This is a genomic window from Streptomyces sp. NPDC127100 (assembly GCF_042724095.1).
Classification (GTDB): domain Bacteria; phylum Actinomycetota; class Actinomycetes; order Streptomycetales; family Streptomycetaceae; genus Streptomyces.
The window spans coordinates 56960-113828 of record NZ_JBHXFL010000006.1 but is presented as its reverse complement, the minus strand read 5'-3'; the positions used below and the strand labels follow the sequence as shown (position 1 = coordinate 113828).

Sequence of the window (56869 nt, the reverse complement as noted above, 5' to 3'; positions counted from 1 at the left end):
GACTCGGCCAGGACCCCGCGTACGTCGCCCGGTTGCGGGAGCTGATCGCGCGGTACGGCCTCCAGGACCGGCTGGAGCTGGCGGGCCCGCGGTCCGGCGCCGACCTGGACGCCAGTTACGCGTCCGCCGACCTGATGGTCCTCACCTCGTACGCCGAGACGTACGGCATGGCGGTGACCGAGGCCCTCGCGCGCGGCATCCCCGTCCTGGCCACGGACGTCGGCGGCCTCCCGGAGGCCGTGGGGCGCGCCCCCGACGGCGGGGTGCCCGGCATCCTCGTCCCGCCGGAGGACCCCGTGGCGCTCGCCGCCGAACTGCGGGGCTGGTTCGGCGAGGCGGACGTGCGTCGCCGGCTGAAGGCGGCGGCACGCGGCCGCCGCGCCGCCCTGAACGGCTGGGCCGCCACGGCGCAGAGCCTGGCCGGCGTCCTGCGCCGGCTGCCGGCACCACCGCGGAGGGCGGCATGAGGAAGGCGACGACACCCGCCGGGGGGATGATCCCGGCCCGGCCGGGACCGCGGAACGCGCCCGAGCCCACGACGGGCACCGCCCCGGACGCCGACCGGCCCACCCTGCGACTGAAGGGGGACGACGAGACGCCCCGGGAGCACCGGCCCCAAGACGGCGAGACCCCGCCCGCGGCCTCGCCGCTCCCCGCAGAGCCCGACGCGGCCGCCCACTCGTGGGGATCCGCGGCACCCCACACCCCCGGGGCCCCGCAGGGACCCGCGGACCCGCACGCCCCCGACGACCCTCCGCGGTACGCCCCCGAGTGGCTTCGGCTTCGGGAGGGGGCGGATGCCGCCGCGCGGGCGCGCGATCTGCTCGATCCGCTGCGGGTCCGCCTCGCCGGCCGGCCGGGCCGGGCCGGTGGGCTGGTCGTGCACGACCTGGGCTGCGGCACCGGGTCGATGGGCCGCTGGCTCGCCCCGCTGCTCGACGGCCCCCAGCACTGGGTGCTGCACGACCGCGACCCCTACCTCCTGCACTTCGCCGCGGCCGGGTCCCCGCGCTCCGCCGCCGACGGCAGCCGGGTCACGGTGGAGACCCGGCGCGGCGAGATCGCCCGGCTCACCCCGGACGCGCTGGCCGGCACCTCGCTCGTGACCGCCTCCGCGCTGCTCGACGTCCTCACCGCACGGGAGGTCGGCGCCCTCGCCGCCGCCTGCGCCGGGGCCGGCTGCGCGGCGCTGCTCACTCTGTCCGTCGCCGGCCGCGTCGACCTCACCCCGGGGCACCCCCTGGACGCCGGGATCGCCGACGCCTTCAACGACCACCAGCGGCGCTCCGGCCTCCTCGGCCCCGACGCGGTCACCGTCGCCGCGAACGTCTTCGCCGCCCGCGGCGCGACCGTGCGGACGTGTCCCAGTCCCTGGCGGCTGGGCCCCGACGACGCCGCGCTCACCGCCCAGTGGCTGCACGGCTGGGTCGGCGCGGCCGTCGAACAGCGCCCCGGGCTGCGGGAGTCCGCCGAGCGGTACCTCGAGGAGCGCCTCGCGGCCTGCGCGGCCGGACGGTTGCGGGTCGTCGTCCACCACAGCGACCTGCTGGCGCTGTGCCGGCCGACGGGCGGGGCCTCGTGAGCGCACCGGCGGTCCGGGCGGCGGGAGCCGCACCGGCGCCGCCGCGCCGGAGAACCGCCCCCCGCGTCCCCCGGGTCCTGCGCGCCCACCTGGGCAGCCTTGCCGGGGCCGGCATCCTCGCCGTGCTGCTGTGGCGGCTCGGCGGCGGCGTGTTCCTGGACGGGCTGAGCCGGATCGACGTGCCCACGCTGCTCGCGGCGCTCGGCATCGGGCTGGTCACCACGGTGTTCAGCGCCTGGCGCTGGGTCCTGGTGGCCCGGGCGCTGCGCATCCGGCTGCCGCTCGGCGGGGCCGTCGGCGACTACTACCGTGCCCTGTTCCTCAACGCGGCCCTGCCCGGCGGCGTCCTCGGCGACGTGCACCGCGCGGTGCGGCACGGGGGGAGCGCCGGTGACGTGGGCCGGGGCGTGCGGGCCGTCGTCCTGGAGCGCGCCGCCGGACAGCTCGCGCTGCTCGGCGCCGGCGCGGCGGTGCTCCTCACGATGCCGTCGCCGGTGCGGGCCCACACCCGGCAGATCGCGCCGCTCCTGGCTCTGGCCGCACTGGGCGCGCTCTCCGTCGGCCTCGCCCTGCGGCTGAACCGGGCCCCCGCACGCCGGGGCCGGGCCCTGCGCGCGACGCTCGGAGAGGCGCGCCGGGCACTGCTGTCCCGGCGCAACGGGCCGGGCGTCGCGGTGTCGTCCGTCGTCGTCCTCGCCGGGCACCTGACGATGTTCGTGCTCGCCGCCCGCGTCGCCGGAAGCACCGCCTCCGTGGCCGTGCTGACGCCGCTGGCCGTCCTGGCGCTGCTCGCCATGGGCCTGCCGCTGAACGTCGGCGGCTGGGGCCCCCGGGAGGGCGTCACGGTCTGGGCGTTCGGCGCGGCCGGGCTGGGGGCGGGCAGCGGACTGGGCGTGGCCGTCGTGTACGGGGTGCTCGGCTTCGCGGCGAGCCTGCCCGGCGCCGTCGTCCTCGTGGCCCGCCGGCGCGGACCCTCCGGGACGCGGGCGGCATCCGTCGTACCGGGCCCGGAGCCGCACCACGCGCCCGGCGGGCACTACCCCCGCTCGCCGCCCTGCGGAGGGACCGTCACCGTCACGGACGTCAGCAGCGCGAGGTACTCGCCGAAGGATTCCACCAGACCGGCCAGCAGTTCCCTTCCCTTTTCCGCCGAAGCCAGCGAAGGACGCCCGATGACACCGGAATCGGTATAGGCGGACATGCCGAGGGAGAGCAGATGACGCCGGTCGTCCGCGACGAAATCAGCGGCCTCGTAACCGGGCCGGACACATTCGGGATGCGTGTGCAGAAGAATGGAGGTCTCGATTTCCCCCGCGTGCATGTCGGTGAGCAGCGACGTGACCACTCCCGCCCGCTGCCGCGCCGCCTCCCAGTCCTCCGCGGCCGGGAACAGCGCCATCCGCTCGCCGCGCGCCGAGGACTCCTGGACGACGTTGCCCAGTACGTAGTTCCCGCCGTGTCCGTTGACCAGCACCAGGGCGTCTACGCCCGAGCGGCGCAGCGAGGCGGCGATGTCCCGTACCACCGCGTGCAGGGTCACCGAGGAGATGCTGACCGTGCCCGGCCAGTCCGCGTGCTCGTGCGAGCAGCCGAAGGTCACCGGCGGGAGGAGGTGCACCGGGTACGCGGCGGCGATCTCCCGGGCGACGGCGCAGGCGACGAGGGTGTCGGTCGCCAGCGGCAGGTACGGGCCGTGCTGCTCGAAGCTCCCCACGGGCAGCACGGCGACCTGCCGCGCCAGCCCGGCACCCCGCCCGCGCACATCCTCCGTCGTGTCCGCCGGCACCAGTCGAACGTCCATTTCCGCACGGCCCTTTCGTCTCCGCTCAGAACCCCGGCTGAGGAACTCGAGAATCATGACAGAAAACATTGGCGTACTCGGCAAGAAGACACCGCAACGCAGCGATGTGGAACGCGTGGTGAATGTGGCTCTGCCGACCGCGTACGGGAAATTCCAGGCGGTCGGCTACTTCGACCACGAGCGCGGTGACGAGCAGGTCGCCCTGGTGTACGGGGATCCCGGCGCCGACCGCGTCCTGACCAGGCTGCACTCGGAGTGCCTCACCGGGGACGCGTTCGGCTCCCGGCACTGCGAGTGCGGGGACCAACTGGCCGCCGCGCTGCGTGCCGTGGCCGCCGAGGGCAGCGGCGTCGTCGTCTACCTGCGCGGGCACGAGGGACGCGGCATCGGCCTGCTGGCCAAGCTGCGCGCCATGGCGTTGCAGGCGGAGGGACTGGACACGGTCGAGGCCAATCTCGCGCTCGGCCTGCCGGTGGACGCCCGGGACTACGGCGTCGCCGCCCGGATCCTCGGCGACCTGGGGGTGCGGTCGGTGCGCCTGATGTCCAACAACCCCCGCAAGCGCGAGGCGTTGGTGCGGCACGGCATCCAGGTCGCCGAACAGGTGCCGCTGCTGATACCGCCGTGCGAGAGCAACCTCACCTACCTGCGCACCAAGCGGGAACGTCTGGACCACCACCTGCCCCACCTGGACGCGGTGGCGCACCTGTCCTGACGGGCGGGCGTGCCGCGCCCACCCGCGGCGCCGCTCCCCGAGGTCCTCCGTCGGGACGGTGTGCGTCTCGCGCGCCGTGAGCGCGGCGATCACCGGGGGCACGCACAGGGCCGCGGTGAACAGGGCCACCGCGAACCAGTCGTCGCCGTCCGGGCCCGCGATCCGCGCGGCGAACGTCACCGCGAACCCGGCCACCGCGAAGCCGATCTGGGTGCCGATCGCCACCCCGGACAGCCGGACCCGGGTGGAGAACATCTCGCCGTAGAAGGCCGGCCACACGCCGTTCGCGGCGCTGTAGACGACACCGAAGGCGACGATGCCGGTCAGGAAGGTCAGCGGGTAGGAACCCGTCGAGATCGCCCACAGGTACAGGCACATCGTCACCGCGCTGCCCACCGCGCCGATCAGGTACACCGGCCGCCGGCCGATCCGGTCGGACAGCGTCGCCCACAGCGGGATCGCGGCGAGCGCGACGACGTTGGCGAGGGCGCCCACCCAGAGCACGGCGGTACGGGACATGCCGACCGCGTCGCTGGTGGCGTACGCCAGCGCCCAGACCGTGAAGATCGTGCTCACCGAGGCGATCAGCGCCCCGGCGACCACCCGCAGCACGTCCGCCCAGTGGTCGCGCGCCAGCACCGCCAGCGGCATCTTCGCGACGCCCTCCGTGGCCGCCTGCCGGGCGAAGGCCGGCGTCTCGTCGAGGTTCCGGCGGATGAGGTAGCCGACGGCGGCGACCACGAGGCTCAGCCAGAACGGCACGCGCCAGCCCCAGGACAGCAACTGGTCCTCGGGGAGCGCGGCGACCGGCAGGAAGACCAGGGTGGCGAGCAGTTGCCCGCCCTGGGTGCCGCCGAGGGTGAAGCTGGTGAAGAAGCCGCGCCGGTGCGCCGGCGCGTGCTCCAGCGTCATCGAGTTGGCGCTGGCCTGCTCGCCCGCCGCGGAGATGCCCTGGAGCACGCGGCACAGCACCAGCAGCACCGGGGCGAGGGTGCCGACCTGGGCGCGGGTGGGCAGGCAGCCGATGAGGAACGTGGACACGCCCATGAGGACCAGCGTGAACACCATGATCTTCTTGCGGCCGAGGCGGTCGCCGACATGGCCGAGGAAGAACGCGCCGACCGGACGGGCGGCGTAGGCGACACCGAACGTGGCCAGCGACAGCAGGGTCGCCGTGGCCGGGTCGGACTCGTCGAAGAAGACCTCGGGGAAGATCAGCGCCGCCGCGCTGCCGTAGATGAAGAAGTCGTAGTACTCCAGGGCGCTGCCGATCCAGGCGGCCAGCGCCGCCTTCCTCGGCTGGCCGGGCGGGGCGGCGTCGTGGGGCGCGGGGGCGGGGACGGACACGGCGTGCTCCTTCGGGGGACTCCACCGCGGCGGAGTGAGCGGAGGGGGAGGAATGCCGGACGGCTAATTAACCCACTGGATAGTTAGTCGCGGTTGGCTACGGATGTTGCGCGCAGGTTTCCCGGGTGTCAAGGGGTCGCGTCCGCCGTACCGCCGCGGCGGTCAGTCCGCGGCGCGCTCCGCCGTGAGGTAGGCGATCACCATGTCGCCCAGCATGGCGCGGTAGTGCTCGCGCCGGTCCGGGGCGACCAGGTCCCGGCCGAACAGGGCGCCGAAGGTGGCCCGGTTGGAGACCCGGAAGAAGCAGAACGCGCTGATCATCGCGTGCAGGTCCACCGCGTCCACGTCCGCCGTGAACAGGCCCGACTCCTGACCCGCCGCCAGGATCCGGCGGATCACGTCGAGCGCGGGGGAGCCCATCCGGCCCAGCGCCTCGGACGCGGCGATGTGCTCGGCGCCGTGGATGTTCTCGATGCCGACCAGGCGGATGAAGTCCGGGTGCTGCTCGTGGTGGTCGAAGGTCACCTCCGCGAGGCGACGGATCGCGGCCACCGGGTCCAGGTGCTCCACGTCGAGCTCCTGCTCGGCCTCCCGGATCACGCCGTACGCCCGCTCCAGCACGGCCGTGAACAACTGCTCCTTGCCGCCGAAGTAGTAGTAGATCATCCGTTTCGTGGTGCGGGTGCGGGCGGCGATCTCGTCGACGCGGGCCCCGTCGTAGCCGGCCCGGGCGAACTCTCGCGTGGCCACGTCGAGGATCTCGGCCTGGGTACGGGCGGCGTCGCGGATGCGCCCGTTCGGTCGTGCCGGCTCGTCGACGCTGGTCATCGGGTTCCTCCGGCTGGGGCGAGGGCGGTCCGGTGATTGTAGAAGCCCGGTCCGCGGGCCGGGCCGGGAGTGGGCAGGTCTTCCCCCGGCCCCCACGCGACTGCTATGACTAACGTACTGGTTCGTACATTAGGCATCCACGACGGAGGTCCAAGTGGCCAAGGACTCGTATCTCGTCGGACTGATCGGCGCGGGCATCGGCCCGTCGCTCAGCCCGGCCCTCCACGAGCGGGAGGCCGGCCGGCAGGGCCTGCGCTGCGTGTACCGGCTGATCGACATCGACGTCCTCGGCGTCCCGCCCGAGGCCGTGGGCGACCTGCTGCGCGCCGCCCGCGACCTGGGCTTCGACGGGCTGAACATCACCCACCCCTGCAAGCAGCTCGTCGTCGGGCACCTGGACGCCCTCGCCCCGCGGGCCGAGGCACTGGGCGCGGTCAACACCGTCGTCTTCGACGCGGACGGCCGGGCGACCGGCCACAACACCGATGTCACCGGCTTCGCCGCCTCCTTCGCCCGCGGGCTGCCCGACGCCCCGCTGGACCGGGTCGTGCAGCTCGGCGCCGGGGGCGCGGGCGCCGCCGTCGCCCACGCCACGCTCACCCTCGGCGCCGGACGGGTCACCGTCGTCGACGCGGTGCCCGAACGGGCCGCCGCACTCGCCGCCTCGCTGAACCGGCACTTCGGCGAGGGACGCGCCGACGGCGCCGCCCCGGACCGGCTGCCCGCGCTGCTGACCGGCGCCGACGGCATCGTGCACGCCACCCCCACCGGCATGGCCGCCCACCCCGGGCTGCCCCTGCCCGCGGACCTGCTGCACCCCGGGCTGTGGGTCGCCGAGGTCGTCTACCGGCCCCTGGAGACCGAGCTGCTGCGCACCGCCCGCGCGCTGGGCTGCGCCACGCTCGACGGCGGCGGCATGGCCGCCTTCCAGGCCGCCGACGCGTTCCGGCTGTTCACCGGGCGGGAACCCGACGCCGTGCGGATGCTCGCCGACATCACCGACCTGGCGGACGCCCTCGGGGCCCCGCGGTAGAGAAGAGGCAGTCACGTGCGGACGTCCATCGCCACCGTCTCCCTCAGCGGTTCCCTCACCGAGAAGCTCACGGCCGCCTCCCGGGCCGGCTTCGACGGCGTGGAGATCTTCGAGAACGACCTGCTGGCCAGCCCCCTGACCCCCGAGGAGATCCGCGCCCGCTGCGCCGACCTCGGACTGACCGTCGACCTCTACCAGCCGATGCGGGACGTCGAGGCGCTGCCCGAGGACGCGTTCGCCCGTGCGCTGCGCCGCGCCCGGCACAAGTTCGCCCTGATGCGCAGGCTCGGCGCGGACACCGTCCTGGTCTGCTCCAGCGTCTCCCCGCACGCCGTGGACGACGACGCCCTCGCCGCCGAACAGCTCGCCCGCCTCGCGGACCTGGCCCGCGACCACGGCGTCCGTGTCGCCTACGAGGCGCTCGCCTGGGGCCGGCACATCAGCACCTGGGACCACGCCTGGCGCGTCGTCGAAGCCGCCGGGCACCCCGCGCTCGGCACCTGCCTCGACAGCTTCCACATCCTCTCCCGCAGCGGCGGGCCGAAGGACCTCGAGGGGATCGCGGACATCCCCGGCGAGAAGATCTTCTTCCTCCAGCTCGCCGACGCCCCGCTGCTCGCGATGGACGTCCTGCAGTGGAGCCGGCACTACCGCTGCTTCCCCGGCCAGGGCGGCTTCGACCTCGCCGGACTGCTCCGGCACGTGCTGTGCACCGGCTACGACGGCCCGCTCTCCCTGGAGGTCTTCAACGACGTCTTCCGGCAGTCCGAGGCCGGCCCCACCGCCGTGGACGGCCTGCGCTCCCTGCTGGTGCTCCAGGAACAGGCCGGCCTCGCGGCGCTGCCCGAACCGGCCGTGCCCACCGGCATGGCCTTCGCGGAACTGGTCACGCCCGACGCCGCCCCCGTCTCGGCCGTGCTCGGCGCGCTGGGCTTCACCCGCACCGGGCGCCACCGCGGCAAGCCCGTCGACCTGTGGCAGCGGGGCGACGCCCGCCTGCTCGTCAACACCGGGCCGGCCGAGCGCCGCGACGGCACCCGCCTGGCCGCCGTCGGCCTCGAGTCGCCCGACCCCGCCGGGGCGGCCCGCCGCGCCGAGGCCCTGCTCGCCCCGGTGCTGCCGCGCCGCCGCGCCCCGGGCGACACCCCGCTGGAGGCGGTCGCCGCGCCCGACGGCACGGAGCTGTTCCTCTGCGCCACCGGGCGCCCCGGACTGCCCGACTGGCGGGACGACTTCGAGGACACGGGGGCCGTCGCCGAGACCGGGCCGGGCCCGCGCGTCGACCACGTCTCCCTCACCCAGCCCTGGCACCAGTTCGACGAGGCGGTGCTCTTCCACCGCGGCGTCCTCGGGCTGCGCCCGCAGGAGAGCGTGGACGTCGCCGACCCCTACGGCCTGCTGCGCAGCCGCGCCGTCACCACCGGCGACGGCGCCGTCCGTATCGTGCTCACCGTCGGCGCCGCGCCGGCCGACGACACCGCGCACGCCCAGCACATCGCGCTGGCCACCGACGACGTGGTAGCCGACGCCCGCCGCTACCGCGCCGCCGGCGGCCCGCTGCTGCCGATCCCGGCCAACTACTACGACGACCTCGCGGCCCGCTTCGAGTTCGCCGACGGCGAGCTGGAGACCTACCGGGAGCTGGGCATCCTCTACGACCGCGACGCCCACGGCACCTTCCGGCACTGCTACACGCACACCGTCGGCCGGGTCTTCCTCGAACTCGTCCAGCGCGACGGCGGCTACCGCGGCTACGGCGCGGCGAACGCCCCGGTCCGGCTGGCCGCGCAGCACGCCGCGCGGGCCTTCACCGGCGGCTGACGGCGGGCACGGCGCCGGCGCCGCACGGCGCGGGCCCGCACGCAGGCGCCCCCGCCCGGCCGGAGGCCGAACGGGGGCGCGAGCGGGGGTGTCACTTCTTCGCCGACTCCACGGCGTGCCCGCCGAACTGGTTGCGCAGTGCGGCGATCATCTTCATCTGCGGCGAGTCCTCCTGCCGGGACGTGAACCGCGCGAAGAGGGAGGCGGTGATCGCGGGCAGCGGCACCGCGTTGTCGATGGCCGCCTCGACGGTCCAGCGGCCCTCGCCGGAGTCCTCCGCGTAACCGCGCAGCTTCTCCAGGTGGTGGTCCTCGTCGAGCGCGCTGACGGCCAGGTCCAGCAGCCAGGAGCGGATGACCGTGCCCTCCTGCCAGGACCGGAAGACCTCGCGGACGTTGTCCACGGAGTCGACCTTCTCCAGCAGCTCCCAGCCCTCGGCGTAGGCCTGCATCATCGCGTACTCGATGCCGTTGTGGACCATCTTGGAGAAGTGCCCGGCGCCGACCTTGCCCGCGTGGACGAAACCGTACGGGCCCTCCGGCTTGAGCGCGTCGAAGATCGGCTTGAGGTCGTCGACGCACTCCTTGTCGCCGCCGACCATCAGGGCGTAGCCGTTCTTCAGGCCCCACACGCCGCCCGACACACCGGCGTCGACGAAGTGGATGCCGCGCCTGCCCAGTTCCTCGGCGTGCTTCTCGTCGTCCGTCCAACGGGAGTTGCCGCCGTCGATGACGGTGTCGCCGGGCTTGAGCAGCGACGCCAGCTGGTCGATGACGGCTTGCGTGGCGGCCCCGGCCGGGACCATCACCCAGACCGCGCGCGGCCGCTCCAGCTGCTCGACGAGCTCGACCAGGCTGGCCACGTCGGCCTTCTCCGGATTGGTGTCGTATCCGACGACGGTGTGGCCGGCGTTGCGCAGGCGCTCGCGCATGTTGCCGCCCATCTTGCCGAGACCAACGAGACCGATCTGCATGTCAGTGCACTTCCTTCAGTTCACGGTAGGCGGCCACCAGCGCGGCCGTGGACGGGTCGAGGCCGGGCACGTGGGCGCCCTCGGTCAGGGCGGGTTCGACGCGCTTGGCGAGGACCTTGCCGAGCTCGACGCCCCACTGGTCGAAGGAGTCGATGTTCCACACCGCGCCCTGGACGAACACCTTGTGCTCGTACAGGGCGATCAGCTGGCCGAGGACGGAGGGGGTCAGTTCGGTGGCCAGGACGGTCGTGGTCGGGTGGTTGCCGTGGAAGGTGCGGTGCGGCACCTGCTCCTCGGGCACGCCCTCCGAGCGGACCTCGTCGGCGGTCTTGCCGAAGGCGAGGGCCTGGGTCTGGGCGAAGAAGTTGGCCATCAGCAGGTCGTGCTGGGCCTTCAGCTCGTCGCCCAGCTCGGCCACCGGCCGGGCGAAGCCGATGAAGTCCGCCGGGATCAGCTTGGTGCCCTGGTGGATGAGCTGGTAGTAGGCGTGCTGCCCGTTGGTGCCTGGCGTGCCCCACACCACCGGGCCGGTCTGCCACCGGACCGGACGGCCCTGGCGGTCCGTCGACTTGCCGTTGGACTCCATGTCGAGCTGCTGGAGGTACGCGGTGAACTTCGACAGGTAGTGCGAGTACGGCAGCACCGCGTGCGACTGGGCGTCGAAGAAGTTGCCGTACCAGATGCCCAGCAGGCCGAGGAGCAGCGGGGCGTTGGCCTCCGCCTCGGCGTTGCGGAAGTGCTCGTCGACGATGCGGAAGCCGTCGAGCATCTCGCGGAAGCGGTCCGGGCCGATGGCGATCATCAGGGACAGGCCGATCGCCGAGTCGTACGAGTAGCGTCCGCCGACCCAGTCCCAGAACTCGAACATGTTGGCCGTGTCGATGCCGAACCCGGCGACCTTCTCGGCGTTGGTCGACAGGGCGACGAAGTGCTTCGCGACCGCCTTCTCGTCGCCCCCGAGCCCGGCCAGCAGCCAGCTCCGGGCCGAGGTGGCGTTGGTGATGGTCTCGATCGTGGTGAACGTCTTGGACGCCACGATGAAGAGGGTCTCCGCCGGGTCCAGGTCCCGGACCGCCTCGTGGAGGTCGGCGCCGTCCACGTTGGACACGAACCGGAAGGTGAGCGAGCGGTCCGTGAAGGCCCGCAGCGCCTCGTAGGCCATGGCGGGGCCGAGGTCGGAGCCGCCGATGCCGATGTTGACGACGTTGCGGATGCGCTTGCCGGTGTGGCCGGTCCACTCGCCGGAGCGGATCCGGCCGGCGAAGCCGGACATCCTGTCCAGGACGGCGTGGACCTTGGGGACGACGTTCTCGCCGTCGACCTCGATCACCGCGTCGCGGGGGGCGCGCAGCGCGGTGTGCAGCACGGCGCGGTCCTCGGTGATGTTGATGCGCTCGCCGCGGAACATGGCGTCGCGCAGCCCGAACACGTCGGTGGCGGCGGCCAGTTCGCGCAGCAGGGCGAGCGTCTCGTCGTTGACCAGGTTCTTGGAGTAGTCGATGCGCAGGTCGCCGACGCGCACGACGTACCGCTCGGCCCGCCCCGGGTCCTGGGCGAACAGCTCGCGCAGGTCCGGGCGCGCGAACGCGTCCGCACGGTGGTCCTTCAGCGCGGCCCACTCGGGCCGGTCGGTGAGCAGGGGGGTGTCAGACATGGACGGGGGTCTCCTTGCCGGCCTCGCCGCGCAGGGCGATGGCGTACATCTCGTCCGCGTCGAGGCGCCTGAGCTCCTCGGCGATGAGTTCGGAGGTGGGCCGGACCTTCAGCGCGAGGGAACGCGGCGGCTGGTCCGGCAGGGTGAGGGTGGCGAGCGGGCCCTCGGGCCGGTCGATGACGATCTCGCCGTTCGCGGTGCCGAGGCGGACGGCCGTGACGACCGGGCCCTCGGTGACCACCCGGTCGACCCGCACGTCCAGCCGTGCCTCCAGCCAGCGGGCCAGCAGCTCGGCGGCCGGGTTGTCCGGCTCGGCCTCCACGGTCGCCGAGGTCACCGGCACCCGGGCCTGGTCCAGCGCCGCGGCCAGCATGGAGCGCCACAGCGTCAGCCGGGTCCAGGCGAGGTCGGTGTCGCCGGGCGCGTAGGAGCGGACCCGCTTCTCCAGCACCTCCATCGGCCGCTCGACCGCGTACAGGTCGGTGATGCGGCGCTGGGCCAGCGCGCCCAGCGGGTCCTTCGCGGGGTTGTCCGGCGCCTCCACCGGCCACCACACGACGACCGGGGCGTCCGGCAGCAGCAGCGGCAGCACGACCGAGTCGGCGTGCTCGGACACCTCGCCGTACATGCGCAGCACGACCGTCTCGCCGGTGCCGGCCTCCGAGCCCACGCGGACCTCGGCGTCGAGGTGCGAGCGGGTGCGGTCGCGCAGGTTGCGGGCGTGCCGCTTGATGACGACCAGGGTGCGCGAGGGGTGCTCGTGCGAGGCCTCCTCGGCGGCCTTCATCGAGTCGTAGGCGTTCTCCTCGTCCGTGACGATCACCATCGTCAGGACCATGCCCACGGCCGGGGTGCCGACGGCGCGGCGGCCCTGCACCAGCGCCTTGTTGACCTTGCTTGCCGTGGTGTCGGTCAGGTCGATCCTCATGGCCTGCGCCAGCTCCGTCCGTCTCGTGCGAGCATCTCGTCGGCTTCCCGGGGGCCCCAGCCGCCCGAGGCGTACTGCGCGGGCCTGCCGTGCGTGGCCCAGTACTCCTCGATCGGATCGAGGATCCGCCAGGACTCTTCCACCTCCTGGTGGCGGGGGAACAGGTTGGCGTCGCCCAGAAGGACGTCCAGGATCAGCCGTTCGTACGCCTCCGGGCTGGACTCGGTGAAGGACTCGCCGTACGCGAAGTCCATGGACACGTCCCGGATCTCCATCGACGTGCCCGGCACCTTCGAGCCGAACCTCACCGTCATGCCCTCGTCCGGCTGGACGCGGATGACGATCGCGTTCTCGCCCAGCTCCTCCGTCGCGGTGGAGTCGAAGGGGGAGTGCGGCGCCCGCTGGAAGACCACCGCGATCTCGGTGACCCGGCGGCCCAGGCGCTTGCCGGTGCGCAGGTAGAAGGGGACGCCCGCCCAGCGGCGGTTGTCGATCGCCAGCTTGACCGCGGCGTAGGTGTCGGTGGTGGAGGCCGGGTCGATGCCCTCCTCCTCCAGGTACCCGGGGACCTGCGCGCCGCCCTGCCAGCCGCCCGCGTACTGCCCGCGCACGGTGTGCTCGCCGAGGTCGTCGGGCAGCCGCACCGCCTTCAGCACCTTCAGCTTCTCGGTGAGCAGCGACGCCGCGTCGAAGGAGGCGGGCTCCTCCATCGCGGTCAGCGCGAGGAGCTGGAGCAGGTGGTTCTGGATGACGTCGCGGGCGGCGCCGATGCCGTCGTAGTAGCCGGCCCGGCCGCCGATGCCGATGTCCTCGGCCATGGTGATCTGCACGTGGTCGACGTAGGAGCGGTTCCAGATGGGCTCGTACATCTGGTTGGCGAACCGCAGCGCCAGGATGTTCTGGACGGTCTCCTTGCCCAGGTAGTGGTCGATGCGGAAGACCTGCTCCGGATCGAAGACGTCGTGCACGAGCGCGTTCAGCTCGCAGGCGCTGTCCAGGTCGTGCCCGAACGGCTTCTCGATGACCGCGCGGCGCCAGGAGCCCTCCGGGGCGTCGGCCAGCCCGTGCTTCTTGAGCTGCTGGACGACCTTCGGGAAGAACTTCGGCGGCACGGAGAGGTAGAAGGCGTAGTTGCCGCTGGTGCCGCGGGAGGCGTCCAGTTCCTCGACGGCCTTGCGCAGCTGTTCGAACGCCTCGTCGTCGTCGAAGTCGCCGGGGATGAACCGCATGCCCTCGGCGAGCTGCTGCCAGACCTCCTCGCGGAACGGCGTGCGCGCGTGCTCCTTGACGGCGTCGTGCACGACCTCGGCGAAGTCCTGGTTCTCCCAGTCCCGGCGGGCGAAGCCGACCAGCGAGAAGCCCGGTGGCAGCAGACCCCGGTTGGCGAGGTCGTACACGGCCGGCATCAGCTTCTTGCGGGACAGGTCGCCGGTGACGCCGAAGATGACCAGGCCGGAGGGGCCCGCGATGCGCGGGAGGCGGCGGTCCTGCGGATCGCGCAGGGGGTTGCTCCAGTCGAGCGGCGGCACGGGCTCGACGGTGCCCCGGCCCGCCTTCCCGTTCTTCGCCCTCCCGGTGGCGCCGGACGGCCGCGACTTCTTCGCGGACCGGGCGGACCCGCCCGCGGCGGCGGCCTTCGGCGCCCCGGCGGACCCCGATTCCCCGGACTCTCCGGCCACCGGCGGCCCCGCGGCCTCCTGTGCCGTCCTCGCCTCCTTGGCTTCCTTCGTCGCCTTGGTCTCGTGGACCGTCGTAGCGGGAAGCTCCTCGCTCATTCCCCGTCAACTCCCTTGCTGTTGAGGGACTTCGTCACGGCGTCGAGCAGGTCCTGCCAGGCCGCCTCGAACTTGGCCACGCCCTCCTGCTCCAGCTGCTCCACCACCTCGTCGTACGGGATGCCGAGCCGCTCCACGGCCGCGAGGTCGGCCCGGGCCTGGGCGTAACCACCGGTGACCGTGTCGCCCCGGACCTCGCCGTGATCGGCGGCGGCGTCCAGGGTGGCCTCCGGCATCGTGTTCACGGTGCCGGGAGCGACCAGCTCCTCCACGTACAGGGTGTCCCGATATGCGGGGTCCTTCACACCGGTGGAGGCCCACAGGGGGCGCTGGGCGTTGGCCCCGGCGCCGGCGAGGGCGGTGAACCGGTCGCCCGCGAAAACGTTCTCGTACGCCTCGTAGGCCAGTCGCGCGTTGGCCAGCGCAGCCCTGCCCCTCAGGGCGAGGGCCTCGTCCGTGCCCAGCAGCGTCAGCCGCTTGTCGATCTCGCTGTCGACGCGGGAGACGAAGAAGGAGGCCACGGAGTGGATGCCCGACAGGTCGGTCCCGGCGGCCCGCGCCTTCTCCAGACCGGCGAGGTAGGCGTCCATGACCTCGCGGTAGCGCTCCAGCGAGAAGATCAGCGTGACGTTGACGCTGATGCCGGCGCCGACGACCTCGGTGATCGCCGGGAGACCGGCCTTCGTCGCCGGGATCTTGATCATCACGTTGGGGCGGTCGACGAGCCAGGCGAGCTGCCGGGCTTCGGCGATCGTCGCCGTCGTGTCGTGGGCCAGGCGCGGGTCGACCTCGATGGAGACCCGGCCGTCCCGGCCGCCGGTGGCGTCGTGCACCGGGCGCAGCACGTCCGCGGCGGCGCGGACGTCGGCCGTGGTCATCATGCGGACCGCCTCGTCGACGCCCACGCCCCGGGTCGCCAGGTCGGCGAGCTGCTCCTCGTAGCCCTCGCCCGAGCCGATGGCGGCCTGGAAGATCGACGGGTTGGTGGTGACGCCGACGACGTTCTTCGTGCCGATCAGCTCGGCGAGGTTGCCGGACTCGATCCGCCGCCGCGACAGGTCGTCCAGCCAGATGGAGACGCCCGCCTCGGACAGGCGTCGCAGCGCTCCCGCGGTCGCGGTTGCTTCGGTCACAGTGATCATCTTCTCTTTCTGCGGTTCTCTCGGCGTTCGGATCCGGCAGGCTCAGCCGCGGACGGCGGCCAGGGATTCCCGGGCGGCGGCGGTGACGTGCTCGGCGGTGAAGCCGTACTCGGTGAACAGGGTCTTCGCGTCGGCGGAGGCGCCGAAGTGCTCCAGGGAGACGATGCGGCCCGCGTCGCCCACGAAGCGGTACCAGGTCAGGCCGATGCCGGCCTCGACGGCCACCCGGGCCCGCACGGAGGGCGGCAGCACGCTGTCGCGGTACTCGCGCGGCTGCTCCTCGAACCACTCGACGGACGGCATCGACACCACCCGGGTGGGCGTGCCCTCCGCCTCCAGCGCCTCCCGTGCGGCCACGGCGAGCTGCACCTCGGAGCCGGTGGCGATCAGGACGACGTCCGGGGTGCCGGTGGAGGCCTCCCGCAGGACGTAGCCGCCGCGTGCGGCGTCCGGGTTCGGCTCGTACGTCGGCACGCCCTGGCGGGTCAGCGCGAGGCCGTGGGGGGCGGGGGCGGTGGAGTGCCGCTTGAGGATCTCGGCCCAGGCGACGGCGGTCTCGTTGGCGTCCGCAGGGCGGACGACGTTGAGGCCGGGGATGGCGCGCAGGGCGGCCAGGTGCTCGACCGGCTGGTGGGTGGGGCCGTCCTCGCCGAGGCCGATGGAGTCGTGCGTCCACACGTACGTCACCGGGAGCTGCATCAGCGCGGACATCCGCACGGCGTTGCGCATGTAGTCGGAGAAGACCAGGAAGGTGCCGCCGTAGACGCGGGTGTTGCCGTGCAGGGCGATGCCGTTCATCTCCGCGGCCATCGAGAACTCGCGGATGCCGAAGTGCACGGTGCGGCCGTACGGGTCGGCCTCCGCAAGCGGGTTGCCCTCGGGGAGGAAGGAGCTGGTCTTGTCGATCGTGGTGTTGTTCGAGCCGGCCAGGTCGGCGGAGCCGCCCCACAGCTCGGGCAGGACCGGGCCGAGGGCCTGGAGGACCTTGCCGGAGGCGGCGCGGGTCGCGACCGCCTTGCCGGGCTCGAACACCGGCAGCGCGTCCTGCCAGCCCTCGGGCAGGCGGCCCGCGAGGACCCGGTCGAGCAGCCGCGCGCGCTCCGGCTGGGCGCCGCGCCACTTGTCGAGCCGCTTGTCCCAGGCGGCGTGCGCCTCGGCGCCCCGGTCCAGGGCCGCGCGGGTGTGGGCGAGCACGTCGTCGGCGACCTCGAAGGACCGCTCGGGGTCGAAGCCGAGGACACGCTTGGTGGCCGCGACCTCGTCCTCGCCGAGGGCGGAGCCGTGGGACGCCTCGGTGTTCTGCGCGTTCGGCGCCGGCCAGGCGATGATCGTGCGCATGGCGATGATGGAGGGGCGCCCGGTCTCGGCCTTCGCCGCCGTCAGCGCCGCGTGCAGGGCGTGCACGTCGACGTCGCCGTTCCCGGCGGGCTCGACGCGCTGCACATGCCAGCCGTAGGCCTCGTACCTCTTCAGCACGTCCTCGGAGAACGCGGTGGCGGTGTCGCCCTCGATGGAGATGTGGTTGTCGTCGTACAGGAAGACCAGGTTGCCGAGCTTCTGGTGCCCGGCGAGGGACGACGCCTCGGCGGAGACGCCCTCCTGGAGGTCGCCGTCGGAGACGATCGCCCAGATCGTGTGGTCGAAGGGGGACTCGCCCGCGGGGGCCTCGGGGTCGAACAGGCCGCGCTCGTAGCGGGCGGCCATCGCCATGCCCACCGCGTTGGCGACGCCCTGGCCCAGCGGGCCGGTGGTGGTCTCCACGCCCGCGGTGTGCCCGTACTCCGGGTGGCCCGGCGTCTTCGAGCCGTGCGTGCGGAAGGCCTTGAGGTCGTCCAGCTCCAGCTCGTAGCCGGCCAGGTAGAGCTGGGTGTAGAGGGTCAGCGACGTGTGTCCGGGGGACAGGACGAAGCGGTCACGGCCGGTCCATTCCGGGTCGGCGGGGTCGTGCCGCATCACCTTCTGAAAGATCGTGTACGCCGCGGGGGCGAGGGCCATCGCCGTGCCCGGGTGCCCGTTCCCCACCTTCTGCACGGCGTCGGCCGCCAGAATCCGGGCGGTGTCGACGGCACGCCGGTCGAGTTCGGTCCATTCGAAGCTGTCCGTTGTCTGCGTGCTCATCTTCAAGAAATCCTCGATCGGAGCGGAGTATCGGGTCTGACCTGTTCAAACTTAAAAGTCTGACTTTTGGGAGTGAAGGTCACGGTGTGCCAGCCTGTGGTGAAACTGAGACACGCCCCGGCCTCATGGCGCGCGGGTGGCACGGCGCGAGAAGGACATGACGGACGAAATCACCCAACACGGCGACCGCGGTGGCGGCGACGGGATCAGAACGCTCCCCTTCCCGGTCGATCTCAGCCTCCTCGGCGTCGGTATGCAGGTCGCCCCCATGGGCACCGGCCGCACCTGGCACACGCATGCCCCGCTGCACCGCGTGCACCGCATCGACTTCCACGTCGTCATGCTCCTCACCGGCGGACCGGTCCGTCACATGATCGACTTCGCCGAGTACGAGGCGACGGCCGGCGATCTGCTGTGGATCCGTCCCGGCCAGGTCCACCGCTTCTCGCCGGACAGCGAGTACCGCGGAACGGTGCTGACCATGCAGCCCGGCTTCCTGCCCCGCGCCACCGTGGAGGCCACCGGCCTCTACCGCTACGACCTGCCGCCCCTGCTCCACCCCGACGAGGCCCGGCTGGCCGCGCTGACGGCCTCGCTCGACCAGCTGCGACGCGAGTACGAGGACGCCACGACCCTCCCGCTGAGCCTGCACACCGCGGTGCTGCGCCACACGCTGACCGCGTTCCTGCTGCGCCTGGCGCATCTCGCGGCCGGCTCGGCACGGCAGGGGCCCGGGCAGGCGGAGGCGCCCGGGGACACCACCTTCACGCTCTTCCGCGACGCGGTCGAACGGGGCTTCGCCACCAATCACAGCGTCAGCGCCTACGCCGACGCGCTGGGTTACTCCCGCCGCACCCTCGTCCGCGCGGTGCGCGCCGCGACCGGTCAGACACCCAAGGGCTTCATCGACCGGCGGGTGGTGCTGGAGGCCAAGCGGCTCCTCGCGCACACCGACATGCCGATCGGCCGGGTGGGGGCGGCGGTCGGCTTCCCGGACGCGGCGAACTTCTCCAAGTTCTTCCAGCAGCACACGGACCTGACGCCGGCGGCGTTCCGGGCGGAGCTGCGCTGAGACGCGCACGGACCGGAGCCGCGCGGGGCGCGCACGGCACGGAGGGCCCCACGCGCGCGTGGGGCCCTCCGCCCTCCCGTGGGGGGGGCCGGTGTCCGTTCGGTTCAGTGGCCGAAGCCGAACCAGTTCACGTTCACGAAGTCCGCCGGCTGGCCGCTGGTGAACGTCAGGTACACGTCGTGGGTGCCGGTCACGGCGCCGATGTTGGCCGGGACCGTCCGCCACGACTGCCAGCCGCCGGTGCTGCCCACCGCGAAGCTGCCGACCGGGGTGCTGCTCCGGCTGTCCAGGCGCACCTCCACGAGTCCGCTGACGCCCGACGCCGCACCGCTCGCCACCCGGGCGGTGAACTGGGTCGCGGGCACGGAGCCGAAGTTCACGCCCTTGTACTGGGCCCAGTCGCCGTTCGCGAGCGCGCCGAGGTTCTGCCCGCCGCCCGCGTCGGAGGTGGCCTCCGTCATCGTGCCGGACTGGGCGTCGTACGACTCGGCCTGGACGGTGCCGTACGCGTCGCGGTCACCGGTCGGGGGAGGCGTGGTGCCGCCGCCGGACGACAGCACCTGGACGTAGTCCACGAGCATCGGGTGACCGGGCTGCGTGCCCCCGTCGGGGCCGCCGCCGAAGGCGTTCGGGAAGCCGCCGCCCATCGCCACGTTGAGGATGACGTAGTAGCCGTGGTTCGTGGCGTTCGTCCAGGTCGTCGCGTCGACCTGGTTCTGGCGCACCGTGTGGTAGACGCTTCCGTCGACGGAGAAGCGCATTTCCTCGACGCTGCCCGAACGGTCCCACTCCACGCGGTAGGTGTGGAACGCGGCCTGGCACGTGGCCCCGGGGCAGGCCCGGTTGCCGCCGATGCCGCTGGTCTCGTTGCAGGGGCCGCCGGGAGAGGTGCCGCAGTGCAGGGTGGCCCACACGGTGTTCAGGCCCTGCGTGTTCTCCATGATGTCGATCTCGCCGACGCCGGGCCAGTTCCAGTAGTTGCCGCGGTAGGGGCCGCCCAGCATCCAGAACGCCGGCCAGTAGCCCTTCGCCGCGGCCCCCGTGACGTTCGGGACCTGGATGCGGGCCTCCACGCGCAGCGTGCCGCCGGCCGGGGGCCGGAAGTCGGTGCGCCTCGTCTCGACGCGGCCCGACGTCCAGTTGCCGGCGCCGTCGCGCCGCGGGGTGATGCGCAGGTTGCCGTTGCCGTCCAGCGAGACGTTGTCCGTGCTCGACGTCATCGTCTCGATCTCGCCGGTGCCCCAGTTGGCGGGTCCGCCGGGGTACGAGGTGCCGGTCGCGTACTGCCAGTTCGAGGTGTTCACGCCGGAGCCGGCGGGGCCGTCGAAGTCGTCGGCGAAGAGCTGTGTCCAGCCGGACGGGGCCGGGGGAGCGGTGGCGTTCGCGGACGGGCCGGTGACGGCCGTGGCGGCCGCCGCCAGGCCGAGCGTGCCGACGACGGCCACCAGCGCCCGGCGCAGCGGTCGCCGTCGCCGGTGCGGGGAGCCGGAGGTCTCTCTCATGTGGGGGTCGCCTCTCGTGCGGGGGTGGGAAGCGCGGTCGCTCCGGGGGCGCTGGTCGTTTGAGAGCGCTCTCAGAGTGCGGCCAATGTGCTCCCGGCGATGGCCGCCGTCAAGAGGTGAAGCCGAGAAAGTCCTTGGCGGGCAAGGGAGTTCAGTACGTGAAGAGCACGACCGGGCGTCCGGCGTGCCACGGCGCGCCGGGCAGGCGCCGATGTCCTCCGCCCCGGCCCGGGATCAGGTGGTGGACAGGGAGGCCAGGGCGGCGTCCAGGCGGACGGTGGCCTCGTCGGCGACGGACTCGAGGGCGTCGAGGCCGGTCAGGGTGACCATGGTGCCGGGGTCGAGGGCCTGGACGAGCGTGTGGTCGCCCTCGCGGCGGACGACGACGTTGCAGGGCAGGAGCAGGCCGATGGAGCGGTCGGCCTCCAGGGCCCGGTGGGCCAGGGGCGGGGCGCACGCGCCCAGGATCAGGTAGTCCTCCATGTCGTGGTCCAGCTTGGCCTTCAGGGTGGCCTGCACGTCGATCTCGGTGAGGACGCCGAAGCCCTGGTCGGCGAGGGCCCGGCGGACGGCGGCGACGGCGGCGTCGAAGTCGGTGCCGGCCAGGCGGACGGTGCGGTCGTAGGACACGGTGCACTGCTCCTTCGGTACGGAAGGTCCGGATATGTGACACTTCCCCTTCATCATCGCCCTCGGCCTCGCCGGGGCGCTCACCCACCGCGAGGCCGGAGCGCGCGCCGGATCACCGGACACCGGCCGGACCCCCGGTGAGCGACCCGCACGTGCGAGGGGCGTGTCATGATCGGCGGGCAGGCCGGTGCGTGAGGGAAGGTGCGGACGTGAGGCTGACGATTCTGGGCGGCGGCGGTTTCCGGGTGCCGCTCGTGTACGGGGCACTCCTCGCGGACCGCGCCGAGGGACGCGTGACCCACGTCGTCCTGCACGACCTGGACGCCGGCCGGCTCTCGGCGGTGACCCGGGTGCTGGCCGAGCAGGCCGCCGGGGTGCCCGACGCCCCCGGGGTGACCGCCACGACCGACCTCGACGAGGCGCTGCGCGGCGCCGACTTCGTGTTCTCCGCGATCCGCGTCGGCGGCCTCCAGGGCCGCGCGGACGACGAACGGGTCGCCCTCGCCGAGGACGTCCTCGGACAGGAGACGGTCGGCGCGGGCGGCATCGCGTACGGACTGCGCACCGTCCCGGTCGCCGAGGACATCGCCCGCCGCGTGGCCCGGCTGGCGCCCGACGCCTGGGTCATCAACTTCACCAACCCGGCCGGCCTGGTCACCGAGGCCATGTCACGCCACCTCGGGGACCGCGTCATCGGCATCTGCGACTCCCCGGTCGGCCTCGGCCGCCGCATCGCCCGCGTGCTCGGCGCCGACCCGAAGGAGGCCTGGATCGACTACGTGGGCCTCAACCACCTCGGCTGGGTCCGCGGCCTGCGCGTCGCCGGCCGCGACCAGCTCCCGCGCCTGCTCGCCGACCCCGCCCTGCTCGGCTCCTTCGAGGAGGGCCGGCTCTTCGGCGCCGAGTGGCTCCGCTCGCTGGGCGCGATCCCCAACGAGTACCTGCACTACTACTACTTCAACAGGGAAGCCGTACGCGCCTACCAGGCCGCCGAACGGACCCGCGGCGCGTTCCTGCGCGACCAGCAGGCCCGCTTCTACGAGGAGATGCGCCACTCCGGCACCCCCGCCCTCGCCGCCTGGGACCGCACCCGGGCCGAACGCGAGGCCACCTACATGGCGGAGAACCGGGAGGCGGCCGGCGCCGGCGAGCGCGAGGCCGACGACCTGTCCGGCGGCTACGAGAAGGTGGCGCTGGCGCTGATGCGGGCCGTCGCCCGCGACGAGCGCACGGTACTGATCCTCAACGTCCGCAACCGCGGCACCCTGTCGGTCCTCGACTCCGAGGCCGTGATCGAGGTCCCGTGCGTGGTCGACGCGAGCGGCGCGCACCCGGTGGCCGTGGACCCGCTGCCGGGGCACGCCACCGGACTGGTCTGCGCGGTCAAGGCCGTCGAACGGGAGGTGCTGGAGGCGGCCGGGACCGGCTCGCGGGCCACGGCCGTCAAGGCCTTCGCCCTGCACCCGCTGGTCGACTCGGTGAACGTCGCCCGCCGCCTCGTCGACGGCTACACTGACGCCCACCCGGGCCTGGCCTACCTCACATAGCCCGTCGGGGACGGCTCCGGACCCTCTCGCTCTCAGACCGGTCCCCCGGCTCCGGAACGACACCATGGTCCACGGACGGCTCCGGACCCCGCCGGGCCGGGTCCGGCCGACGCCGCCGAGGAAGGAAACCGGTGATCGACGAACTGCTGCCCGACACGGTCGTCACCGTCGAGACCCACGACCCGTACGACGCCGGGCACTCGCCCCTCCTGCCCGAGGAGGAGCCCTTCGTCGCGCGGGCGGTCGACAAACGGCGCCGCGAGTTCACCGTCGTCCGGTCCTGCGCCCGTCGGGCCATGCGCAAGTTCGGCGTCCCGCCGCAGCCCGTCCTGCCCGGGGAACGGGGCGCACCGCGGTGGCCGGACGGGCTGGTGGGCAGCATGACCCACTGCGACGGCTACTGCGCCGCCGCCCTGGCCCGCGCCACCGATCTGGCCTCCCTCGGCATCGACGCCGAACCCGACGGGCCGCTCCTCGACGGTGTGCTGCCCGCCGTGTCCCTGCCGGGCGAGGTGGAGCGGCTGCGCCGCCTCGCCGGGGAACATCCCGGAATCCACTGGGAGCGGCTGCTGTTCAGCGCCAAGGAGTCGGTGTTCAAGGCCTGGTTCCCCCTGACCGGGCAGTGGCTGGACTTCGAGGAGGCCGACATCGAGATCTCCGTGGACCCCGACGACGGCCGCCGCGGCGGACTGCGCGCCGCTCTCCTGGTGCCCGGGCCGTGGGTGGGCGGCCGCCGGCTGACCCACTTCGAGGGTCGGTGGACCGCCCGCCGCGGACTGGTCGCGACGGCCATCCCGGTCCCGAACGCCTGAGCCCCGCCCCCCGGTCGCTGCGGCCCCACGGTCGGTCAGGGGTGCGGAGGGCACCAACTCCCCAGCAACCGGAAGAAGGCGTCCTCATTACCGACCAGGCCCGCGGCCTCGAGCGCCCGCTCCGCCTCGGCGAGCACGGAGGGCGGGACGACGGGCGGCCCCGCCGCGGTGTCGAAGCCCGCCCGGACGGTGTGCAGGAGGCGCAGGTAGGCCTGAACGGCGGTGCGCTCGCGGTCGGTCAGCACGGCGGTGGTCATCGGTCGGCTCTCCCCACAACGACGTCGGCGGTCACGCGCCCCCGCACCGCGGTGGCACTCCCACCAGCTTGCCGCCCACCACTGACAACGCCGCCCCACCGCACCTCAGGACCTGCCCGCGGTCCCCGGGAGGGCCTACGACTCGGGGCGCTTGACGCTCTCCAGGAGCATGTCCAGCCACTCGGCGACCTTGTCGCGGTGCTGGTCCGTGGGCAGTTGGGCGGCCCGCCAGGCGATGCCCCGCACGCCGTGGTCCTGCAGCAGCCGCTCCAGCGGATCGTCGGCCGGGCCCGCCGCCGCCCGCTCGCGGTCGGCGAGTTGCTGCAGCAGCTCCTGCTCGGTGTGCTGCAGGGCCCCCGCGAGCGCCTCGGGGTCCTCGGCGGTCAGGAAGCCGGCGTGCACACGGAAGAAGCGCTGGATGGCGTCGCAGTGCTCCATGGTGGGCCGCCGGTCGCCGTTGATCAGGGCGCCCGCCTGCTGCCGGGACATGCCGGCACCGTCGGCGATCTCCTGCTGGGTGTACTTGCGGCCGTTGGGCTTGAGGCGGGTGCGGCGCAGCAGGTCCAGCCGCTGGACGAACCGCGCCTGCACGTCGGGCTCTCCGGCGGGCCGGCCGCTCAGCAGCGCCCCCACCACGGAGTCGGGGACACCGGAGGCGGCGGAGAGGGCGCCGACGTCGAAGACCTCGGCGTGTGCCACGCCGAGCCGGTCCGCGAGTGCGGTGACGCGGGCGACCACGGCCGGCAGTACGGCCGTCGGCTTGGCACCCGGACCCTCGAAGCCACCGGTCACCGACAGATCTCCTACGTCTCTCACAGCCCTCACAGGCTTCTCACAAGCGGTAGCCGTGAACTTCCCGGAGAGTAGCCTGCCGCTCGAACTCACATCCAGGTCTCGCCACAACTGTGGCCAATTTCAGCCGTCAACAGGCACGAAATGCCACGATAGTTGACACGCCTCGCGTCGGGGCACCAGGATCGGGACGCCGCGAGAAGGCCGCATAGGCAAGAGGGGTGACCTCCCGATGGCATTTCAGGCAGGAGGGCAGCGGCCGGCACCGCGGCCCGTTCCCGCGACCCCCGACGCCCAGGCGTATCTCCAGGACTACGCCACCCTCCTGGAGGCCGTGCCCCATCCCTCGCTCGTCGTCGACCACCGCTGGGACGTCGTCCTCGCCAACGGTGCCTTCCGGACGCTCTTCCGGGGCGCGGGACCGCACCCGACGGCCATGCCGGACGACAACTTCCTCAGGTTCGTCCTCTTCCACCCGGACGCCTCCGCGGTGCTCGCCGACCACGAGTCGAGCTGGTGCCTGCCCATGCTGGCGCAGTTCGCCGCCGCCATGGAGACGTTCGGACACGACGCCGGACTGCAGGCCGTCCGCCGGGACATCGCCCAGGACCCGATCATGGAGGCCGCCTACCGGCAGGGCCTGCCGCACTGGGTGCGCGCCGTCGGCGTGGAGGCCGTCGAGCACGACGGCGCCGTACGGCTCCTGCACCACCCCGATCCGCGCCGGGGCGACACCGAGTGCCGTGTCGTCGTCGAGACGCCGAGGTCGCTGGAGGAACTCGGGTACACCCGGCTGACGCTGGTCCTGCGCGAGACGCGCCGCACCCCGCAGCGGCCCGGCCGGGCCCGGCGCCCCGGCACCCACCTACGGGTGGTCTCCGCGACGGACTGAGCACGTCCGCGCGAGGCCGGCGAGCCCCGGAACAGACCGTCGCGGCACCGTTCCCCCGCTCTGTGATGTGTGACATAGTACTGGCGTGATCGAGTCGCCGACCTGCGATGTCGTAGTGGTCGGGGCCGGAATGGTGGGCGCCGCGTGTGCGTGGTACGCCGCCCGTGCCGGGCTCGACGTGACGGTGGTGGACCGTGGCCCGGTGGCCGGCGGCACCACGGGAGCGGGGGAGGGCAACCTCCTCGTCTCCGACAAGGGCCCCGGACCGGAGCTGGACCTCGCCCTGCTCTCCGGTCGCCTGTGGAGCGCACTGGCCGAGGACCTGGGCCGGGCGGTCGAGTACGAACCCAAGGGCGGTGTCGTCGTCGCCGCCACCGCCGGGGCGCTGACCGGCCTGGAGGCCTTCGCCGCGGGCCAGCGGGCGGCCGGCGTGGAGGCGGTGGTCGTCCCCGCCGACCGGCTGCACGACCTCGAGCCGCACCTCGCCCCCGGTCTCGCGGGCGCCGTGCACTATCCGCAGGACGCCCAGGTCATGCCCGCCCTGGCCGCGGCCCACCTGCTGCGGGCCTCGGGGGCCCGCGTGCACACGGGCCGCACGGTGACCGGCGTGCTGCGCGGCCCCGACGGCGCCGTGCGCGGGGTGCGCACGGACCGGGGCGACCTGCGCGCCCCCGCGGTCGTCAACGCGACCGGCCCCTGGGGCGGCGAGGTGGCGGCCCTGGCCGGGGTGCGCCTGCCGGTCCTGCCCAGGCGCGGCTACGTCCTGGTCACCGAACCGCTGCCGCCCCGGGTGCGGCACAAGGTGTACGCCGCGGACTACGTCGCCGACGTCGCCAGCGACTCGGCGGACCTCCAGACCTCCCCGGTGGTGGAGGGCACCCTCGCGGGCCCCGTCCTCATCGGCGCCAGCCGTGAACGGGTCGGCTTCGACCGGTCGTTGTCGCTCCCGGCGCTGCGGGCACTGGCGGCCGGCGCGACCCGCCTGTTCCCGTTCCTCGCCGGAGTGCGGGCCGTGCGGACGTACGCCGGTTTCCGGCCGTATCTGCCTGACCACCTGCCGGCGATCGGCCCCGACCCGAGGGCTCCCGGTCTCCTGCACGCCTGCGGCCACGAGGGCGCGGGCATCGGCCTGTCCACCGGCACCGGCCACCTGATCGCCCAGCTCCTGAGCGGCGAGCGGCCCTCCCTCGACCTCGCCCCGTTCCGTCCCGACCGCTTCGCCGAGGAGGCCACGTGACGCTTCACCGAGGAGGCGGCAGGGACCCGCTCCGTCTGGTCCGCGCCCGGCCCCGTCCGGCCGGCACGGTCACGGTCGACGGCCGGGAGATCGAGGCCCTGCCCGGGCGGACGGTCGCCGCCGTCCTCTGGGCGGCCGGCATCACCTCCTGGCGCACCACCCGGGGCACGGGCCGGCCCCGCGGGGTGTTCTGCGGCATCGGCGTGTGCTTCGACTGCCTCGTCACGGTCAACGGCCGCCCCAACCAGCGGGCCTGCCTGGTGCCCGCCCGGCCGGGCGACGTGATCCGCACCCAGGAGGGAACCGGGCATGAGGACTGAACTCGCCGTGATCGGCGCCGGACCCGCCGGGCTCGCGGCGGCACTGGCGGCGGCCGCGAGAGGCGTACGGGTCACGGTGCTGGACGCGGCGGCGGGACCGGGCGGCCAGTTCTACCGCCAGCCCGCCCCCGAACTGGGTGCCCGGCGCCCCCGGGCCCTGCACCACGGGTGGCGCACCTGGGAACGGCTGCGCGACGGACTCGCCGCGAGCGGCGTACGGGTCCTGACGGGACACCAGGTGTGGTGCGTCGAGCGGCACTCCGGCGCCTTCACCGTCCACGCGCTGCGCGGGCCCGGCGAGGACGAGCCGGTCGCCGTGCCCGCCGACGCCGTACTGCTCGCCACCGGCGGACACGAGTACGTCCTGCCCTTCCCCGGCTGGACCCTGCCCGGCGTCCTGACGGCCGGGGGCGCCCAGGCGATGCTCAAGGGCGCCCTCGTGGTGCCGGGCCGGACCGCCGTCGTCGCGGGCACCGGGCCACTGCTGCTGCCCGTGGCGACCGGACTCGCGGCGGCCGGCGTGCGGGTTGCGGCACTCGTCGAGTCCGCCGGCCCGGGGCACGCCGCCCGCCACGCCCGCGCCCTGGCCGGCAAACTCCCCGAGGCCGCCGGGTACGCCGCCCGGCTGCTGCGCCACCGGATCCATGCGCTCACCCGGCACACCGTCGTCCGCGCGCACGGCGACGACCGGCTGACCGGCGTCACCGTCGCCGCCCTCGACGCCGACGGGCACACCCGGCCCGGCACCGAGCGGCACCTCCCCTGCGACACCCTCGCCGTCGGCCACGGAATGCTCCCGCACACCGACCTCGCCGACGCCCTCGGCTGCCGCCTGGACGGAACGACGGTGGCCGTCGACACCGAGCAGCGCACCAGTGCGCCGGGGGTGTGGGCGGCCGGGGAGGCCACCGGCATCGGCGGCGCGGGTCTCGCGCTCGCCGAGGGACACATCGCCGGCCGCTCGGCCGCCGCCCGGCTGCGGGGCACCGAGCCCGACCTGGCGGCCTGGGCGCCGGCCGCCAGGGCGCGCGAGGCGCTGCGGGGGTCCGCCGACGCCCTCGCCGCCGCCTTCGCCCCGCCCGCCCGCTGGACCGACCGCGTCACCGACGACACCGTCGTCTGCCGCTGCGAGGAGGTCACGGCCGGCGCCGTCCGCGAGGCCGTCGGCGGACTCGGCGCGGGCGACGTCCGCACCGTGAAACTGCTGACCCGGGCCGGGATGGGCTGGTGCCAGGGGCGGATGTGCGCCCCCGCCGTCGCCGGTCTCGCCGGCTGCGGACCGGCCCCGTCCCGGCGGCCGTTCGCCCACCCCGTGCCCCTCGGCGTCCTCGCCCAGCCACAGCAGACACCCCCGGAGGAAGGACACCCATGACCGACCACCGTCCCTGGCGCGGCATCCTCGTCGCCACCGCGCTCCCGCTCACCGACGACCTGCGCGTGGACTACGACGCCTACGCCGAGCACTGCTCCTGGCTGGTCGCGAACGGCTGCGACGGCGTCGTCCCCAACGGCTCCCTCGGCGAATACCAGGTGCTCACCCCCGAGGAGCGCACCCGGGTGGTCGAGACCGCCGTCGCCGCGATCGGCGGGGAGCGCGTCATGCCGGGAGTCGCCGCCTACGGGTCCGCCGAGGCCCGCCGCTGGGCCGAACAGGCCGGGGAGGCGGGCTGCGGCGCCGTCATGCTCCTGCCGCCCAACGCCTACCGCGCCGACGAACGGTCCGTGCTCGCCCACTACGCCGAGGTGGCGCGGGCCGGCCTGCCCGTCGTCGCCTACAACAATCCCATCGACACCAAGGTCGACCTGGTGCCCGAGCTGCTCGCGCGGCTGCACGGCGAGGGACACGTCCAAGCCGTCAAGGAGTTCTCCGGCGACGTCCGACGCGCCTACCGCATCGCCGAACTCGCCCCCGGACTCGACCTGCTGACCGGCGCCGACGACGTCCTGCTGGAGCTGGCGGTCGCGGGTGCCAAGGGCTGGGTCGCCGGCTACCCCAACGCCCTGCCCGCCTCCTGCGCCGAGCTCTACCGGGCCGCGACGGCCGGCGACCTGACCACCGCACGGGACCTGTACCGGCAGCTGCACCCGCTGCTGCGCTGGGACTCGCGGGTCGAGTTCGTCCAGGCCATCAAGCTGTCCATGGACGTCGCGGGCCGCCACGGCGGCGCCTGCCGCCCGCCCCGCGTGCCGCTGCTCCCCGAGCAGGAGGCCGCCGTCCGCGCCGCCACCGAGAAGGCCCTCGCGGCCGGACTGGCCTAGGGGAAGCGGCCATGCGCAGCAGACTCGTCCTGCACGCCGTCGACTCGCACACCGAGGGCATGCCCACCCGCGTCGTCACCGGCGGGATCGGCACCATCCCCGGCGCGACCATGAACCACCGGCGGCTCTACTTCCGCGAACACCGCGACGACGTCAAGCGACTGCTGATGAACGAGCCGCGCGGGCACTCCGCCATGAGCGGCGCGATCCTCCAGCCGCCCACCCGGCCCGACTGCGACTGGGGCGTCGTCTACATCGAGGTCTCCGGCTACCTGCCGATGTGCGGCCACGGCACCATCGGCGTCGCGACCGTCCTCGTGGAGACCGGCATGGTCGAGGTGACCGAACCCGTCACCACCGTCCGCCTCGACACCCCCGCCGGACCCGTCGTGGCGGAGGTGGCCGTGGAGGGCGGTGCGGCGAAGGCCGTGACCCTGCGGAACGTGCCGTCCTTCGCCGTCGCCCTCGACCGCGAGGCGACCCTGCCCGACGGCCGGACGGTGACGTACGACCTCGCCTACGGCGGCAACTTCTACGCCATCCTGCCGCTGGAGCGGCTCGGACTGCCCTTCGACCGCGCCCGCAAGGACGACATCCTCGCCGCCGGGCTGGCGCTCATGGAAGCCGTCAACGCCGAGGGGGAGCCGGTCCACCCCGCGGACCCGTCCATCCGCGGCTGCCACCACGTCCAGGTGACCGCGCCCGGGTCCACCGCCCGCCACTCACGGCACGCCATGGTGATCCGCCCCGGCTGGTTCGACCGCTCGCCCTGCGGCACCGGCACCAGCGCCCGCATGGCCCAGCTGCACGCCCGCGGCGAACTCCCCCTGGACACCGAGTTCGTGAACGAGTCCTTCATCGGCACCCGGTTCACCGGCCGGCTGGTCGGCGCGACCGAGGTCGCCGGGCACCCCGCCGTCCTGCCCACCTTCACCGGCCGCGCCTGGATCACCGGCACCGCCCAGTACCTGCTGGACCCGGAGGACCCCTTCCCGGCAGGCTTCGTCCTGTGAACGCCGTCAGCACGGGCACCGGCCCGTCCCTGCCCCACCTGGGCGGCCGCAGGCCCAGCCACCGGGAGCGGGTCGCGGACGCGCTGCGGGCCGCGCTGATCGCCGGTGAACTGCGGCCCGGCGAGGTTCACTCGGCGCCCGGCCTCGCCGCCCGTTTCGGCGTCTCCGCCACGCCGGTGCGCGAGGCGCTGCTCGACCTCGCCAAGGAGGGGCTGGTCGACACCGTGCCCAACAAGGGGTTCCGGGTCACCGCCGTCTCCGACCGGCAGCTCGACGAGTACACCCACATCCGGTCGCTCATCGAGATCCCGACCACGGCCGCGCTGGCCGGCACCGCCGACCCGGTCGCCCTCGAGGCGCTCCGCCCGGTCGCCGAGGAGATCGTCGCCGCCGCGGCGGACGGCGACCTCATCGCCTACGTCGAGGCGGACCTGCGCTTCCACCTGGGCCTGCTCGCCCTCGCGGGCAACGGGCACCTGGTGGAGGTCGTACGGGACCTGCGCCGGCGCTCCCGGCTGTACGGGCTGACGGCACTGGCGGAGCAGGGGCGCCTGGAGGCGTCCGCCCGCGAGCACCTGGAGATTCTCGACGCGCTGGCCGCCCGGGACGAGCGGGCCGTGCGGGAGGTGATGGGCCGGCACCTCGGCCACGTCCGGGGCCTGTGGGCGGGCGGATGACACCTTTACGCAAGTAGCTTGCATATCTTGCGCTACTCTTGCGCTCATGACGCGACGACTTGCCGAGGTGGCCAAGAAGGTAGGGGTCAGCGAGGCCACGGTCAGCCGGGTGCTGAACAACAAGCCCGGGGTCTCCGAGGCCACCCGGCAGGCGGTCCTCTCCGCCCTGGACGTGCTCGGCTACGAGCGGCCCACCCAACTTCGAGGCGAGCGCGCCCGGTTGGTGGGACTGGTCCTCCCCGAGCTGCAGAACCCGATCTTCCCGGCGTTCGCCGAGGTCATCGGCGGGGCCCTGGCCCAGCTCGGCCTCACCCCGGTTCTGTGCACGCAGACCAAGGGCGGGGTCTCGGAGGCCGACTACGTCGACCTGCTGCTCCAGCAGCAGGTCTCGGGCGTGGTGTTCGCCGGTGGGCTGTACGCGCAGGCCGACGCGCCCCACGACCACTACGAGCGCCTCGCCGAGCGCAACATCCCGGTCGTCCTGGTCAACGCCGGCATCGAGCACCTGGGCTTCCCCGGCGTCTCCTGCGACGACGCGGTGGCCGTGGAGCAGGCCTGGCGGCACCTCGTCTCGCTCGGCCACGAGCGGATCGGCCTGGTGCTCGGCCCCGGCGACCACATGCCCTCGGGCCGCAAACTGGCCGCCGCCCGGTCCATCGGGGAGGTGCCGGACGAGTACGTGGCACGCGCCATGTTCTCCATCGAGGGCGGTCACGCGGCGGCCGCCCGGCTCATCGACCGGGGCGTCACCGGCTTCATCTGCGCCAGCGACCCGCTGGCCCTCGGCGTCGTACGGGCCGCCCGCCGCAAGGGCCTCGACGTGCCGTCGCGGATCTCCGTCGTGGGCTACGACGACTCCGCCCTGATGAACTGCACCGAGCCGCCCCTCACCACCGTCCGCCAGCCCATCGAGGCCATGGGCCGGGCCGTCGTGGAGCTGCTGAACGCGCAGATCAGCGGCGGCTCGGTGGCCGCCGAGGAGCTGTTGTTCGAGCCCGAGCTGGTGGTGCGGGGCTCGACCGCGCAAGCGCCTCGCTGACCACCGGCCGGCCACCCGTCCCGCCGTCCCCGGCGGGCGCCGCCCGGAGCACACCGGGGACTGTCGGTGGCCGCCCCTAGGCTGTGCGCATCGTCACGGTGAGGCGTCCCGAGCAGGGCGCCGGACGCGCCGTGCCGTTTTCCGGATGCGCGAGGGGCGGGGCAGGCATGGGCTGGCTGGCGGTGGGCGACACCTACGAAGTCGCACTGGCACAGGGGCGGGTGGTGGCCCGGCCGGCGTCCGGGAGGTCCCGGGGCGAACCGTTGGACGGCCTGCCGGCGGAGATACGGGACCACCCCGAGGTGAGCGGGCTCGAGCGGTTCGCCGAGTGGCTGGACCGGCACGCGGCCGAGTGCGCGGCACAGGTCACCCACTGGATGGTGTCCTCGCTGCCGGTGCCGGCCGCCCTGCTGGCCCGGGTCTGGCCCGACGAGGCCTGGCAGGCGGCGCTGCGCGACATCGTCGTCGTCGGTGAGGCCCCCGGTGACGCCGGCTTCCTGCGGGACGTGGACGACACGGGCCGGCTCCGGGCGGTGACCCCCGACGGCGGGACCCTCCGGCTGACGCCCCGGACGGTGACCATGCCGCACCCCGTGCTCCTCCCGGGCCTGGCGGACCTGCGGACGTTCGCGGCCGGGTCGGGCGTGACCCAGGGCATCGACCAGCTCCACCGCGCCACCTGGCACAAGCCCGACGGGCTCGACACCGGTGCCGTCGCGGTCACCGAGTTCGCCGGCGCCGAGTACCCCTCCTGGTTCCGCCTCTCGGCCCGCGCCACGTCGCTGGGGTACCAGGTCTCCGGCATGAGCGCCCTCGACCGGATCCGGGACGCCGGGCGGATCCTCGTCGCCTCGGTGGGCATCGGCGACCCCTACACCGAGGAGAGGGCCTGGACCGGCGCTCTGACCTGGCGGGACGAGGACGGGCACCGCCCCGTCCCCCTGGCCGAGGTCGGCCCCGTGGCCTGGTCCGAGGGCATGCGCATGGCCGCGGCCCTGCACGCGGGCGGCACGGTGACCGCGGACGGCGGCGCATGAACGACACGACGGCACGGACACCCACGGAAGGCACCCGCTTCATGGACGACGCGACGACACCGGGCGGGGCGACGGCGCGGACGGAGGAACTGCTGCGCGCCGGTGCCGTACTGCCGCCGGGCGCCACCGGGGCCGGCGACCGGGCCGTGCCCGTGGTCGCCCAGGCCTACCGGCGTCCCGGCCTCGACGGCCGGGTCGTCGTCCGCCTCACCACCGCCGACCAGGACGTGGAACCGGGCACCGGATTCCTCGGCCTGGAGCCCGAGGGCGAGCCGGTGGAGGTCGGCCTCGGGCGGCCCCGGGCCCTGGGCTTCCCCGAATGGATCCTGGTCCGTCATCCCGCGGACGGCCAGGCGGCCATGGCCGTCGCCGACGAGATGAACAAGGTGACGCGGACGGTGAGATCACGGCCGAAGAAGGCCCGCGCCACCTACGAGTCCATCGGGCAACGGCTCGCCGGATCCGTACCCCACTTCCTGCCGACCTTCTACGAGCAGGCCGGCCGGGTCTTCCTGGCCGCCGGCCAGAAGGCCTACGCGGCCCAGATGTTCGTCAACGCGCGCAAGGCCGAGACGGCGCACGCGCTGCCCTTCGACGAGGCACGCGTGGACGCCGTGTTCCTCGAGTTCGCCCTGGCCGACGCCGTGCCGACGAAGGTCCTCTCCAGCTACGCCAAGGGGCTGTCGGCCCGGGTGCCGGCCGCCACCGCGCTGCGGCACCTGCGCGGGCTCTTCGTCCGGCTCGCGGCCCACGGTGTGCCGCCGTCGAGCCCGGGCGCGACCGACCTGCGCCGGCTGGCGAAGGCCGTCGCGGGCAGGAACGCGCCGGCCGAGGAGATGGCCCACCTGCGCGAGATGCTGCCGCTGCCCGGCACGGCCAAGGCGCCGCCCGGCTGGTGGAAGGCCCACCGCGCGGCCCTGCTGGAACTGGCCCGGCGCGAGCCCGCCGTCCGCGGCACCCTGCTGGGGCTGCTGCCCACGGACTGGGAGCACGGAGAGCTGGCCCAGTGGCTGGACCTGCTGGAGAAGACCGGCGCCACCGCCGGACTGTGCGACGCCGGCCTGCCCGCCGAGGAGCGTTCCCCCGACGGCACGGCCGGCTGGACACGCCGGTTCCTCGACCTGTGCGGCACCGGCGGCCGGCACTCCGCGCCGGCGGAGCTGGCCCCGCTCGTCGACCGCATGGCCGGCACCCTCCGCTCCGAACTCCGCGCCGAGGGCGGCGCGTTGCCGCCTCCGCTCGGCGACGTCGACCTCCTCGACCAGCTCCTGGCCCTGCGCGTCCCGGTCGCGGACCCCGGGGACCGGAGCCGCCTCGACCTGGAGGGCTGGGCGGCCCGCGACGAGCGGCGGGACCTCCTCGCCCTGGAGGCCGACGCCCGTTTCCACGCCGCCTTCCGCCGCGGCTGCCCCACCTACGAGCGCGAGGGCATCGACAAACGCATCGTCACCACCCTCGCCGAGTCGCCCGGCGGACGGCCGATGCTCGCCGCCTGGGTGGCCGACGTCGCCCGGATGTACCTCACCGCGCGGCTGGGCGAGTTCACCCGCCACTCCGGGCCGTTCGAGACACTGAAGTGGCTGCCGGGCGAGGTCCTGGCGACCGCCGCGAAGGCGGTGCGCGACGCCCTGGGCACCGGCATGGCGCCGGCGCTCGCCCGCGCCCTGCGCACCGGGATCCTCGACGAGCTGGGCTGGCCCGCCTGGGAGGAGGCGGTCGGCTCGCCCGAGTCCCCGGCGGAAGCGCGCAGGACGGTCGTGGGGGAGGCCTGGCCGCACCTGATCGTCCTCGACCGCACGCACGCCTCGGTGATCGGCGCGGAGGGCACGGTGCTCCGCCACGAGCTGCGCCTCCCGGACGCGGGGGACCGATGGCGTCCCGACGTCCGGTACGTGGACGGCGGCCTGCTTCTCCCCTGGTACTCGTACGCCACCTCCAGCTCACACGGCTACTGGCACGACACCGACTCCCCGGTACCGGTCGAGGGAGACGTCCGCTACACCTACACCTGCCAGGCGGACGGCACCGGCGGGACGAACGGCATGCCGCCCGCCTCCCTGCCCCTGCCCGGCGGAGGCCGGACCACCGGCCACGGCGTGCTGCGGCGCGGGGACACCACCGGCATACCCGAGCGGCGGCCGGTGATCAGCGACGGCACCTCGTACTGGGTGTGGAACAGGGACTGGGCCGACGACACGAACAGCGTCTGGCACGCGTACGACCCGGCCGGCGACACCGTCGGGGAGCCCGGTGTGCCGGACTGGTTCGCCGAGGGCCTGCGCACCGCGCCGGAGGGAAGCGCCCTCGGCCCCGCCTGGCTGCTGCCCGCCCCCTCCGCCGAGCCGGGCCCGGTGGGCGTCCCGGTGGACGGGCTGATCGGCTGGCGTGTGATCACGCTGCCCGACGGTTCGCGGCGGGGGGAGGACCTGGCCGGACGCTCGGTCGCGCTGCCGTCCGGCGTGGGGGCGAACCCGGAGCACGCGCTGGTGTTCCCCGGCGGCGACCGGCCCCTCGCCGTGGTGCGGTGGTCGGCAAGCGACATCCGGCTGCTCGACCCCGAGGGCCGGGTGGTCGCCGAGGTCACGGGCGGCCACACGGCCGGCCCCTTCAGCGCGGGCACCGCCCTGCTGCCGCCCCTGCGGTACTGGCCCCTGCTCCGGCCCCGCGACCCGCGGGGGTCCGCGGCGCTTCGCGCGGTCGGCGAGGACACCGCGGCGGCCCTGCTGGCGGCGGCCGCGGCGGAGCCGCCCGGGGACGGGACGGACGCCCCGGACGTGCTGCCGGACCGGGTGCGCACCCTGCTGCCGCAGGTGGGCCACGAGGCCCTGCGCGCGGGCATCGCCGGGGTGGCGCGGTTCGCCGCGGACCAGCAGCGCGTCCTCGACGCGGCGCTCGCCCGGCTGGACTCGGCGGTCCAGGGAGAGACCCCGGAGGAACCACCGCCCGCGCTCGGCGACCGCCTCCTCGCGTCGGCGCTGAACGGCACCGGCCTCACCGAACGCGACCGGCGCTGGTACTACGACTCCCACCACCACCTCTTCGAACTGCCGCGGCTGCTCGCCCGGTCGACGCGCGGCGAGGCGGAGCCGGCCCCCGCGGGCCGCGTGCACGTGTCCCTGGACAAGCAGGGACCGCTGGAGCACCTGAACGCCCGGGCCCTGCCCGAACTGCCCGCCGTACTGGCCCTGCGGGCCGCGTCGGAGGCCACCGTCGAGGAGCATCGCCAGGCGCTCGACGCCTACCTGGCGGAACTGGACGCACAGGGACTCACGGAACCGGATCCCGCCCACTGGCGCCGGGTCCGGCTGGCACTGGACCACGCGCTGTTCACCGGGCCCGACGCCGTGCGGGGGTACACGAGGGCGACCGTGCTCGACCTGGGCGGTGGCGCGTTCCTCCTCTTCCCCGCCGACTGGTACAGGGTGGTCCCCGAGTACGGCCGGGCCGAGGGAAGGCACTACGGCGCCGTGTTCCACGACCCGTCCGGCCGCTTCGAGGTCCCCGACCCCTACACCCTGGTGTCCGCGGAGCCGTTCGTACCGGAACGGACCCGGCCACCGGGCTGGGCCGCGGCCTTCCGGGCCGAACTGGCCGAGCGCGGACCGGCGCCCTGGCACCCCGGGCCCGCCGAGGAGTTCGCCCGGCTCACCGGCGTCACCCCGACCACCGCCCGGCTCGTGCTGGCCGGCATGCCGCAGATCGACGACAAGCGCACGCCCGTGCCCTCACGGACACTGAAGACCCTCGGCGTGAAGTCGGCCGACGCCCGCGTGGCCAAGGACGAACTCAGGTCCCTCGACATGGACGCCCTGCGGGCCGTCGTGGCGGCCCTGCTGCCCACCGAACCGTCCCGGCTCTGGACGCACGGCCCCGACGCCGCCCGCGCGGCCTCGGTCTGGAACGAGCGGCTCGGCCGGCGCACACCCCTCCCCGAGGAGGTGCTCCACGACGCGGTCCGCACCGTCGAGCCCGTCGGCCGGGCACCGGCCGACACCCTGCGGGGCTTCGCCGACCTGGCCACCGAGCCCCGGCTGACCCGGGATCTGACCTGGACCTTCGGCCGGTACCGGGTCGAGCCGGAGGGGACGGCGCCCGGCTTCGACGGCGGCACTCTCAAGGGCGCGGTCGCCCTGGCCGCATGGCTCGCCCACCGCCTCCCTTCCGGGGACCCGCTCAGGGCCGCGCTGCCCGGCGTCCTGACGGCGCTGCGCGACCGGCTGGCCCACCCCGGTCTGCTGCTCGGTCTCGAGCGGAAGGCCGACTGGGAGGCCTTCCGGCGGGACGCCGGAGACCCCGAGGAGACCGGCGACGGTTTCGTGCGCCACGGAGCCGTCCTGTTCGGCACCGAGGGACCCGAGATCGTCCCCCCCGTCCGGCCGGCACTGCTGGACGCCACGGGCGACGACCCCCACCTGACGGCCCTGTCGGCCGGCGCCCGGCCGAACGCCCAGGAGACGGCCCTGCGCCTGGTCCACGACCCGCGCTTCGCCGAGCTCCTCGCCGAGGCCGACCCGGCGGCGGGCGGGCGCGACGCCGACGGCCGTTGGTGGCCGCAGGACCCCGCCCGCTCCGTGCCTGACCTGGTCGGCGAGGTGGCCGGCCGGCACGGCATCGGAGCGGACGCCGCGGTCCTCTACCTGATGCTGCTCGCCCTTCCCGACCCCACCGACCGCAACACCGCGCGCTGGACCGGCTGGGGCGGGCAGCGCGGGGGAACCGCCCGGCTCCGTGCCGCCCGCACGGAACTCGCGGCCACCGGCCTCGTGGTGGAGGGCAGCCGGCCCAAGGCGGGACGCTCGCTGTTCCTGCCCGGCGGGTGGGTCCGGCTCGCCAACCCGCACCTCCCGCTGGAGCGGTGGAAACTGCCGCTGTACGGCCTGCTCGACGGCGAGACGCCCGTCCTGGGCGTGGTCGTGCCCTTCCGGCCCGTCGCCGCCGTCTACCGCGAGGCCTGGCAGCGCGTCCGGGACGGGGACGCCCCGCGGCTGGAGGAACCGGAGGTGCCGCGCACCCGCGGGCGCCGCCGCTGAGTCCCGGCGCGGCGGGGGCCGGCCGTCCCCGTCACCGCAGCGGGGGCGGCCGCGGCGCCGGCGGGATTCGAACCCGCGGACAGGTGGGGGCAGGCCCGCCCCGCCCCGTCAGTCGGCGTGGACGGGGCCTCGTCCACGCCGATCGCGATGGGCCGCTCTGCCACGGCGCCGCAACCTGCGGAACCACGCGCGGCTCCGCTGCGGCCAGCGTAGGGACCCCACCCCGTACGGGCGAGCCGTTTGCCGTGCCCGTCGCCGTGCCGGCCCCGTGCGCGCCGACGCCGGCGGCCGCGGCAATACCGGCGGCCGTGCGCAGGCCGGCCGTGACCGCGGCCGTCCGGCCCCACGCACCCCACGTACCGGCGACTTTCACATCGGCGCCACCGGACCCTTCCCCGACGTTTCCCGGTCCTGGAACACTCCTTGCGCGCGCACTCCGTCACCGGCCCGGCACGGTCCGGCACGGCCCCCACCCCTCAGGCGAGAGGCACCCCACCCCATGCCCGATCCGAATCGGCGCCGTTTCCTCCAACTCGCGGGCGCCACGTCGGCGTTCGGCGCGCTGTCCGCGAGCATCGAGCGGGCCGCCGCGCTCCCGGCGAACCACCGCTCGGGAAGCATCGAGGACGTCGAGCACATCGTGGTCCTGATGCAGGAGAACCGTTCCTTCGACCACTACTTCGGTACGTTGCGGGGCGTCCGCGGCTTCGGCGACCCGCACCCGGTGACGCTGGACACCGGCAGGTCGGTGTGGCACCAGACCAAGGCCGACGGCACCGAGGTGCTGCCCTTCCACCCCGAGGCCGACGACCTCGGAATGCAGTTCCTCGAAGGCCTGCCGCACGGCTGGCCGGACGGACAGGCCGCCTACCACAACGGCAAGTACGACCGCTGGCTGCCTGCCAAGGGCACCACGACCATGGCGTATCTGACCCGCGAGGACATCCCCTTCCACTACGCGCTCGCCGACACCTTCACCGTCTGCGACGCCTACCACTGCTCCTTCATCGGCTCCACCGATCCCAACCGCTACTACCTGTGGTCGGGCCACACCGGCAACGACGGCACGGGCGGCGGTCCGGTCCTCGGCAACGACGAACGCGGCTACGACTGGACGACGTACCCCGAGCGGCTCGAGGCGGCCGGGATCTCCTGGAAGATCTACCAGGACATCGGCGACGGACTGGACGCGGCCGGCTCCTGGGGCTGGATCGGCGACGCCTACCGCGGCAACTACGGTGACAACTCCCTGCTGTACTTCAACGCGTACCGCGACGCCCGGCCCGGCGACCCGCTGTACGACAAGGCCCGCACCGGCACCGACGCCAGGCGGGGCGAGGGCTACTTCGACCGGCTCCGTGCCGACGTCAAGGCCGGGAAGCTGCCGCAGATCTCCTGGATCGCCGCCCCCGAGGCCTTCTCCGAACACTCCAACTGGCCCTCGAACTACGGCGCCTGGTACATCTCCCAGGTCCTGGACGCGCTCACCTCCAATCCGGCGGTGTGGGCGAGGACCGCCCTGTTCGTCACCTACGACGAGAACGACGGCTTCTTCGACCACGTGGTGCCTCCGCTGCCGCCCAAGTCCGCCGCGCAGGGCCTGTCCACCGTCGACGTGTCCCTCGACGTCTTCAAGGGCAGCGCCACGCACACCGAGGGCTTCTACGGGCTCGGACCGCGCGTGCCCATGCTGGTCGTCTCGCCGTGGAGCAAGGGCGGCTACGTCTGCTCCGAGACCTTCGACCACACCTCGGTCATCCGGTTCATGGAGCGCCGCTTCGGGGTGCGCGAACCCCAGATCTCCCCGTGGCGGCGCGCCGTCTGCGGAGACCTGACCTCCGCCTTCGACTTCTCCCGCCCGGACACCCGGCCCGCCCGGCTGCCGGACACCGACGCCTACGAGCCGCCGGACCGCGAACGCCACCCGGACTACCGTCCGGCACCCCCGGCCGACCCGGACATGCCCCGCCAGGAGCGCGGCCCGCGCCCCGCGCGCCCGCTGCGCTACGACCCGTACGCGGACGGCGCCGTGGATCCGGCGGCCGGGAGGTTCACGCTCACCTTCGCCTCCGGAGCCCGGGCGGGCGCCGCCTTCCTCGTCACCTCCGGCAACCGCGGCGACGGTCCGTGGACGTACACCACCGAGGCCGGCAGGAGCATCGCGGACACCTGGAACTCGGCGTACTCGGACGGGGCGTACGACCTGACCGTGCACGGCCCCAACGGCTTCCTGCGCGCCTTCCGGGGCGGCAACGGGGCCGCCGGACCCGAGGTCACCGCCCGGCACACCGGCGACGACGTCCGGCTGACCTTCACCAACGCCGGGTCCGGCACGGTCCGCCTCAGGGTCGCGGACGGCTACGGCGGCCCGGGCAGGACGGTCACCGTGCGCCCCGGCGCCACCGTGCGGCAGACCGTCGGCCTGGCGAGGAGCCGGCGCTGGTACGACCTGACCGTCACCGCCGAGGGCGACCCGGCCTTCCTGCGGCGCTTCGCCGGGCACGTCGAGAACGGGCGGCCGGGCGTGAGCGACCCGGCGATCGCCACGGTGTAGGCGTCACAGCCGAGTCAGGTGCCCCGGCCTCGGCTGCCGGGGCACCAGCACCGGCTCCGCCTCCGCCGCCACCCCGTCCGGCTCCGGCACCGGCATCCGCCCCGGCACGGCGGCGGTCGCCGGACGCCGGTCCTCGGGCGGCGGCGGCGTGGCCCGGCTGAGCTGGACCACGCCCCAGGCGGCCAGCGCCGCACCGGTCAGCGCGAGCAGCACCCCGGTCGGGCCGCCGCGCAGCCGCTCACCGAGCAACGCCACCCCGATCACCGCGGCGGCCACCGGGTTGGCCAGCGTCACCACCGCGAGCGGGGCGCCCAGGCCACCCCGGTAGGCCGTCTGGGCCAGCAGCAGCCCGCCCGCCGCGAAGCCCGCCACCAGCACCGCCACCCCGATCACCTGGACGCTGAGCAGGGGGCCCGAGCGGTCCGTGACAGCGACCGTGACCGTCTGGGTGAGCGCCGACGCGACCCCCGAGGCGACGCCGGACGCCGTCGCGTGCCGCAGGCCCGGCCGGGCACCGGGCCGCGACAGCAGGCCGATCAGCGCCGCCGTCGCACCGGAGACCGTCAGCGCCTCCGGCACGCTCAGCACGTCGTCGGGCGCGGGACCGGACGCCGTCAGCAGCAGCGCTCCCAGGCCGAGCAGCGTCAGTCCGGTGCCCCGCCACTCGACCGCGCTCACCCGGCGGCCCGCCAGCCGCGCCCCCAGCGGCACCGCCGCGACCAGGGTGAGCGCGCCGAGCGGCTGGACCACGGTGAGCGGGCCGTACTTGAGGGCCACGACGTGCAGCAGGGCGGCCGACGCGTTGAGCGCCACCGACCCCCACCAGGCGCCGCTGCTCAGCATGCGCAGCGCGCCGGACCCGGTGCTGCGTGCGGCCAGCCGCTCCTGGGCCACGGCCGCGGCGGCGTAGGCGACGGCGGAGACCAGGGACAGCAGGACGGCGATCAGCGCGGCGCTCACCGGCCCGCCCCCGCCAGTTCGTGCCGCTCCGTCCCGCACCGCCCGGTGCCGTGCCGCTCCGCCGGACGACGCCGCGGCACCGGCAGGCGGAGCGGGAGGGAGCGGCGGGCGCGGACCGTCCCGTGCGAGGGGCGGACGAGCGCGAGGACGACACCGAGCAGGGCGGCCGCCGCGATCACGTCGAGCCAGTAGTGGTTGGCGGTGCCCACGATCACCAGGAGCGTCACCAGCGGATGCAGCAGCCACAGCCACCGCCCGCGCGACCGGGTGGCGACGATCAGGCCGACCGCCAGCATCAGCGCCCACCCGAAGTGCAGCGAGGGCATCGCCGCGAACTGGTTCGACAACTGGTCGGTGCGCGGCGGACCGTACACCGAGGGCCCGAACACCCGGGCCGTGTCGATCAGGCCGGCCGCGCCCAGCATGCGCGGCGGGGCCAGCGGAAAGGCCAGGTGCAGCACCAGCGCGGCGCCGGTCACCGCCGTCAGCACCCTGCGGGCCCACACGTAGTGCGCGGGGCGCCGCAGATAGAGCCAGACCAGGAAGCCCACGGTTGCCGGGAAGTGGACGGCGGCGTAGTAGGTGTTCGCCACGTGGACCAGGGAGTCGCCGTGCAGCAGCAGGGACTGCACCGCTCCCTCGTCGGGCAGCCGCAGCGCCCGCTCCCAGTCCCACACGTGGTGCGCGTTGCGGAAGGCCTCGTCGGTGTGGCCCGTAGCCAGCCGGCGGCCGAGCTTGTAGACGAGGAAGAGCCCTGCGACGAGCAGGAGTTCACGGACGAGTGGCGGGCGCGCGGGCGCGTCCGGCTCCGCTTCTGCAGGCCAGGTGCGGGCATTCATCCCCAAGGCCCCTTCGCTGACGGTGGTGCGTGCGGTGGTGCGGGCCGGACCGACGACCCGCCGGGATACGGCGACGTCGTCGGGCCGGGGGGCGAGTGACGGTTCTCATCGATACGACCCCGTTCCGATACGTCAGTGTACCGATACGATTGTGTACCGGTACACTGGCGTATCGATAGACATGGGACACACTGGAACACGGGTCGCTCGACCCTTGCTGCAGTGCCGCTGCAACCCGAGTGAGGAGCAGAGCATGACGTCGCAGGCTGCGGACCGACCGGACACGGTCGGTGCCTCGCGCCGCTCCAAGATCACGCCCGAGCGTGAGCAGGAGTTCTTCGACGCCGTGCTCGAACAGATCCGTGAATGCGGCTACGACGCCGTGACCATGGAGGGGATCGCGGCCAGCACGCGGTGCAGCAAGTCCACGCTCTACCGGCAGTGGAAGACCAAGCCGCAGTTCGTGGCGGCGGCCCTGCGCTCCAGCCGGCGGGTGCGCTTCGCCGGCATCGACACCGGGGCGCTCGCCGAGGACCTGCGCCAGGCGGCCCGGGCCGCGGCCCAGTGGTCGGGCAAGGACACGCTGCTCCAGGCGCTCGGCCACGCGGTCATGCAGGACCCGGAGCTCCAGCGCGCGCTGCGCGAGGCGCTGATCGAGCCGGAGATCGCCGCGCTGCGGGAGATACTGCGGCGCGGGGTCGAGCGGGGAGAGGTCCCCGCGGGCCACCCGGCGCTGGAGTTCGTGCCGGCCCAGATGTTCGGTGCCCTGCGGATGCGGCCCGTCATCGAGGGCGAGTACGCCGACGCGGACTACCTGGTCCGGTTCGTGGAGGCCGTCGTGCTGCCGGCGCTCGGCCTGCCCTGAGACTCAGGTCGCCGTCCACGGGATGACTGGACGGTGGCCTGCCCGCGCCGCACCGTGGGGACGGGGGCGGCGCGCACCCCCGGCCGGGTGGGGAGCCCTTTGAGCGGAAGGGCGCCCCGCCCGGCCGACCGACGTTCCGCGGGGCGGCCGGTCAGACGTCCTGGCCGCTGCCGCCGCCGGAGGACACCTCGATGCCCTTGGTGATCTCGTCGATCACCGTCTGCTGCCCCTCGGTGTCGACACCGAAGCGGACGACGACGATGCGCTTGGCGTCGGCCGGCGACGGGAAGGCGAGCGACTCCACATAGCCGTCGGAGCCCTTGCTGGTGACCGCCTTCCAGCGGACCAGGTAGCCCTTCTGCCCGGCCACCGTCACCGCCTCGGAGGCCAGTTCCTGGTGCGAGGTGATCCCGCCGTAGGACTTGCCGCCGTACGACTCCTCCGCGTTCGCCGCGATGTCCGCCTTCGCGACCTCCTCCGCGGTGGTGCCCTTGGTACCGAGCACCATCGCCGGCGCCGAGTAGGCGCCGCCCTTGGTGCAGGTGGCGGAGGTGTCGCCCGGGCACTTGTAGGTGTCGTCGGAGGTCACCGTCGCGCCGACCGACAACTGCTGGCCCGACCAGCCGTCCGGGACGGGCAGGCTGATCCCGCTGACCGGGTCCGGCACCGACCCGCTGTCGATCGTGGGCGGCTCCGACCGGCCCGGCGAGTCCGGCTCGGACGGCCGGCCGTCCCCGCCGTCGCCGGAGCCGGGCCCCTCCTGCTGCCGGGACGCCGTGCCGCCGCCGGTGGATCCGTCGTCGTCGGCCAGCACGTACACACCGGCGCCGATGGCGGCCAGGACGGCCACGGCGGCCGCGACGGCTATCCCGGTGCGCAGTCCGCGCCGCCGGCCGGACGGCGGCTGGACGGGATACCCCGGATAGCCCGGGTGCACCGGATAGGGCCCGGGCGCGGCGCCGTACGAACCGGGCGCGGCGTCGTACGAACCGGGCGCGGGGAGTTGCGGCCCGGGAGCCGCGTCCTGCGGTCCGGTCCCGGCGTCGTGCGGCCCGGTCGCCGGCGGCGTGCCGGGCCCCCACGCGGCGGCCGGACCCGTGGGGCGGACCTGGTCCGTCCACGCCTTGCCGTCCCACCAGCGCTCGGTGGCGGGACCGTCACTTGTCTGCCCGGGGTCCGGGTACCACCCGGGAGGAGTCACCTGCGTCATGGCCCCACCGTATGAGGCGTCGGTGAAAGCGGGATGAGAGACCCCGCGACGGCCCCCGCTCCCGCGGCCGTCGGCGCACGTCCAAGGCCGCTCCGCCGGTGACGGGCGCGGAGCCCACGCCGGTGTCTTACCGCATGTCACCTGTCGCGGCAACTGCTGCCCCGACCGTCCACCACCGGAGCGATCGGGCCGCTAGGCTCGACCCCGGTACGTCGTTCGGGCGACTGGGGAGGTAGCGGGATGACGGAGGTACGGCCCACGGCCGCCGCCTCGGCCTCCCTGTGGGAGCGCGACGAGGAAGTCGCCGCCATCACAAGGGCGGTGGACACCCTGTGCGCGGACCGCTCGTCCTCCGGCACCCTGTTGGTGTGCCGGGGCGAGGCGGGACTGGGCAAGACCGCGCTGCTGGCCGAGACCCGCCGCATCGCCGAGGCCCGCGGCTGCACCGTCTGGTCCGCGCGCGGCGGCGAGACCCTGCGCTCCGTCCCCTTCAACGTCGTACGGCAGTTGCTGCAGCCGGCCCTCGTGTCCATGCTCCCGGAGGAGGCACGCGAGTACCTCGGCGACTGGTACGACATCGCCGGCCCCGCCCTCGGCATAGCCGAACCCGGCGAACGGCAGGCCGACCCGCAGGGCGTGTGCGACGGGCTGGTCGCCGCCGTGCGCCGGCTGGCCCGCCGGGAGTGGCCGCTGGTCCTGCTCGTGGACGACGTCCACTGGGCCGACCAGGAGACCCTGCGCTGGCTGGCCGCGCTCGCCGGGCGCCTCGACGAGACCTCCGCCCTCATGGTGATCGCCCACCGTCCCGGCGACGTCACCGGCGACAGCGCCCGCCACCTGGACACCGTGGAGGCCGCCGGCCGGCCCCTCGCCCCGCTCAGCGCCCTCACCCCGGAGGCGACGGCCGGACTCACCCGCGCCACCGTGGGCGCCCACGCCGACAGCGCGTTCTGCCGCGAGGTGTGGGCCGTCACCGACGGCAATCCCTACGAGACCGTCGAACTGCTCGCCAAGGTCAAGGACAGCGAACTGGAGCCGGTCGAGGCCCGGGCCGCCGAACTGCGCGCCCTGAACCGCTCCGCCCGCGGCGGCGGACTCGTCGCCCGCCTGGAGCAACTCGGCATCGACGCCACCCGGTTCGCCTGGGCCGCCGCGATCCTCGGCACCGGCATCACCGTCGACATGGTGGCCCGGCTCGCCACCCTCGACCGCGGCGACGCCGCCCGCTGCGCCGAACTGCTCGGCGCGGCCCGCATCGTCACCACCCCCGACCCGGCCTCCGGACGAGTGGCCGACGGGGACCTGGAGTTCGTCCACCCGCTGATCGCCACCGCCGTCTACAACTCCATCCCCGACGCGCTGCGCCGTGCCATGCACGGCATCGCGGCCCAGCTCGTCGCCGACTCCGGACTCGGCGCCGCCGCCGCCTCCCGCCACCTCCTCCAGGTCCACCCCGACGACGACCAGGACGTCGTCCGGCAGTTGCGCGACGCCGCCCGCGAGCACCTCGCAGTCGGCGCTCCTGACGCCGCCCGGCGCTGCCTCGAACGAGCATTCGAGGAACCGCCGCTGCCCGAAGCGCACGCGCGCGTCCTCTACGAACTCGGCTGCGCCACCCTGCTCACCGCCCCCGCCACCACCATCGGGCACCTGCGTACCGCCCTCGCCATGCCCGGCCTCGACGGCGACGAACGCGTCGACGCCGTCTTCCGGCTCTCCCAGGCCCTCCTCCACAACGACCAGCTGGAGGAGGCCGTCCGCACCGTCGAGGCGGAGTCCCTCCGCACCCCGGACCCGTCCGCGCGGCTGCGCCTCCAGGCCGTCCAGTACATGTGGGAGGGCATCCACGCCGGCGAGACCGCCTCGCCCGGCCGCTCCGCGCGCCTCGCCGAACTCGCCGCGACCTGCACCGGCCGCGACAACGCCGAACGCGCCCTGCTCATCCTGCGCGGCTTCGACGCCATGACCCACGGGGAGAGCGCCGAGGAGGTCGTCGAACTGTGCGACCGCGCCCTCGTCAACGGCCGCCTCGCCCCCGGACTCGGCTGGACCGACACCGAGTGGGGCCTGGAACTGCCCATGATGCTGGCCAGCGCCTACGCCTACTGCGACCGGCTCGACCGCGCCGAGGCCCTGTTCACCGAAGCGCTGCGCGCCTACGAGACCGCGGGCTGGAGCGGCGGCCACCTCGCCCTCGCGCACGCCTACGTCGGGCTGGGCCACCGCAGGCGGGGCCGTCTGCGGGAGGCCGAGGAGTCCCTGCGGGCGTCGCTGCGCATCGCCGAGCGCGTCGGCCGCGGCCTGCCGCTGTACTGGTCGGCGATCTGCAACCTGATCGACACGCTGCTCGCCCGCGGCCACGTCGAGGAGGCCCGTTCGCTCGCCGACCAGTACGGCTTCGCCCCGCCCTACCCGTCCACGATCGTGCTGCCCGACCCCCGTACCGTCCGCGGCCGGCTGCTGCTCGCCACCGGCCGCACCAAGGACGGCGTCAACGAACTGGAGGCCGCCGAGAAGGCCGCCGCCGCGCGCGGCCGGCACAACCCGGTGGTGGTCCCCTGGGCGACCGACCTCGCCCGCGCCCTCGCCGCCGAGGACCCCGGCCGCGCCGCGCGACTGGCCTCCGACGCGCGCCGCCAGGCCGAGCGCTTCGGCACCGACACCGCCATAGGGGAGGCCCTGCGCTGCGCCGCCGCCCTGGAGACGGGCCAGCGCGCGGTCCGGCTCGCCGCCCAGGCGGTCGCCTACCTGGAGTCCTCGCCCTGCCAGTACGAACACGCCGCGGCCCGCGTCGAGTACGGCATCGCGGCCCGCTCGGGCGCCGAGCTCGAACGGGGGCTGGCGCTGGCGCGTTCGTGCGGTTCGGACGGGCTGGTGGCGAAGGCCCGCGAGGCCATGGCCGCACTCGTGGGCTGAACCGCCGGCTCAGCCCGCCGCGCCGTCCTCCTCGGCCAGCACCCGCTGGGCCGTCGCGAACGCCGAGTTCGCCGCCGGCACCCCGCAGTACACGGCCGTCTGGAGCAGTACGGCGCCGATCTCGTCCGGGGTGAGCCCGTTGCGGCGGGCCGCCCGCACGTGCATGGCCAGCTCCTCGTAGTGGCCGTGCGCCACCAGCGCCGTCATCGTGACCATGCTGCGCTCGCGGCGCGAGAGCGTGTCGTCGGTCCAGATCTCACCCCAGGCGTAGCGCGAGATGAAGTCCTGGAAGCGGGCGGTGAACGGCGTCTGCCGTCCCTGCGCCCGGTCCACGTGCGCGTCGCCCAGTACCTCGCGCCGCACCGCCATGCCCCGCTTCGCGCCCCCGTCGAAGTGCCCGCGCAGCGCGGTCAGCACCGCCTCGGGCCGCTCGGCGGGCGCCAGGTGCGAGGCACCCGGGATCTCCACCAGCGCCGCGCCGGGCACCCCGTCGGCGATCTCCCGCAGGTGCGCGGGCGGCGTGGCCGGGTCCTCGCGCCCGGCGATCAGCAGCGTGGGCGCGGAGATCTCGCCGAGCCGGTCCCGCAGGTCGAACGCGGCCAACGCGTCGCAGCACGCGGCGTAGGCCCCGGGGTCGGCCTCCCGGTGGTCCCGCACCAGCCCGGGCACCGTGAACCCGGGCGTGAACCACCGCGCGTCGGCACTTCCGGCGAGTTCCTCCAGCCCGTCCGCGCGCACCAGCGCGGCCCGTTCCTCCCACGGCTTCGCGCCGCCGAAGTGCGCCGACGAGCAGACGACGGCCAGCGACGACACCCGTTCCGGATGGTGCACGGCCAGGTGCAGGCCCACCGCACCGCCCAGGGACACGCCCGCGTAGGCGAACCGTCCGACGCCGAGCGAGTCGGCGAGCTCCAGCACCAGGCCGGCGAGGTCGCCGACGGTGGCGCCGGGCCCGATCAGGCCGGCCGCCGAACCGCCGTGCCCCGGCAGGTCCCAGCGGATCACCCGGTGCCCGATGGACAGCTCGGGCGCCACCGCGTCCCACAGCGCGTACGAGGTGCCCAGCGAGGGTCCGAGCAGCAGCGGTGGAGCGGAGGCGGGGCCTTCGGTCAGGTGGTTGAGCATGGTCAACGTCGCTCCAGGGCACGGTCGGTCAAGGCTCCGGCGGAGCCGGTGTAGCGGGCCGGGTCGGTCGGTCCGTCGAGGTCGAGGCCCTGCAACTCCGGTACCTCGGAGAGCAGTTCGCCGAGACTGCGGTCCTCGGTGTGGGTGCGCAGGGCGAGTTCGCCGAGCAGCTCCTTGGCACGGGCCCGCCCGAGCAGCGGCGCCAGCTCGGCGGAGAGCCGCTCGGACACGACCAACCCGTGGGTGAGGCCGAGGTGCGCGCGCATCGCGTCCGGGCGCACCCGCAGCCCCTCGGTCAGCTCGGCGGTGTCGCGTGCCGCTCCGCCGGCCAGCCGCAGCAGGTCCCGCAGCGGCTCCCACTCGGCGTGCCAGGCCCCGGCGGGACGCTCGTCCTCGGCGGCCAGGGAGCCGTACAGCGTGGCCGCGAGCTGCGGCGCGCGCCGGGCCGCCGCCGCGATCAGCGTGGAGCGCACCGGGTTGGCCTTGTGGGGCATCGCCGACGACCCGCCGCCGCTGCCCTCGGCGACCTCGCCGATCTCGGTGCGGGAGAGCGTCAGCACGTCCACGGCGATCTTCCCGAGGGCCCCGGCGGTGAAGGCGAGGCAGCCGGCGAGGTCGGCGACCGGGGTGCGCAGGGTGTGCCAGGGCAACAGCGGTGCGCGAAGGCCCAGTTCGTGGGCGTACGCCTCGGGCAGTGCGGTCGCGTCCTCGGCGCCGTACGCCCCGAACGCCGCCAGCGTGCCCGCCGCGCCGCCGAGCTGGGCGGGCAGCGCGCCGCGCACGGCCGTGATCCGGTCCCGCGCGTCGAGCACCAGCGTGCGCCATCCGGCCGCCTTCAGCCCGAAGGTCGTCGGCACGGCGTGCTGGGTCAGCGTCCGGCCCGGCATCGCCGTGTCCCGGTGCTCGGCCGCCAGCCGGGCCAGCGCCCGCTCCGCGCGGGTGAGGTCTGGCAGCAGCAGGTCCAGGGTGCGGGCGGCGACCAGCATCGTCGCGGTGTCCATGATGTCCTGGCTGGTCGCGCCCCGGTGCACGTACGGCCCGTGGTCCTCGCCGACCGCCTCGGTCAGGTCCGCGACCAGCGGGATCACCGGGTTGCCGCCGCGGCGGGCACGCGCGGCCAGGGAGACCACGTCGAAGCGGGCCGGGTCGGCGGCCCCGGTCACCGCGGCCGCCGCATCGGCGGGGGCGAGCCCCAGCCCGGCCTGGGCCCGGGTCAGCGCGGCCTCCGCGTCGAGCAGGGCCCGCAGGAAGGCGCGGTCGTCGGCCGCGCCGGCGGCCGGCGAGCCCGCCCACCCGGGGGCGAGCAGGCCGGCGTCGGGAGCTGATGTCACTGGAACTCCAGGAAGACCGTTTCGCCTTCGCCCTGAAGGCGGATGTCGAAACGGTACGTGCCGTTGCCCTCGTCCCCGGCGATCAGCGTGTCCCGGCGCTCCGCGTCCAGCCCGGACAGCAGCGGGTCGGCGGCCGCCGCGGCGTCGTCGCCCGGGAGGTAGATCCGGGTGAACAGGTGCACCAGCAGTCCGCGCGCGAACACGCACACACTGAGGTAGGGCGCGTTCCGGCCGCGCGCGCCGGGGCGCAGCGTCCGCACGTACCAGTGTCCGTCGGCGTCCGTCTGGACGCGGCCGAAGCCGGTGAACTCCACGCCGTTTCGGCCCAGGAAGCCGCCGGAGGCGGGGTCGCGCCGCATCGAGCCGTCGGCGGTGGGCACCCTGCCGTCCGGGTCCGGCCCCCACACCTCCAGCAGGGCGTCGGGCAGCGGACTGCCCTCGCCGTCGTACACGTACCCGTGCACGGTGACGGTGTCCGGGTGCCCGAGGGGTGCGATCTCCTCGCCGCCGCGGAAGGGCAGCGCGTAGCCGTAGAACGGGCCGACCGTGTGCGACGGGGTGGGCGGCACGTTCTTTGGGCCGCTGGTGTCGGTCTGCGTCATGGCGGTCAGCGTCCTTCCTCGATCCAGGTGGCGTTCGGGCCGTCGAGCACGATGTCCCAGTGGTAGCCGAGGGAGAACTCGGGCACGGACAGGCTGTGGTCGTAGGCCGCGATCAGCCGCTGCCGGGCGGCGTCGTCGGTCACCGACTGCAGGATCGGGTCGTACGGGAACAGCGGGTCGTTGGGGAAGTACATCTGCGTCACGAGCCGCTGGGTGAAGGCCGAGCCGAACACCGAGAAGTGGATGTGGGCCGGACGCCAGGCGTTGACGTGGTTGCGCCAGGGATAGGGGCCGGGCTGGATGGTGGTGAAGCGGTAGAAGCCGGCGTCGTCGGTGAGCGTGCGGCCCACGCCGGTGAAGTTCGGGTCCAGCGGGGCGTCGTGCTGCTCGCGCTGATGGGCGTAGCGGCCGGCCGAGTTGGCCTGCCAGATCTCCACGAGCTGCCCGCGCACGGGCTTGCCGGCGCGGTCGAGCAGGCGGCCGGAGACGGTGATGCGCTCGCCGACGGGCTCGCCGGTGTGCTGCCGGGTCAGGTCGTTGTCGATGCCTGTGAGGTCGCGCTCGCCGAAGGCGGGGGAGGACAGCTCCACCAGCTCCGGGTCCCGGCTGACGTCGATGTTGACCGGCGGCTGCTTGGGGTGGCGCAGCACGGAGGACCGGTAGGGGGCGTAGTCGCGGCGCGGGTGGTGCTCGACGGGAGCGCCGTCGGCGACCCGCTTCTCGTAGGCGGCGTGCTCGGCCGCGATCTCCGCGTCGATGTCGTGCTGGGTGAGAGTCATGGGGTTTCCCGTGGGTGACTGGCGGGCGAGGGCGAGGGCGAGGGCGAGGGCGAGGGCGCGGTGCCGCGGGCCGGTCGCCGGGAACCGGCGGTGGAGACGTCCCTCACCGGGCCCCCTCCGCGACGGCGAGCCGGGCGGCGGTCCTGGCGACGACCTCGTCGGTGCTCACGCCCGGGGCGGTCTCCACCAGGACCAGACCGCCGGCGGTGACGTCGAGGACGCCGAGGTCGGTGATGATCCGGTTCACGCACGCCTTGCCGGTGAGCGGCAGCGCGCACTCCTCGACGATCTTGGGCGAGCCGTCCTTGGCGTTGTGGGTCATCACCACGATGACCGTGCGCGCGCCGTGGACGAGGTCCATGGCCCCGCCGATGCCGGTGATCATCTTGCCCGGGACGGCCCAGTTGGCCAGGTCGCCGGCGGCGGAGACCTGCATCGCGCCGAGCACGGCGACGTCGATGTGCCCGCCGCGGATCATCGAGAACGACAGCGCCGAGTCGAAGAAGGCGGCGCCCGGCAGGACCGTGACGGTCTCCTTGCCGGCGTTGATCAGATCGGGGTCGACCTGGTCCTCGGTGGGGTACGGGCCGGTGCCCAGGATGCCGTTCTCGGACTCAAGGATCACCTCCACGCCCTCGGGGAGGTGGTTCGGGATCAGCGTCGGCAGGCCTATGCCGAGGTTGACGTACTGTCCGTCCCGCAGCTCGCGCGCGGCCCGCGCGGCCATCTGTTCACGTGTCCAGGCCATCAGGAACGCACCGTCCCCCGTGCCGGGGGCGCGGAGACCGTGCGCCGCTCGATCTTCTTGTCGGCGGCCTGCTCGGGGGTCAGCGCGACGACGCGCTGCACGAAGATCCCCGGCAGGTGCACGGCGTCCGGGTCGATCTCGCCGGGCTCCACCAGCTCCTCGACCTCGGCGACGGTGATCCGGCCCGCCATGGCCGCCAGCGGGTTGAAGTTCCGCGAGGACCCGGCGAACACCAGATTGCCGTGCCGGTCGCCCTTGGCCGCTCTGACCAGGGCGAAGTCGGTGCGTATGCCGCGCTCCAGCACGTACTCCTCCCCGTCGAACTCACGGACCTCCTTCGGCGGCGACGCCAGCGCGACACCGCCGGAGCCGTCGTAGCGCCACGGCAGCCCGCCCTCGGCGACCTGTGTGCCGACGCCCGCCGGCGTGTAGAAGGCGGGGATGCCGGCACCGCCGGCCCGCAGCCGTTCGGCCAGCGTGCCCTGCGGGATCATCTCCACCTCGAGCTCACCGCCGAGATACTGCCGTGCGAACTCCTTGTTCGCCCCGATGTAGGACCCGGTCACCCGGGCGATGCGGCCCGCGGCCAGCAGGACGGCCAGCCCCGAGTCCATCGCGCCGCAGTTGTTGGAGACGACCGACAGTCCGTCCACCTCGCGCTCGAAGAGCGCCTCGATCAGCACGTTCGGCACGCCGCCGAGTCCGAAACCGCCCACGGCGAGCGATGCGCCGTCCGGTACGTCGGCCACCGCCTCACCGGCGGTGGCCACCACCTTGTCCATCCGAGAAGCCCCATCTCTTCCGAGCGCCCCGGGATCCGCGACCGCGCAATTAATCAGGGCACTGAGTATTTCAGCGAGGTGGCCCACACGCTGCCATCGGACGGCCGGGGCGTCAAGACCTCGAAAAGTGCAAGGTAGATCGCGTGGACGGGCCCCGGGTGAAGCGGCGCCGGCCGATGTATCGTCAGTGCACCGACGAATCTCGCCGCAGGGGAGCGCACATGGCCGCGGTCGACCTGACCACCCACCCCGGGCATCTGGCCCGGCGGCTGCAGCAGGCGCACCACCTGCTGTGGAACACGATGGTCTCCGAGGAGACGACCTCGCCGCAGTTCGCGGTCCTCAACGCGCTCGTCGCCGAACCGGGCCTCGACCAGCGCACCGTGGGGGAGCGGGTGGGGCTCGACCGGTCCACCATCGCCGAAGTGATCAGCCGGCTGGACCGCCGCGGACTGCTCGGCAAGGTCCGCGATCCGCAGGACGGCCGCCGCTTCCTGCTGCGCCTGACGGACGAGGGCCTGCGCGTCCACCGCCGGCTGGGCGTGCGGACGGCCCGGATGAACCAGGTCTTCCTCGCCCCGCTCTCCGGCGCGGAACAGGCCGTGTTCTTCGACCTCGTCCAACGGGTCGCGGACGCCGCCGAGGGCCTCCGCAACCCGTCCGGGCCCGTGGTGGCCCCCGGCTGATCAGGGCGTCGCGGTGAACACCACCCAGACGGGGCCCTCGGCGAGGTTCACCGGCGAGCCGTCCCGGGCGGTGAAGGCCGTGCCCTCCTCGGCCGCGCCGCGCTTCCACGTCACGTCGTAGGCGCGCCCGTCGCGCAGCACCTCCGCCGCCCCGGAGCCCACCGACGCCACGTACGGCGAGTTGTTGCCGCGGAAGTCCCCGAAGGCGGACCGGCGCACCGTCACGTGCTGGACGACGACCGTCGCCGGTTCCGGACGCCCGCCGCCGGCCGCGGGGACCGGGTCGCCGTCCATGGAGATCAGCCAGCGGCCCCGGTCCGCCGACCAGGTGAAGGTGAAGCTCGCCGCCGGATAGCGCACCGTGCGCGAGGTCTCGGCCCGGCCGCCACCGGGAGCCTCGCCGTAGTGGTAGCCCGTGGTCAGCGCGGCGGCGCCCGGGGGTGAGGACAGCAGCCGGTCCGGCCGCAGGTAGAGGTTGTGCGGGGCGGGGCGGCCGTCGTCGCGGACGTAGGCGTCGGGCGCCCGGTCCGGCGACTCGGCCCGCAGGGGCGCCCGGTCGATCACCGGGAGCAGCTTGCTCTGCGCGCCGGAGAACGCGAGCTCCGGCCGGTCGAACTGGCGCAGCAGCTCCAGGTCGGACTCGCGGGCGCTGCGAACCGGTCCGACCGACTCCGGCAGCCTGGTGGCGTAGACCGCCATGAGGCGGCTCAGGCCGCCCTCCACCGGTTCCACGTAGACGACGTCCGCGGCGTCCAGCCCCTTCTGCGGCCGGGCCGCGGGCGCGTTGTCGACCTTGACGGCGAGCACCGGGCCCGTGCCGGGCGTGCCCTGGGTGTGCGACCGCTCCGGGTGCGGTGCCCGGCCGTCGTCCTCGCTCGCCGGCGGCGCGGTGCAGCCCGCCGCCAGCGCGGCCGTCACCGCCGCGGCCAGCAGTACCGGCACGGTGCCGGCCCGTGCGCCGCGCCGCACGGCACGGTCCCGTTCGCGCGTCCTGTGTCGCATTCCGACCACCCGCCCACCCGATTGATGACTTTGATTGTCCGCTTATGAAGGCGTTTATGGCCATACCCGACTGAATCTGACAACGCACCCGGAATCCACTGTTCGGCCGAACCGGCGGGCGGTTCGGCCGGGGCGGCCCTGGGTACCCGGCCGCGACGCAGGAACGATGCGCACGCGGCGACGGAGGGAGCGCGAGGCGATGAAGGCAGTTGTCTGGCAGGGCAAGCGGGACGTGCGGGTCGAGGACGTGCCCGACCCGAAGATCCAGGAGCCGACGGACGCGGTCATCCGCGTCACCTCCAGCGGGTTGTGCGGCTCCGACCTGCACCTCTACGAGGTGCTGACACCGTTCATGACACCCGGCGACATCCTCGGCCACGAACCCATGGGCATCGTGGAGGAGGTCGGGTCCGAGGTGACCGGGCTGAAGCCCGGGGACCGGGTCGTCGTGCCGTTCCAGATCGCGTGCGGGCACTGCTACATGTGCGGTACCGGGCTGCCGACCCAGTGCGAGACCACGCAGGTCAAGGGCGAGGGCATGGGAGCCCCGCTGTTCGGCTACACCCGCCTGTACGGCGCGGTGCCCGGCGGCCAGGCCGAGTATCTGCGCGTCCCGCAGGCCCAGTTCGGACCGATCAAGGTGCCGGAGGGACCCGCCGACGACCGCTTCGTCTACCTCTCCGACGTCCTGCCCACCGCATGGCAGGCGGTCGAGTACGCCTCCGTCCCGCAGGGCGGCACCGTCGCCGTGCTCGGGCTCGGCCCCATCGGCGACATGGCCTGCCGCGTCGCCCGCCTCAAGGGCGCCGGACGCGTGTTCGGCATCGACCTGGTGCCGGAACGGCTGGAGCGGGCCCGGGCGCGGGGCGTGGAGACGTACGACCTGCGGGCCTTCGACAACGAGAAGGAACTGGTCGCCGCCATCCAGGACGAGACCGGGGGCCGCGGCCCCGACGCCGTCATCGACGCCGTCGGCACCGAGGCGCACGGCAGCACCGTGGCCAAGCTGGTCCAGCAGTCCGCGGCCGTGATGCCCCGGGCCATCGGCGGCCCGCTCGCGGAGCGCTTCAGCGTCGACCGGCTCGCGGCCCTGTACACCGCGATCGACCTGGTGCGGCGCGGCGGCACCATCTCGCTGAGCGGCGTCTACGGCGGCATGGCCGACCCGATGCCGATGCTCACCCTGTTCGACAAGCAGATCCAGATGCGGATGGGGCAGGCCAACGTGCGCCGCTGGAGCGACGAGATCGTCCCGTATCTCACGGACGAGGACCCGCTCGGCGTCGACGACTTCGCCACCCACCGGGTCCCGCTCGCCGAGGCGCCGCGCGCGTACGAGATGTTCCAGAAGAAGCAGGACGGAGCGGTCAAGGTGCTCATGAAGCCGTAGCGCTCAGGGGCCCCCGAGGATCTCCGCCAGGTCGTAGCGGACCGGTTCCTCCAGCTGGGCGTAGGTGCAGCTCTCCGGCGTGCGGTCCGGGCGCCAGCGGCGGAGCCGGGCCGTGTGCCGGAAGCGCGCCCCGTTCTCCATGTGGTCGTACGCCACCTCGACCACGCGCTCCGGCCGCAACGGCACCCAGGACAGGTCCTTCTTGCCCGACCAGCGGCTGGGCGCGCCGGGCAGCCGCGCCGACTCGTGCGCCGCCTCCTCCGCCCAGGCGGCCCACGGGTGCCCCCGGACGTCGTCCATGCGCAGCGGCTCCAGCTCCTCCACCAGCTCGGCGCGGCGCTTCATGGAGAACGCGGCGCTCACCCCGACGTGCTGGAGCCGGCCCCGGTCGTCGTACAGGCCCAGCAGCAGGGAACCGACCACGGGTCCGCTCTTGTGCAGGCGGTAGCCGGCGACGACGACGTCCGCCGTCCGCTCGTGCTTGATCTTGAACATGGCCCGCTCGTCCTGCCGGTAGCGCAGGTCGGGCGGCTTGGCCACGATGCCGTCCAGACCCGCCCCCTCGTACTGCTCGAACCACTGCCGGGCCACCTCGATGTCGTCCGTCGCCGGGGCCACGTGCACCGGCGGCGTGACCCCCGACAGCGCCCGGACCAGCAGCTCCCGCCGGTCGGTGAGCGGCACGTCGAGCAGCGACTCGTCGTCCAGCGCCAGCAGGTCGAAGGCGACCAGCGAGGACGGCGTCCGCTCGGCCAGCATCCGCACCCGGGAGTCCGCCGGGTGGATCCGCTCGGTCAGCGCGTCGAAGTCCAGGTGTCCCTCCCGCGCGATCACGATCTCCCCGTCCACCACGCACCGCTGCGGCAACCGCTCCCGCACGGCCTCCACCAGCTCCGGGAAGTACCTGGTCAGCGGCTTCCCCGTCCGGCTGCCGAACTCCACCTCGCTGCCGTCGCGGAACACGATCACCCGGAAGCCGTCCCACTTCGCCTCGTACCGCATGCCCGGCGGGATCTTCGCCACGGACTTGGCGAGCATCGGCTTCACGGGCGGCATGACGGGAAGATCCATGCCCCGATTCTGCGCGTACCCCGCACCGAATGCGCGATATGCGAACTGCGCGGGGTAGGCCTACCGTGGCTCGCATGGCGGAAGCGGTGGAACTGGAGACGGACGGGCGGACCGTACGGCTGTCCAGCCCGGGCAAGGTGTTCTTCCCGGAGCACGGCTACACCAAGCTGGACGTC

General features: G+C 74.2%; 47 protein-coding genes, 1 tRNA gene and 2 pseudogenes (2 of these 50 cut by a window edge). 25 read left to right on the top strand and 25 right to left on the bottom strand.

The genetic code is table 11. The features are described 5' to 3' along the window. The 3 genes and pseudogenes from ACFWJB_RS09590 to ACFWJB_RS09580 all read left to right on the top strand — a co-directional run. Nucleotides 1-467, top strand: the 3' portion of a protein-coding gene (locus tag ACFWJB_RS09590; RefSeq protein WP_386921345.1) for a glycosyltransferase family 4 protein. 727 nt of this gene lie to the left of the window's left edge; 467 of the gene's 1194 nt are visible here — the last part of the coding sequence; its start codon lies beyond the left edge, outside the window; the stop codon is at nt 465-467. After that, nucleotides 464-1582, top strand: coding sequence for a hypothetical protein (locus ACFWJB_RS09585; RefSeq protein WP_386921343.1), 1119 nt, complete (start codon nt 464-466; stop codon nt 1580-1582). The genes ACFWJB_RS09590 and ACFWJB_RS09585 overlap by 4 nt, the downstream gene beginning before the upstream one ends. Next, nucleotides 1555-2454: pseudogene (locus tag ACFWJB_RS09580) on the top strand (YbhN family protein); the annotation flags it as partial. The gene ACFWJB_RS09585 and the pseudogene ACFWJB_RS09580, both read left to right, overlap by 28 nt. A gap of 164 nt (nt 2455-2618) precedes the next feature. Here ACFWJB_RS09580 and ACFWJB_RS09575 read toward each other — a convergent pair. Continuing rightward, a complete protein-coding gene (locus ACFWJB_RS09575; protein WP_385462482.1) occupies nt 2619-3383 on the bottom strand; it encodes a creatininase family protein in 765 nt (254 codons plus the stop codon). A 55-nt stretch (nt 3384-3438) separates the two neighbouring features. Between ACFWJB_RS09575 and ribA the strand changes: the two genes are divergently transcribed. Beyond that, nucleotides 3439-4098, top strand: coding sequence for a GTP cyclohydrolase II (gene ribA / locus ACFWJB_RS09570; protein WP_386921472.1), 660 nt, complete (start codon nt 3439-3441; stop codon nt 4096-4098). A gap of 24 nt (nt 4099-4122) precedes the next feature. Here ribA and ACFWJB_RS09565 read toward each other — a convergent pair. Both ACFWJB_RS09565 and ACFWJB_RS09560 read right to left on the bottom strand, forming a co-directional pair. Beyond that, nucleotides 4123-5445 (bottom strand): annotated as a pseudogene (locus tag ACFWJB_RS09565) (MFS transporter); the annotation flags it as partial. A gap of 162 nt (nt 5446-5607) precedes the next feature. Further along, a complete protein-coding gene (locus tag ACFWJB_RS09560) occupies nt 5608-6273 on the bottom strand; it encodes a TetR/AcrR family transcriptional regulator (RefSeq protein ID WP_385462488.1) in 666 nt (221 codons plus the stop codon). Between the two features lie 154 nt (nt 6274-6427). Between ACFWJB_RS09560 and ACFWJB_RS09555 the strand changes: the two genes are divergently transcribed. Together ACFWJB_RS09555 and ACFWJB_RS09550 are read left to right on the top strand one after the other, a co-directional pair. Continuing rightward, nucleotides 6428-7306: a shikimate dehydrogenase gene (locus ACFWJB_RS09555; protein ID WP_385462491.1), complete on the top strand. Its 879-nt coding sequence runs from the start codon at nt 6428-6430 to the stop codon at nt 7304-7306. 15 nt (nt 7307-7321) lie between these two features. Next, entirely contained in the window at nt 7322-9127 is a 1806-nt protein-coding gene (locus ACFWJB_RS09550) for a bifunctional sugar phosphate isomerase/epimerase/4-hydroxyphenylpyruvate dioxygenase family protein (protein ID WP_386921340.1), read from the top strand. 91 nt (nt 9128-9218) lie between these two features. On the opposite strand, the gene gnd is transcribed toward ACFWJB_RS09550, so the two are convergent. From gnd to tkt, 6 genes are read right to left on the bottom strand one after another with little or no spacing between them, the layout of a single operon-like run. Further along, nucleotides 9219-10100 (bottom strand): phosphogluconate dehydrogenase (NAD(+)-dependent, decarboxylating), encoded by an 882-nt coding sequence (gnd, locus tag ACFWJB_RS09545; RefSeq protein WP_385462496.1) that lies wholly within the window; start codon nt 10098-10100, stop codon nt 9219-9221. 1 nt (nt 10101) lies between these two features. After that, nucleotides 10102-11754 (bottom strand): glucose-6-phosphate isomerase, encoded by a 1653-nt coding sequence (pgi, locus tag ACFWJB_RS09540; protein ID WP_386921338.1) that lies wholly within the window; start codon nt 11752-11754, stop codon nt 10102-10104. Beyond that, nucleotides 11747-12682, bottom strand: a complete 936-nt coding sequence (gene opcA, locus ACFWJB_RS09535; protein WP_385460930.1) for a glucose-6-phosphate dehydrogenase assembly protein OpcA — start codon at nt 12680-12682, stop codon at nt 11747-11749. The genes pgi and opcA overlap by 8 nt, the downstream gene beginning before the upstream one ends. Beyond that, nucleotides 12679-14457 (bottom strand): glucose-6-phosphate dehydrogenase, encoded by a 1779-nt coding sequence (gene zwf, locus ACFWJB_RS09530; RefSeq protein ID WP_385460927.1) that lies wholly within the window; start codon nt 14455-14457, stop codon nt 12679-12681. Before zwf ends, opcA begins: the two co-directional genes overlap by 4 nt. Next, nucleotides 14454-15599 carry a transaldolase gene (gene tal, locus ACFWJB_RS09525; protein WP_386921335.1) on the bottom strand — a complete coding sequence of 382 codons (1146 nt, stop codon included), beginning with the start codon at nt 15597-15599 and terminating at the stop codon, nt 14454-14456. The genes zwf and tal overlap by 4 nt, the downstream gene beginning before the upstream one ends. Before the next feature lie 42 nt (nt 15600-15641). Continuing rightward, nucleotides 15642-17717 (bottom strand): transketolase, encoded by a 2076-nt coding sequence (tkt, locus tag ACFWJB_RS09520; protein WP_385460920.1) that lies wholly within the window; start codon nt 17715-17717, stop codon nt 15642-15644. Between the two features lie 157 nt (nt 17718-17874). Here tkt and ACFWJB_RS09515 point away from each other — a divergent pair, with 157 nt between their 5' ends. Continuing rightward, nucleotides 17875-18789 (top strand): AraC family transcriptional regulator, encoded by a 915-nt coding sequence (locus tag ACFWJB_RS09515; protein WP_385460917.1) that lies wholly within the window; start codon nt 17875-17877, stop codon nt 18787-18789. A 104-nt stretch (nt 18790-18893) separates the two neighbouring features. Here ACFWJB_RS09515 and ACFWJB_RS09510 read toward each other — a convergent pair whose 3' ends face one another. Both ACFWJB_RS09510 and ACFWJB_RS09505 read right to left on the bottom strand, forming a co-directional pair. Beyond that, nucleotides 18894-20291, bottom strand: a complete 1398-nt coding sequence (locus ACFWJB_RS09510; RefSeq protein WP_385460914.1) for a glycoside hydrolase family 16 protein — start codon at nt 20289-20291, stop codon at nt 18894-18896. Between the two features lie 234 nt (nt 20292-20525). Next, nucleotides 20526-20921, bottom strand: coding sequence for a DUF302 domain-containing protein (locus tag ACFWJB_RS09505; RefSeq protein ID WP_386921330.1), 396 nt, complete (start codon nt 20919-20921; stop codon nt 20526-20528). Between the two features lie 209 nt (nt 20922-21130). On the opposite strand from ACFWJB_RS09505, the gene ACFWJB_RS09500 reads away from it, so the two are divergent. Beyond that, a complete protein-coding gene (locus ACFWJB_RS09500; protein WP_386921328.1) occupies nt 21131-22468 on the top strand; it encodes a 6-phospho-beta-glucosidase in 1338 nt (445 codons plus the stop codon). 131 nt (nt 22469-22599) lie between these two features. Continuing rightward, the gene (locus ACFWJB_RS09495; RefSeq protein WP_386921326.1) at nt 22600-23280 is read left to right on the top strand and encodes a 4'-phosphopantetheinyl transferase; all 681 of its coding nucleotides are present in this window, start codon (nt 22600-22602) and stop codon (nt 23278-23280) included. A 35-nt stretch (nt 23281-23315) separates the two neighbouring features. Here ACFWJB_RS09495 and ACFWJB_RS09490 read toward each other — a convergent pair whose 3' ends face one another. After that, nucleotides 23316-23537 (bottom strand): hypothetical protein, encoded by a 222-nt coding sequence (locus ACFWJB_RS09490; RefSeq protein WP_386921324.1) that lies wholly within the window; start codon nt 23535-23537, stop codon nt 23316-23318. Nucleotides 23538-23672: 135 nt separating this feature from the next. Next, the gene (locus ACFWJB_RS09485; RefSeq protein ID WP_385460899.1) at nt 23673-24329 is read right to left on the bottom strand and encodes a helix-turn-helix domain-containing protein; all 657 of its coding nucleotides are present in this window, start codon (nt 24327-24329) and stop codon (nt 23673-23675) included. Nucleotides 24330-24561: 232 nt separating this feature from the next. Between ACFWJB_RS09485 and ACFWJB_RS09480 the strand changes: the two genes are divergently transcribed. The 10 genes from ACFWJB_RS09480 (at nt 24562) to ACFWJB_RS09435 (ending at nt 37833) form a co-directional block, all read left to right on the top strand. After that, nucleotides 24562-25221, top strand: coding sequence for a hypothetical protein (locus ACFWJB_RS09480; RefSeq protein WP_386921322.1), 660 nt, complete (start codon nt 24562-24564; stop codon nt 25219-25221). Nucleotides 25222-25306: 85 nt separating this feature from the next. Continuing rightward, nucleotides 25307-26458 (top strand): NAD(P)/FAD-dependent oxidoreductase, encoded by a 1152-nt coding sequence (locus tag ACFWJB_RS09475; protein ID WP_386921320.1) that lies wholly within the window; start codon nt 25307-25309, stop codon nt 26456-26458. Further along, nucleotides 26455-26778 (top strand): (2Fe-2S)-binding protein, encoded by a 324-nt coding sequence (locus ACFWJB_RS09470; protein WP_386921318.1) that lies wholly within the window; start codon nt 26455-26457, stop codon nt 26776-26778. The genes ACFWJB_RS09475 and ACFWJB_RS09470 overlap by 4 nt, the downstream gene beginning before the upstream one ends. Beyond that, complete coding sequence (locus tag ACFWJB_RS09465; protein WP_386921316.1) at nt 26768-28150, top strand: NAD(P)/FAD-dependent oxidoreductase; 1383 nt, start codon at nt 26768-26770, stop codon at nt 28148-28150. The genes ACFWJB_RS09470 and ACFWJB_RS09465 overlap by 11 nt, the downstream gene beginning before the upstream one ends. Further along, a complete protein-coding gene (locus ACFWJB_RS09460) occupies nt 28147-29037 on the top strand; it encodes a dihydrodipicolinate synthase family protein (RefSeq protein ID WP_385460887.1) in 891 nt (296 codons plus the stop codon). Before ACFWJB_RS09465 ends, ACFWJB_RS09460 begins: the two co-directional genes overlap by 4 nt. An 11-nt stretch (nt 29038-29048) precedes the next feature. Beyond that, nucleotides 29049-30050 carry a proline racemase family protein gene (locus tag ACFWJB_RS09455; RefSeq protein ID WP_386921313.1) on the top strand — a complete coding sequence of 334 codons (1002 nt, stop codon included), beginning with the start codon at nt 29049-29051 and terminating at the stop codon, nt 30048-30050. Further along, entirely contained in the window at nt 30047-30727 is a 681-nt protein-coding gene (locus tag ACFWJB_RS09450) for a GntR family transcriptional regulator (protein ID WP_386921311.1), read from the top strand. Before ACFWJB_RS09455 ends, ACFWJB_RS09450 begins: the two co-directional genes overlap by 4 nt. 46 nt (nt 30728-30773) lie before the next feature. After that, entirely contained in the window at nt 30774-31766 is a 993-nt protein-coding gene (locus ACFWJB_RS09445; RefSeq protein ID WP_385460879.1) for a LacI family DNA-binding transcriptional regulator, read from the top strand. A gap of 167 nt (nt 31767-31933) precedes the next feature. Beyond that, entirely contained in the window at nt 31934-32803 is an 870-nt protein-coding gene (locus ACFWJB_RS09440) for a DUF4132 domain-containing protein (protein WP_386921308.1), read from the top strand. 41 nt (nt 32804-32844) lie between these two features. Beyond that, nucleotides 32845-37833: a DNA-binding protein gene (locus ACFWJB_RS09435; protein ID WP_386921470.1), complete on the top strand. Its 4989-nt coding sequence runs from the start codon at nt 32845-32847 to the stop codon at nt 37831-37833. A 52-nt stretch (nt 37834-37885) separates the two neighbouring features. Here the strand turns inward: ACFWJB_RS09435 and ACFWJB_RS09430 are convergent. Beyond that, a tRNA-Arg gene (locus ACFWJB_RS09430) sits at nt 37886-38003 on the bottom strand. Between the two features lie 329 nt (nt 38004-38332). On the opposite strand from ACFWJB_RS09430, the gene ACFWJB_RS09425 reads away from it, so the two are divergent. Next, nucleotides 38333-40387, top strand: coding sequence for a phosphocholine-specific phospholipase C (locus tag ACFWJB_RS09425; protein ID WP_386921306.1), 2055 nt, complete (start codon nt 38333-38335; stop codon nt 40385-40387). 3 nt (nt 40388-40390) lie between these two features. Here ACFWJB_RS09425 and ACFWJB_RS09420 read toward each other — a convergent pair whose 3' ends face one another. Continuing rightward, nucleotides 40391-41347 carry a hypothetical protein gene (locus ACFWJB_RS09420; RefSeq protein WP_386921304.1) on the bottom strand — a complete coding sequence of 319 codons (957 nt, stop codon included), beginning with the start codon at nt 41345-41347 and terminating at the stop codon, nt 40391-40393. Then, nucleotides 41344-42186 (bottom strand): phosphatase PAP2 family protein, encoded by an 843-nt coding sequence (locus ACFWJB_RS09415; RefSeq protein ID WP_386921302.1) that lies wholly within the window; start codon nt 42184-42186, stop codon nt 41344-41346. Before ACFWJB_RS09415 ends, ACFWJB_RS09420 begins: the two co-directional genes overlap by 4 nt. A 253-nt stretch (nt 42187-42439) precedes the next feature. Here ACFWJB_RS09415 and ACFWJB_RS09410 point away from each other — a divergent pair, with 253 nt between their 5' ends. Beyond that, a complete protein-coding gene (locus ACFWJB_RS09410; RefSeq protein WP_385460864.1) occupies nt 42440-43051 on the top strand; it encodes a TetR/AcrR family transcriptional regulator in 612 nt (203 codons plus the stop codon). A 151-nt stretch (nt 43052-43202) separates the two neighbouring features. Here ACFWJB_RS09410 and ACFWJB_RS09405 read toward each other — a convergent pair whose 3' ends face one another. Continuing rightward, nucleotides 43203-44261: a DUF2510 domain-containing protein gene (locus ACFWJB_RS09405; RefSeq protein WP_386921300.1), complete on the bottom strand. Its 1059-nt coding sequence runs from the start codon at nt 44259-44261 to the stop codon at nt 43203-43205. A gap of 240 nt (nt 44262-44501) precedes the next feature. On the opposite strand from ACFWJB_RS09405, the gene ACFWJB_RS09400 reads away from it, so the two are divergent. After that, on the top strand, nt 44502-47177 hold the full coding sequence (locus ACFWJB_RS09400; protein ID WP_386921298.1) for an ATP-binding protein: 2676 nt from the start codon (nt 44502-44504) through the stop codon (nt 47175-47177). A 9-nt stretch (nt 47178-47186) separates the two neighbouring features. Here ACFWJB_RS09400 and pcaD read toward each other — a convergent pair whose 3' ends face one another. From pcaD to ACFWJB_RS09370, 6 genes are all read right to left on the bottom strand, one after another. Then, nucleotides 47187-48302 carry a 3-oxoadipate enol-lactonase gene (pcaD, locus tag ACFWJB_RS09395; protein WP_386921296.1) on the bottom strand — a complete coding sequence of 372 codons (1116 nt, stop codon included), beginning with the start codon at nt 48300-48302 and terminating at the stop codon, nt 47187-47189. A 2-nt stretch (nt 48303-48304) separates the two neighbouring features. Then, complete coding sequence (pcaB, locus tag ACFWJB_RS09390; protein ID WP_386921294.1) at nt 48305-49633, bottom strand: 3-carboxy-cis,cis-muconate cycloisomerase; 1329 nt, start codon at nt 49631-49633, stop codon at nt 48305-48307. Next, the gene (gene pcaG, locus ACFWJB_RS09385) at nt 49630-50235 is read right to left on the bottom strand and encodes a protocatechuate 3,4-dioxygenase subunit alpha (RefSeq protein ID WP_386921292.1); all 606 of its coding nucleotides are present in this window, start codon (nt 50233-50235) and stop codon (nt 49630-49632) included. The genes pcaB and pcaG overlap by 4 nt, the downstream gene beginning before the upstream one ends. Before the next feature lie 5 nt (nt 50236-50240). Then, on the bottom strand, nt 50241-51014 hold the full coding sequence (gene pcaH, locus ACFWJB_RS09380) for a protocatechuate 3,4-dioxygenase subunit beta (protein WP_385460849.1): 774 nt from the start codon (nt 51012-51014) through the stop codon (nt 50241-50243). 103 nt (nt 51015-51117) lie between these two features. Further along, entirely contained in the window at nt 51118-51762 is a 645-nt protein-coding gene (locus ACFWJB_RS09375) for a CoA transferase subunit B (RefSeq protein WP_385460846.1), read from the bottom strand. Next, a complete protein-coding gene (locus ACFWJB_RS09370; RefSeq protein ID WP_386921289.1) occupies nt 51762-52544 on the bottom strand; it encodes a CoA transferase subunit A in 783 nt (260 codons plus the stop codon). Before ACFWJB_RS09370 ends, ACFWJB_RS09375 begins: the two co-directional genes overlap by 1 nt. A 221-nt stretch (nt 52545-52765) precedes the next feature. Here ACFWJB_RS09370 and ACFWJB_RS09365 point away from each other — a divergent pair, with 221 nt between their 5' ends. Beyond that, on the top strand, nt 52766-53230 hold the full coding sequence (locus ACFWJB_RS09365) for a MarR family winged helix-turn-helix transcriptional regulator (RefSeq protein ID WP_385460843.1): 465 nt from the start codon (nt 52766-52768) through the stop codon (nt 53228-53230). Here the strand turns inward: ACFWJB_RS09365 and ACFWJB_RS09360 are convergent, their stop codons facing one another. Continuing rightward, on the bottom strand, nt 53231-54232 hold the full coding sequence (locus ACFWJB_RS09360; protein WP_386921287.1) for a DUF3048 domain-containing protein: 1002 nt from the start codon (nt 54230-54232) through the stop codon (nt 53231-53233). 199 nt (nt 54233-54431) lie between these two features. Between ACFWJB_RS09360 and ACFWJB_RS09355 the strand changes: the two genes are divergently transcribed. After that, nucleotides 54432-55622: a zinc-dependent alcohol dehydrogenase gene (locus tag ACFWJB_RS09355; RefSeq protein WP_386921285.1), complete on the top strand. Its 1191-nt coding sequence runs from the start codon at nt 54432-54434 to the stop codon at nt 55620-55622. Nucleotides 55623-55625: 3 nt separating this feature from the next. On the opposite strand, the gene ACFWJB_RS09350 is transcribed toward ACFWJB_RS09355, so the two are convergent. Continuing rightward, on the bottom strand, nt 55626-56693 hold the full coding sequence (locus ACFWJB_RS09350) for an ATP-dependent DNA ligase (protein ID WP_386921283.1): 1068 nt from the start codon (nt 56691-56693) through the stop codon (nt 55626-55628). Between the two features lie 74 nt (nt 56694-56767). Here ACFWJB_RS09350 and ligD point away from each other — a divergent pair, with 74 nt between their 5' ends. Next, nucleotides 56768-56869, top strand: partial view of a non-homologous end-joining DNA ligase gene (ligD, locus tag ACFWJB_RS09345; protein WP_386921281.1) — the 5' end (the start) only. Its footprint extends 924 nt past the window's final position; 102 of the gene's 1026 nt are visible here — the first part of the coding sequence; its start codon is at nt 56768-56770; the stop codon falls past the right edge of the window.

Excerpts from the sequence above, each read along its gene's own strand:
- ACFWJB_RS09455 (WP_386921313.1), top strand. The coding sequence starts at position 29,049 with ATGCGCAGCAGACTCGTCCTGCACGCCGTCGACTCGCACACCGAGGGC.
- ACFWJB_RS09405 (WP_386921300.1), bottom strand. The coding sequence starts at position 44,261 with ATGACGCAGGTGACTCCTCCCGGGTGGTACCCGGACCCCGGGCAGACA.
- ACFWJB_RS09575 (WP_385462482.1), bottom strand. The coding sequence starts at position 3,383 with ATGGACGTTCGACTGGTGCCGGCGGACACGACGGAGGATGTGCGCGGG.
- ACFWJB_RS09560 (WP_385462488.1), bottom strand. The coding sequence starts at position 6,273 with ATGACCAGCGTCGACGAGCCGGCACGACCGAACGGGCGCATCCGCGAC.
- ACFWJB_RS09510 (WP_385460914.1), bottom strand. The coding sequence starts at position 20,291 with ATGAGAGAGACCTCCGGCTCCCCGCACCGGCGACGGCGACCGCTGCGC.
- ACFWJB_RS09355 (WP_386921285.1), top strand. The coding sequence starts at position 54,432 with ATGAAGGCAGTTGTCTGGCAGGGCAAGCGGGACGTGCGGGTCGAGGAC.
- ACFWJB_RS09375 (WP_385460846.1), bottom strand. The coding sequence starts at position 51,762 with ATGGCCTGGACACGTGAACAGATGGCCGCGCGGGCCGCGCGCGAGCTG.
- ACFWJB_RS09400 (WP_386921298.1), top strand. The coding sequence starts at position 44,502 with ATGACGGAGGTACGGCCCACGGCCGCCGCCTCGGCCTCCCTGTGGGAG.
- ACFWJB_RS09360 (WP_386921287.1), bottom strand. The coding sequence starts at position 54,232 with ATGCGACACAGGACGCGCGAACGGGACCGTGCCGTGCGGCGCGGCGCA.
- ACFWJB_RS09585 (WP_386921343.1), top strand. The coding sequence starts at position 464 with ATGAGGAAGGCGACGACACCCGCCGGGGGGATGATCCCGGCCCGGCCG.
- pcaH (WP_385460849.1), bottom strand. The coding sequence starts at position 51,014 with ATGACTCTCACCCAGCACGACATCGACGCGGAGATCGCGGCCGAGCAC.
- tal (WP_386921335.1), bottom strand. The coding sequence starts at position 15,599 with ATGATCACTGTGACCGAAGCAACCGCGACCGCGGGAGCGCTGCGACGC.
- pcaG (WP_386921292.1), bottom strand. The coding sequence starts at position 50,235 with ATGACGCAGACCGACACCAGCGGCCCAAAGAACGTGCCGCCCACCCCG.
- gnd (WP_385462496.1), bottom strand. The coding sequence starts at position 10,100 with ATGCAGATCGGTCTCGTTGGTCTCGGCAAGATGGGCGGCAACATGCGC.
- ACFWJB_RS09490 (WP_386921324.1), bottom strand. The coding sequence starts at position 23,537 with ATGACCACCGCCGTGCTGACCGACCGCGAGCGCACCGCCGTTCAGGCC.
- pcaD (WP_386921296.1), bottom strand. The coding sequence starts at position 48,302 with ATGCTCAACCACCTGACCGAAGGCCCCGCCTCCGCTCCACCGCTGCTG.
- tkt (WP_385460920.1), bottom strand. The coding sequence starts at position 17,717 with ATGAGCACGCAGACAACGGACAGCTTCGAATGGACCGAACTCGACCGG.
- ACFWJB_RS09445 (WP_385460879.1), top strand. The coding sequence starts at position 30,774 with ATGACGCGACGACTTGCCGAGGTGGCCAAGAAGGTAGGGGTCAGCGAG.
- ACFWJB_RS09415 (WP_386921302.1), bottom strand. The coding sequence starts at position 42,186 with ATGAATGCCCGCACCTGGCCTGCAGAAGCGGAGCCGGACGCGCCCGCG.
- pgi (WP_386921338.1), bottom strand. The coding sequence starts at position 11,754 with ATGTCTGACACCCCCCTGCTCACCGACCGGCCCGAGTGGGCCGCGCTG.
- ACFWJB_RS09435 (WP_386921470.1), top strand. The coding sequence starts at position 32,845 with ATGGACGACGCGACGACACCGGGCGGGGCGACGGCGCGGACGGAGGAA.
- ACFWJB_RS09515 (WP_385460917.1), top strand. The coding sequence starts at position 17,875 with ATGACGGACGAAATCACCCAACACGGCGACCGCGGTGGCGGCGACGGG.
- zwf (WP_385460927.1), bottom strand. The coding sequence starts at position 14,457 with ATGAGCGAGGAGCTTCCCGCTACGACGGTCCACGAGACCAAGGCGACG.
- ACFWJB_RS09480 (WP_386921322.1), top strand. The coding sequence starts at position 24,562 with ATGGCATTTCAGGCAGGAGGGCAGCGGCCGGCACCGCGGCCCGTTCCC.
- ACFWJB_RS09425 (WP_386921306.1), top strand. The coding sequence starts at position 38,333 with ATGCCCGATCCGAATCGGCGCCGTTTCCTCCAACTCGCGGGCGCCACG.
- ACFWJB_RS09410 (WP_385460864.1), top strand. The coding sequence starts at position 42,440 with ATGACGTCGCAGGCTGCGGACCGACCGGACACGGTCGGTGCCTCGCGC.
- ACFWJB_RS09460 (WP_385460887.1), top strand. The coding sequence starts at position 28,147 with ATGACCGACCACCGTCCCTGGCGCGGCATCCTCGTCGCCACCGCGCTC.
- ACFWJB_RS09370 (WP_386921289.1), bottom strand. The coding sequence starts at position 52,544 with ATGGACAAGGTGGTGGCCACCGCCGGTGAGGCGGTGGCCGACGTACCG.
- ribA (WP_386921472.1), top strand. The coding sequence starts at position 3,439 with ATGACAGAAAACATTGGCGTACTCGGCAAGAAGACACCGCAACGCAGC.
- ACFWJB_RS09440 (WP_386921308.1), top strand. The coding sequence starts at position 31,934 with ATGGGCTGGCTGGCGGTGGGCGACACCTACGAAGTCGCACTGGCACAG.
- ACFWJB_RS09365 (WP_385460843.1), top strand. The coding sequence starts at position 52,766 with ATGGCCGCGGTCGACCTGACCACCCACCCCGGGCATCTGGCCCGGCGG.
- opcA (WP_385460930.1), bottom strand. The coding sequence starts at position 12,682 with ATGAGGATCGACCTGACCGACACCACGGCAAGCAAGGTCAACAAGGCG.
- ACFWJB_RS09465 (WP_386921316.1), top strand. The coding sequence starts at position 26,768 with ATGAGGACTGAACTCGCCGTGATCGGCGCCGGACCCGCCGGGCTCGCG.
- ACFWJB_RS09350 (WP_386921283.1), bottom strand. The coding sequence starts at position 56,693 with ATGGATCTTCCCGTCATGCCGCCCGTGAAGCCGATGCTCGCCAAGTCC.